The 54,496-nt window shown below is 63.4% G+C and carries 57 protein-coding genes, 2 tRNA genes and 1 pseudogene; 33 read left to right on the plus strand and 27 right to left on the minus strand.

Going from position 1 to position 54,496, the window contains the following annotated elements:
- Nucleotides 1-134: 134 nt before the first annotated feature.
- Nucleotides 135-371 carry an HIRAN domain-containing protein gene (locus ACFO3E_RS03350; RefSeq protein ID WP_380802720.1) on the plus strand — a complete coding sequence of 79 codons (237 nt, stop codon included), beginning with the start codon at nt 135-137 and terminating at the stop codon, nt 369-371.
- A gap of 800 nt (nt 372-1,171) precedes the next feature.
- Here ACFO3E_RS03350 and ACFO3E_RS03355 read toward each other — a convergent pair.
- The 5 genes from ACFO3E_RS03355 to ACFO3E_RS03375 form a co-directional block, all read right to left on the minus strand.
- A tRNA-Arg gene (locus tag ACFO3E_RS03355) sits at nt 1,172-1,248 on the minus strand.
- Nucleotides 1,249-1,282: 34 nt separating this feature from the next.
- Nucleotides 1,283-1,759 carry a DUF1178 family protein gene (locus ACFO3E_RS03360; protein ID WP_066524547.1) on the minus strand — a complete coding sequence of 159 codons (477 nt, stop codon included), beginning with the start codon at nt 1,757-1,759 and terminating at the stop codon, nt 1,283-1,285.
- A complete protein-coding gene (locus ACFO3E_RS03365; protein ID WP_066528609.1) occupies nt 1,756-2,586 on the minus strand; it encodes a carbon-nitrogen hydrolase family protein in 831 nt (276 codons plus the stop codon). Before ACFO3E_RS03365 ends, ACFO3E_RS03360 begins: the two co-directional genes overlap by 4 nt.
- A 5-nt stretch (nt 2,587-2,591) precedes the next feature.
- A complete protein-coding gene (gene grxC, locus ACFO3E_RS03370) occupies nt 2,592-2,849 on the minus strand; it encodes a glutaredoxin 3 (protein ID WP_066524549.1) in 258 nt (85 codons plus the stop codon).
- 44 nt (nt 2,850-2,893) lie between these two features.
- Nucleotides 2,894-3,643: a ComF family protein gene (locus ACFO3E_RS03375; RefSeq protein WP_380802520.1), complete on the minus strand. Its 750-nt coding sequence runs from the start codon at nt 3,641-3,643 to the stop codon at nt 2,894-2,896.
- 44 nt (nt 3,644-3,687) lie between these two features.
- Here ACFO3E_RS03375 and ACFO3E_RS03380 point away from each other — a divergent pair, with 44 nt between their 5' ends.
- Nucleotides 3,688-4,536 carry a methyltransferase domain-containing protein gene (locus tag ACFO3E_RS03380; protein WP_066524550.1) on the plus strand — a complete coding sequence of 283 codons (849 nt, stop codon included), beginning with the start codon at nt 3,688-3,690 and terminating at the stop codon, nt 4,534-4,536.
- Nucleotides 4,537-4,636: 100 nt separating this feature from the next.
- Here ACFO3E_RS03380 and ACFO3E_RS03385 read toward each other — a convergent pair whose 3' ends face one another.
- Complete coding sequence (locus ACFO3E_RS03385) at nt 4,637-5,605, minus strand: acylglycerol kinase family protein (RefSeq protein WP_066524551.1); 969 nt, start codon at nt 5,603-5,605, stop codon at nt 4,637-4,639.
- A gap of 4 nt (nt 5,606-5,609) precedes the next feature.
- On the minus strand, nt 5,610-6,107 hold the full coding sequence (locus tag ACFO3E_RS03390; protein ID WP_380802522.1) for a DUF2141 domain-containing protein: 498 nt from the start codon (nt 6,105-6,107) through the stop codon (nt 5,610-5,612).
- A gap of 136 nt (nt 6,108-6,243) precedes the next feature.
- Between ACFO3E_RS03390 and lptF the strand changes: the two genes are divergently transcribed.
- Both lptF and lptG read left to right on the plus strand, forming a co-directional pair.
- A complete protein-coding gene (gene lptF / locus ACFO3E_RS03395) occupies nt 6,244-7,455 on the plus strand; it encodes an LPS export ABC transporter permease LptF (RefSeq protein ID WP_066524554.1) in 1,212 nt (403 codons plus the stop codon).
- 4 nt (nt 7,456-7,459) lie between these two features.
- Nucleotides 7,460-8,560 carry an LPS export ABC transporter permease LptG gene (lptG, locus tag ACFO3E_RS03400; protein ID WP_066524556.1) on the plus strand — a complete coding sequence of 367 codons (1,101 nt, stop codon included), beginning with the start codon at nt 7,460-7,462 and terminating at the stop codon, nt 8,558-8,560.
- A 96-nt stretch (nt 8,561-8,656) separates the two neighbouring features.
- Here lptG and ACFO3E_RS03405 read toward each other — a convergent pair whose 3' ends face one another.
- On the minus strand, nt 8,657-9,724 hold the full coding sequence (locus ACFO3E_RS03405; protein WP_066524558.1) for a fatty acid desaturase family protein: 1,068 nt from the start codon (nt 9,722-9,724) through the stop codon (nt 8,657-8,659).
- Nucleotides 9,725-9,866: 142 nt separating this feature from the next.
- Here ACFO3E_RS03405 and ACFO3E_RS03410 point away from each other — a divergent pair, with 142 nt between their 5' ends.
- Entirely contained in the window at nt 9,867-11,024 is a 1,158-nt protein-coding gene (locus tag ACFO3E_RS03410; RefSeq protein ID WP_066528613.1) for a hypothetical protein, read from the plus strand.
- 51 nt (nt 11,025-11,075) lie between these two features.
- Here the strand turns inward: ACFO3E_RS03410 and ACFO3E_RS03415 are convergent, their stop codons facing one another.
- A complete protein-coding gene (locus ACFO3E_RS03415; protein WP_066528616.1) occupies nt 11,076-11,966 on the minus strand; it encodes a diacylglycerol/lipid kinase family protein in 891 nt (296 codons plus the stop codon).
- Nucleotides 11,967-12,038: 72 nt separating this feature from the next.
- Between ACFO3E_RS03415 and ACFO3E_RS03420 the strand changes: the two genes are divergently transcribed.
- On the plus strand, nt 12,039-12,920 hold the full coding sequence (locus ACFO3E_RS03420; protein WP_066524559.1) for a metallophosphoesterase family protein: 882 nt from the start codon (nt 12,039-12,041) through the stop codon (nt 12,918-12,920).
- A gap of 4 nt (nt 12,921-12,924) precedes the next feature.
- Here the strand turns inward: ACFO3E_RS03420 and ACFO3E_RS03425 are convergent, their stop codons facing one another.
- The 7 genes from ACFO3E_RS03425 to ACFO3E_RS03455 form a co-directional block, all read right to left on the minus strand.
- Nucleotides 12,925-13,434 carry a DUF2239 family protein gene (locus ACFO3E_RS03425; RefSeq protein WP_066524560.1) on the minus strand — a complete coding sequence of 170 codons (510 nt, stop codon included), beginning with the start codon at nt 13,432-13,434 and terminating at the stop codon, nt 12,925-12,927.
- Between the two features lie 66 nt (nt 13,435-13,500).
- Complete coding sequence (gene xth, locus ACFO3E_RS03430; RefSeq protein ID WP_066524562.1) at nt 13,501-14,274, minus strand: exodeoxyribonuclease III; 774 nt, start codon at nt 14,272-14,274, stop codon at nt 13,501-13,503.
- 65 nt (nt 14,275-14,339) lie between these two features.
- Complete coding sequence (gene erpA / locus ACFO3E_RS03435; protein WP_066524564.1) at nt 14,340-14,666, minus strand: iron-sulfur cluster insertion protein ErpA; 327 nt, start codon at nt 14,664-14,666, stop codon at nt 14,340-14,342.
- 81 nt (nt 14,667-14,747) lie between these two features.
- Nucleotides 14,748-15,470: a M23 family metallopeptidase gene (locus tag ACFO3E_RS03440; protein ID WP_380802528.1), complete on the minus strand. Its 723-nt coding sequence runs from the start codon at nt 15,468-15,470 to the stop codon at nt 14,748-14,750.
- 107 nt (nt 15,471-15,577) lie between these two features.
- Entirely contained in the window at nt 15,578-16,387 is an 810-nt protein-coding gene (locus ACFO3E_RS03445) for a ferritin-like domain-containing protein (protein ID WP_066524566.1), read from the minus strand.
- Nucleotides 16,384-16,845, minus strand: coding sequence for a thioredoxin-dependent thiol peroxidase (gene bcp / locus ACFO3E_RS03450; RefSeq protein WP_066524570.1), 462 nt, complete (start codon nt 16,843-16,845; stop codon nt 16,384-16,386). The genes ACFO3E_RS03445 and bcp overlap by 4 nt, the downstream gene beginning before the upstream one ends.
- Complete coding sequence (locus ACFO3E_RS03455; RefSeq protein ID WP_197486308.1) at nt 16,829-19,549, minus strand: bifunctional [glutamine synthetase] adenylyltransferase/[glutamine synthetase]-adenylyl-L-tyrosine phosphorylase; 2,721 nt, start codon at nt 19,547-19,549, stop codon at nt 16,829-16,831. The genes bcp and ACFO3E_RS03455 overlap by 17 nt, the downstream gene beginning before the upstream one ends.
- Nucleotides 19,550-19,617: 68 nt before the next feature.
- On the opposite strand from ACFO3E_RS03455, the gene ACFO3E_RS03460 reads away from it, so the two are divergent.
- Together ACFO3E_RS03460 and ACFO3E_RS03465 are read left to right on the plus strand one after the other, a co-directional pair.
- A complete protein-coding gene (locus ACFO3E_RS03460; RefSeq protein ID WP_066524572.1) occupies nt 19,618-19,809 on the plus strand; it encodes a hypothetical protein in 192 nt (63 codons plus the stop codon).
- A 66-nt stretch (nt 19,810-19,875) separates the two neighbouring features.
- A complete protein-coding gene (locus ACFO3E_RS03465; protein WP_066524574.1) occupies nt 19,876-20,211 on the plus strand; it encodes a hypothetical protein in 336 nt (111 codons plus the stop codon).
- Between the two features lie 20 nt (nt 20,212-20,231).
- Here the strand turns inward: ACFO3E_RS03465 and ypfJ are convergent, their stop codons facing one another.
- Entirely contained in the window at nt 20,232-21,107 is an 876-nt protein-coding gene (gene ypfJ / locus ACFO3E_RS03470) for a KPN_02809 family neutral zinc metallopeptidase (protein WP_066528619.1), read from the minus strand.
- A gap of 145 nt (nt 21,108-21,252) precedes the next feature.
- Between ypfJ and ACFO3E_RS03475 the strand changes: the two genes are divergently transcribed.
- The 5 genes and pseudogenes from ACFO3E_RS03475 (at nt 21,253) to ACFO3E_RS03495 (ending at nt 25,774) form a co-directional block, all read left to right on the plus strand.
- Entirely contained in the window at nt 21,253-22,431 is a 1,179-nt protein-coding gene (locus ACFO3E_RS03475) for a patatin-like phospholipase family protein (protein ID WP_066524576.1), read from the plus strand.
- Nucleotides 22,428-23,219: a 3-hydroxybutyrate dehydrogenase gene (locus ACFO3E_RS03480; RefSeq protein WP_066524580.1), complete on the plus strand. Its 792-nt coding sequence runs from the start codon at nt 22,428-22,430 to the stop codon at nt 23,217-23,219. Before ACFO3E_RS03475 ends, ACFO3E_RS03480 begins: the two co-directional genes overlap by 4 nt.
- A 91-nt stretch (nt 23,220-23,310) precedes the next feature.
- A pseudogene (locus ACFO3E_RS03485) lies at nt 23,311-23,561 on the plus strand (opacity protein); the annotation flags it as partial.
- A 263-nt stretch (nt 23,562-23,824) separates the two neighbouring features.
- A complete protein-coding gene (locus ACFO3E_RS03490) occupies nt 23,825-25,180 on the plus strand; it encodes an amidohydrolase (RefSeq protein ID WP_380802534.1) in 1,356 nt (451 codons plus the stop codon).
- A gap of 21 nt (nt 25,181-25,201) precedes the next feature.
- Nucleotides 25,202-25,774 (plus strand): arsinothricin resistance N-acetyltransferase ArsN1 family B, encoded by a 573-nt coding sequence (locus ACFO3E_RS03495; RefSeq protein ID WP_066524583.1) that lies wholly within the window; start codon nt 25,202-25,204, stop codon nt 25,772-25,774.
- A gap of 69 nt (nt 25,775-25,843) precedes the next feature.
- Here ACFO3E_RS03495 and ACFO3E_RS03500 read toward each other — a convergent pair whose 3' ends face one another.
- The 4 genes from ACFO3E_RS03500 to ACFO3E_RS03515 are packed head-to-tail and all read right to left on the minus strand — an operon-like array spanning nt 25,844 to nt 28,465.
- The gene (locus tag ACFO3E_RS03500) at nt 25,844-26,830 is read right to left on the minus strand and encodes a nucleotidyltransferase domain-containing protein (RefSeq protein WP_380802536.1); all 987 of its coding nucleotides are present in this window, start codon (nt 26,828-26,830) and stop codon (nt 25,844-25,846) included.
- A complete protein-coding gene (locus ACFO3E_RS03505; RefSeq protein ID WP_380802538.1) occupies nt 26,827-27,690 on the minus strand; it encodes an HprK-related kinase A in 864 nt (287 codons plus the stop codon). The genes ACFO3E_RS03500 and ACFO3E_RS03505 overlap by 4 nt, the downstream gene beginning before the upstream one ends.
- The gene (locus tag ACFO3E_RS03510) at nt 27,687-27,971 is read right to left on the minus strand and encodes an HPr-rel-A system PqqD family peptide chaperone (RefSeq protein WP_066524588.1); all 285 of its coding nucleotides are present in this window, start codon (nt 27,969-27,971) and stop codon (nt 27,687-27,689) included. The genes ACFO3E_RS03505 and ACFO3E_RS03510 overlap by 4 nt, the downstream gene beginning before the upstream one ends.
- A gap of 59 nt (nt 27,972-28,030) precedes the next feature.
- Nucleotides 28,031-28,465, minus strand: coding sequence for a hypothetical protein (locus tag ACFO3E_RS03515; protein ID WP_066524589.1), 435 nt, complete (start codon nt 28,463-28,465; stop codon nt 28,031-28,033).
- Between the two features lie 98 nt (nt 28,466-28,563).
- On the opposite strand from ACFO3E_RS03515, the gene ACFO3E_RS03520 reads away from it, so the two are divergent.
- From ACFO3E_RS03520 to phoB, 7 genes are all read left to right on the plus strand, one after another.
- Entirely contained in the window at nt 28,564-29,817 is a 1,254-nt protein-coding gene (locus ACFO3E_RS03520; protein ID WP_066524591.1) for an ATP-binding protein, read from the plus strand.
- A gap of 153 nt (nt 29,818-29,970) precedes the next feature.
- Nucleotides 29,971-31,029 (plus strand): substrate-binding domain-containing protein, encoded by a 1,059-nt coding sequence (locus ACFO3E_RS03525; protein ID WP_380802541.1) that lies wholly within the window; start codon nt 29,971-29,973, stop codon nt 31,027-31,029.
- Nucleotides 31,030-31,038: 9 nt separating this feature from the next.
- Nucleotides 31,039-32,433, plus strand: coding sequence for a phosphate ABC transporter permease subunit PstC (gene pstC, locus ACFO3E_RS03530; protein ID WP_380802548.1), 1,395 nt, complete (start codon nt 31,039-31,041; stop codon nt 32,431-32,433).
- Nucleotides 32,430-33,674, plus strand: a complete 1,245-nt coding sequence (gene pstA, locus ACFO3E_RS03535; protein ID WP_380802551.1) for a phosphate ABC transporter permease PstA — start codon at nt 32,430-32,432, stop codon at nt 33,672-33,674. The genes pstC and pstA overlap by 4 nt, the downstream gene beginning before the upstream one ends.
- A 5-nt stretch (nt 33,675-33,679) precedes the next feature.
- A complete protein-coding gene (gene pstB, locus ACFO3E_RS03540; protein ID WP_066528620.1) occupies nt 33,680-34,468 on the plus strand; it encodes a phosphate ABC transporter ATP-binding protein PstB in 789 nt (262 codons plus the stop codon).
- Nucleotides 34,469-34,488: 20 nt separating this feature from the next.
- Nucleotides 34,489-35,184 (plus strand): phosphate signaling complex protein PhoU, encoded by a 696-nt coding sequence (phoU, locus tag ACFO3E_RS03545; RefSeq protein WP_066524598.1) that lies wholly within the window; start codon nt 34,489-34,491, stop codon nt 35,182-35,184.
- Nucleotides 35,185-35,186: 2 nt separating this feature from the next.
- The gene (phoB, locus tag ACFO3E_RS03550) at nt 35,187-35,888 is read left to right on the plus strand and encodes a phosphate regulon transcriptional regulator PhoB (protein ID WP_066524599.1); all 702 of its coding nucleotides are present in this window, start codon (nt 35,187-35,189) and stop codon (nt 35,886-35,888) included.
- 208 nt (nt 35,889-36,096) lie between these two features.
- Here phoB and def read toward each other — a convergent pair whose 3' ends face one another.
- Both def and recR read right to left on the minus strand, forming a co-directional pair.
- Nucleotides 36,097-36,627, minus strand: a complete 531-nt coding sequence (def, locus tag ACFO3E_RS03555) for a peptide deformylase (RefSeq protein WP_066524602.1) — start codon at nt 36,625-36,627, stop codon at nt 36,097-36,099.
- Nucleotides 36,628-36,658: 31 nt separating this feature from the next.
- Nucleotides 36,659-37,255 carry a recombination mediator RecR gene (gene recR, locus ACFO3E_RS03560; protein ID WP_066524604.1) on the minus strand — a complete coding sequence of 199 codons (597 nt, stop codon included), beginning with the start codon at nt 37,253-37,255 and terminating at the stop codon, nt 36,659-36,661.
- A gap of 117 nt (nt 37,256-37,372) precedes the next feature.
- On the opposite strand from recR, the gene fmt reads away from it, so the two are divergent.
- The gene (fmt, locus tag ACFO3E_RS03565; protein ID WP_066524606.1) at nt 37,373-38,281 is read left to right on the plus strand and encodes a methionyl-tRNA formyltransferase; all 909 of its coding nucleotides are present in this window, start codon (nt 37,373-37,375) and stop codon (nt 38,279-38,281) included.
- A gap of 93 nt (nt 38,282-38,374) precedes the next feature.
- Nucleotides 38,375-39,118, plus strand: coding sequence for a tRNA pseudouridine(38-40) synthase TruA (gene truA, locus ACFO3E_RS03570; protein WP_066524607.1), 744 nt, complete (start codon nt 38,375-38,377; stop codon nt 39,116-39,118).
- A gap of 71 nt (nt 39,119-39,189) precedes the next feature.
- On the opposite strand, the gene ACFO3E_RS03575 is transcribed toward truA, so the two are convergent.
- Entirely contained in the window at nt 39,190-39,909 is a 720-nt protein-coding gene (locus ACFO3E_RS03575) for a queuosine precursor transporter (RefSeq protein ID WP_066528622.1), read from the minus strand.
- Between the two features lie 87 nt (nt 39,910-39,996).
- Here ACFO3E_RS03575 and ACFO3E_RS03580 point away from each other — a divergent pair.
- Nucleotides 39,997-40,073, plus strand: a tRNA-Arg gene (locus ACFO3E_RS03580).
- A gap of 89 nt (nt 40,074-40,162) precedes the next feature.
- On the opposite strand, the gene ACFO3E_RS03585 is transcribed toward ACFO3E_RS03580, so the two are convergent.
- Nucleotides 40,163-40,513, minus strand: coding sequence for an antibiotic biosynthesis monooxygenase family protein (locus ACFO3E_RS03585; RefSeq protein ID WP_066524611.1), 351 nt, complete (start codon nt 40,511-40,513; stop codon nt 40,163-40,165).
- Nucleotides 40,514-40,622: 109 nt separating this feature from the next.
- On the minus strand, nt 40,623-41,276 hold the full coding sequence (gene fsa, locus ACFO3E_RS03590) for a fructose-6-phosphate aldolase (RefSeq protein ID WP_066524612.1): 654 nt from the start codon (nt 41,274-41,276) through the stop codon (nt 40,623-40,625).
- A 143-nt stretch (nt 41,277-41,419) separates the two neighbouring features.
- Between fsa and ACFO3E_RS03595 the strand changes: the two genes are divergently transcribed.
- From ACFO3E_RS03595 to ACFO3E_RS03605, 3 genes are read left to right on the plus strand one after another with little or no spacing between them, the layout of a single operon-like run.
- A complete protein-coding gene (locus tag ACFO3E_RS03595; protein WP_066524613.1) occupies nt 41,420-42,085 on the plus strand; it encodes a DUF2490 domain-containing protein in 666 nt (221 codons plus the stop codon).
- Nucleotides 42,086-42,130: 45 nt separating this feature from the next.
- Complete coding sequence (locus ACFO3E_RS03600) at nt 42,131-44,302, plus strand: primosomal protein N' (protein WP_066524616.1); 2,172 nt, start codon at nt 42,131-42,133, stop codon at nt 44,300-44,302.
- A 15-nt stretch (nt 44,303-44,317) separates the two neighbouring features.
- Nucleotides 44,318-44,473 (plus strand): DUF1289 domain-containing protein, encoded by a 156-nt coding sequence (locus tag ACFO3E_RS03605; RefSeq protein WP_066524617.1) that lies wholly within the window; start codon nt 44,318-44,320, stop codon nt 44,471-44,473.
- A 327-nt stretch (nt 44,474-44,800) separates the two neighbouring features.
- Here ACFO3E_RS03605 and ada read toward each other — a convergent pair whose 3' ends face one another.
- Nucleotides 44,801-45,862, minus strand: coding sequence for a bifunctional DNA-binding transcriptional regulator/O6-methylguanine-DNA methyltransferase Ada (ada, locus tag ACFO3E_RS03610; protein WP_066524619.1), 1,062 nt, complete (start codon nt 45,860-45,862; stop codon nt 44,801-44,803).
- Nucleotides 45,863-45,966: 104 nt separating this feature from the next.
- Between ada and ACFO3E_RS03615 the strand changes: the two genes are divergently transcribed.
- The 7 genes from ACFO3E_RS03615 (at nt 45,967) to ACFO3E_RS03645 (ending at nt 54,412) form a co-directional block, all read left to right on the plus strand.
- Nucleotides 45,967-47,514: a S1C family serine protease gene (locus tag ACFO3E_RS03615; protein WP_380802561.1), complete on the plus strand. Its 1,548-nt coding sequence runs from the start codon at nt 45,967-45,969 to the stop codon at nt 47,512-47,514.
- 197 nt (nt 47,515-47,711) lie between these two features.
- Nucleotides 47,712-48,266: a F0F1 ATP synthase subunit delta gene (locus ACFO3E_RS03620; RefSeq protein ID WP_066528628.1), complete on the plus strand. Its 555-nt coding sequence runs from the start codon at nt 47,712-47,714 to the stop codon at nt 48,264-48,266.
- A gap of 2 nt (nt 48,267-48,268) precedes the next feature.
- Entirely contained in the window at nt 48,269-49,798 is a 1,530-nt protein-coding gene (atpA, locus tag ACFO3E_RS03625; protein WP_066524621.1) for a F0F1 ATP synthase subunit alpha, read from the plus strand.
- 114 nt (nt 49,799-49,912) lie between these two features.
- Nucleotides 49,913-50,797, plus strand: coding sequence for a F0F1 ATP synthase subunit gamma (locus ACFO3E_RS03630; RefSeq protein WP_066524622.1), 885 nt, complete (start codon nt 49,913-49,915; stop codon nt 50,795-50,797).
- Between the two features lie 24 nt (nt 50,798-50,821).
- Nucleotides 50,822-52,267 carry a F0F1 ATP synthase subunit beta gene (gene atpD, locus ACFO3E_RS03635; RefSeq protein ID WP_066524623.1) on the plus strand — a complete coding sequence of 482 codons (1,446 nt, stop codon included), beginning with the start codon at nt 50,822-50,824 and terminating at the stop codon, nt 52,265-52,267.
- A gap of 149 nt (nt 52,268-52,416) precedes the next feature.
- Complete coding sequence (locus tag ACFO3E_RS03640) at nt 52,417-52,671, plus strand: ATP synthase F1 subunit epsilon (RefSeq protein WP_066524624.1); 255 nt, start codon at nt 52,417-52,419, stop codon at nt 52,669-52,671.
- Nucleotides 52,672-52,885: 214 nt separating this feature from the next.
- Nucleotides 52,886-54,412 carry a CpaF family protein gene (locus ACFO3E_RS03645; protein WP_066524625.1) on the plus strand — a complete coding sequence of 509 codons (1,527 nt, stop codon included), beginning with the start codon at nt 52,886-52,888 and terminating at the stop codon, nt 54,410-54,412.
- Nucleotides 54,413-54,496: the final 84 nt, after the last annotated feature.

Raw genomic sequence — 54,496 nt, forward strand, 5'->3', positions numbered from 1 at the left:
GTGGCCACCAGATGGGCCGCCGGGGGTGGGGCCTCGGCCCCACCCCCGGCAACGCCGTCATCTACACCGGGAAATTACACCATCACCGCGGACGCTAGCACAAAAATCCCGATGGGTCCTTTCGACAGGCTGAGATTAAGCGCTGTCGGGAAGGCGAAGCGGTGCAGCTGATTGCAGAGCCGCACAATCCCTCTGACCCCCTGGCTGTTGCCGTTCTATCCCGGCGGGGGACCTGCATCGGCTATATCAGCCGGGAGCATAATGAGTGGATCAGCGAGAAGCTCGCCACTGATGGAATAGCATCAGCCTGCATTGACATGATTGTGGGCGGCGGACGCGACAAACCATCCCGGGCGTACTGCTCGAACTGAAGATGCTCTGACCGAGAGGGGGGCTGCGCGAGGGCCGCCTGCATAACGCTGATGGCACGACTGAATGATCGGATCGCGGCAGCGTGGAACTGCCTGCCATTTCAGTAATTTAATCAAAAAGCCCCGCCTCACTCAAAGGAAGGCAGGGCAGTTTGGGTCGCAATGCAGGCTAACCTGCATAGAGATAAGCGCCTTCGCGGGCATTGGTTGCTGCAAACCAGTTTGCTGCGTCCCGATAGCAACTGGGGCTATACCTAAGTTAGACAGCAAAAGCCCCGCGCTGCTGTCGGAGCGCGCGGGGCTTCTCGCAAGGGGGGTGGCGAGAGGATCCTTTTACGCCTCCGCCGACGAGTCGCCCATTTACCAACGGGCATACTCCTGAAGAAACGCCCACAAAGGAGTGCTACCTACCACTCACCCTACCTTTCTCGACAACCTCTATCGGCAAAAATCGCGGGAGAGCCGCAGAAATTCTGGGCTTTCTGGCTGAAAGGCAGATCCGGCAGGTTGTGGTGGAGGGTAAGTAGCCGCCAATCATAGCATGCTGATCAGCGCAAACTGATCCAACACTCTTCCTGCATACTTCACGCAGTCTTCCTAGGCAGCGGAAGCTAAGCGTTTACGGGCTTTTGAAGGGCGATCCGGCCGATCCCATGTGGGATCCATGTGCCATGGAGCCGCCGACGCTCATAAGAAAATGGCGGAAATGCTGGGGAAAACGCGTCACAAGAATGGCACACGGCTTCGCGGCGACATCGCGTCCGATGCGCCACAAACCGTTGATACTTCAGGAGAAAAAATGGTGCACCCGGCGGGATTCGAACCCACGGCCCTCAGATTAGGAATCTGATGCTCTATCCTGCTGAGCTACGGGTGCCCGGTGATGGCTCTATGCTGCGCGGCAGGCGTGGTCAATTCTTCGCTTCAGGGGGCACGACCGGAAACAGCAGCGGCGCGACCTCCACGCCTTCCGAAAGCAGCGCATGCGCTTCTTCGGGCGCCACTTCGCCATGGATGCTCGCTCGGTCCTTCTCGCCATAATGCATGGCGCGCGCCTGTTCGGCGAAGCCTCTGCCGACCCAGGTCGATTCTTCCAGCACCTTTGCCTGCGCCTGTGCGAGGGACTGCATGATCTCGCGCATCCGGGCCTCGTCTCCGGCGAGCGCGACCGGCGCGGTGGGCGCGGCGGCGGGAGGAGCCTCAACGGACCGCTGGTTGCCTTTGGCCCCGACGGCGGGAGCCATCACCGCCTTGGTGATATCCGGATCGCCGCAGATCGGACAGATCAACAAACCGCGCGCAGATTGGTCCTCATAGTCCGCACTTGAACCGAACCAGGCTTCGAACACATGCTCATGGGCACGGCATTTAAGGTCGAAAACAATCACGAAAGCGTCACGTCCACAGGAAGGATGCGCCGGTTGGCGATCGCGGGCACCCGCCCGCGCACCTCCTCTACGCGCGACAGATCAAGTTCCGCAAGGGCAAGGCCAGCCTCCACCCCCATGTCCACCACTATCTCACCCCAAGGATCGACGATCAGGCTATGGCCGTAGGTTTCGCGCCCATCGTCATGCCGCCCCGTCTGCGCCGCAGAGATGACGAAGCAGCCCGCCTCGATCGCGCGGGCGCGCAGAAGGATGTGCCAATGCGCCTGTCCGGTCGGCACGGTGAAAGCCGCTGGCATCAGCAGCACCGTCGCCCCTGCATTGGTGAGCGCGCGATACAAGTCAGGAAAACGCATGTCGTAGCAGACGGAAAGGCCCATCCTTGCCCAGGGCGTATCTACCGCCACCACCCGCTCGCCCGGGCCATAGACCGAGGATTCCCGCCAACTCTCGCCCGTGGCCAGATCGACATCGAACAGGTGGATCTTGTCGTAACGGGCGCGAATGGCTCCGTCCGCGTCGATCATGAAGCTACGATTCGCCCATCGCCCGTCGCTGCGCTCATCCTTCAGCGGCAGCGATCCCAGATGCACCCAAAGTCCATGCTTCGCCGCCGCCTCACGCACCTGCGCAAGGACGGGATCGTCCGCTTCACAACGAAGGGTGGCCGCCGCGCGAGAACGGTCACGGTCCAGATACCCTGCCATTTCGGGGGTGAAGAGCATGTTCGCTCCCTCAGCCGTAGCACGCCCGATCATTTCCGCAATCGCTGCGCCATTGGTGGCGGGATCGATTCCGCTCGTCATCTGGAAGATTGCGGCCCGCATCTTGCTCACAGGCCGAGCAACGGGTCCAGCTTGCCCTGGCGATCCAGCGCCGCCATGTCGTCGCTGCCGCCAATATGCCTGCCGTCGATGAAGATCTGCGGCACGGTCGTGCCGCCATTGGCGCGCTCCAGCATCTCGGTGCGCTGGGGCCCACCCATCGTTATGTCATATTCGTCGAACGCGACGCCCTTGCTCTCCAGAAGCGCCTTCGCCCGCGAGCAATAGCCGCACCATGCCTTTGTGTAGATTTCGACCTTCGCCATTACATACTCCTTGCGGGCTGAAATTGTGGCTGAGCCATGCTTTGTCAATCGATGCCTTCACCCCCCTCCGGCAAGGCCCGCGCCCAGCACATCAGGTGAACGCTGGAAGCGCCGCCCCGTTTCAGCACGCGCGCACGGGCGGCGGCCGTCGCGCCGCTGGTATGCACATCATCGATCAGCAGCACCGATCGTCCCTTCACCTGATGGCCGGGCGCCAGGGCGAAAGCGCCGCGCACCGCCTTTGCCCGCTGCCCCGCGTGCATGCCTCGTAGTGGCTGGGTCGCACGGGTGCGCAGCAACCCATGCTTATCCACTGCCAGTCCCGACGCTCGCCCCAGATGATCAGCGATCAACGCCGCCTGGTTGAAGCCTCGCCACCATAGCCGCCAGCGATGGAGCGGCACCGGCATGATCAGCGGCAGCGCTTCGAAGTCGGGCAGGCGTCTTGCCATATGCCGCGCGATCAGCCGGGCAAGTCCAATGCGCTTCCCATATTTCAGCCGCAGAGCGACCTTGCGCGCGACATCGCCATAGGCAAGCACGGCCCGCGCACTGTCAAAGGGCGGCGGATCGGCAAGACAGGGGCCGCATGCCGCATCCCGGCCGCGGTCGTGGTCGAACGGCACGCCGCAGCGCGCGCAGCAAGGCTCGCTCAGAAAACGCATCCCGCCCCAGCACGAAAGGCAGAAAGCGTCGTCCGCTTCAACAATCGCGCCGCAGCCGGGGCAGCGCCGCGGCAGGGCGTAATCCAGCACGGAGCGTAATGCGCCCTTGAGAATGGTGGCAAGCGGCATGATCTCCCTTGTTCCCGTTCCGCCCCGGATGCACAAGGCCCGCCATGACCCAGCCTGATATCTTCGATCGATCCCTGCGCGCCCTGCGACGGGACCGCATGATGGCCAGATTTGCGGATCACGACTTCCTCTATCGGGCCATGCTGGACGAAATGCTTGACCGGCTGGCCGATGTTCAGCGCGAATTGCCGGAAGCGCTCGTCATCGGATGCCCCGACGCGACCGCCCGCGCCGCGCTGGAGGCGATGGGCAAGCGCGTCGCCTGCGTCGATCCCGGCTTTGCAGCCGCCCGCTTGCAGGGGGGCGTGCAGGCGGAAGAGGATGCGCTGCCCTTTGCGGACGACAGTTTCGACCTGGTGCTGGCCTGCGGAACGCTCGATAGCGTCAATGACCTGCCGGGCTCGCTCATTCTGATGCGGCGGGTCCTGCGACCTGATGGCCTGATGCTCGCCGCCTTCACGGGCGCAGGCACTCTGCCCCGTTTACGCGCCGCGTTAATGGCGGGCGAAGGCGACCGGCCACACCAGCATATTCACCCGCAGGTCGATGTGCGCGCGGCCGGCGATTTGCTGAGCAGGGCTGGCTTCGCCATGCCGGTGGCGGACAGCGAGACGCTGACCGTACGCTATGGCGACATGCTGCGCCTGATGCATGATCTGCGCGGCATGGGGGCGGGCAATATGCTTGCTTCGCACCCCCCTGCCCTGCGGCGCAATACGCTGATCGGCGCGGCCCAACATTTCGCCGCGGCCGCCGATCCCGATGGACGAACGGCGGAGCAGATGGCGATCCTTTACCTGAGCGGCTGGAAACCGGACCCGAGCCAGGCAAAGCCGGCGCGCCGTGGCAGCGCGACCGTATCGCTGGCCGAGGCGCTCAAACGGAAGGATTAAGGCCGCTCGTCATTCCAGCGACCCGAGGGCAGCGAGGCCAAGGCCGGAAGTCGAAATCCCAGTTCCGCAGCGGTGACGAACGAAATCGCTTACAGGGCGCTCAAGCGGCCAGCCGCAGGAACGGCACCGGCTCCGTCGATCGCAGCACGATCGGATTGCCTTCAGACGCCTCGAACAGTTCGCCGTCCAGGATGACGCTACTATGATCGCCTTCGATCCGGATGATGTCGCCCTGCTCCAGATGGACGCCTTGCACCTGCGCCTTGCCGACCCGGCGCGTAATGCTGGCCCAGCCAAGGCGCAGCAGCGCGGGTAGGCTCTGATCAACCGCCATCAGCTTCATGTTGCCCCGGCGGCTGTCGCCTGCCTGCACGCCCAAGAGCAGCCGGTCGAGCGTCGTTACTATCAGCACCGCAAAGCGCCCGGCGAGTTGTCCTTCGCGGATGAGGCTGATGCGCACCGGATGGCTCGACTGCGGAAGGAAGCGGGCGCGGATTCCGAAGATCAGCGACACCAGCACCGCGATCACCGTCAGGAAATGGCTGAGCCCATTGGACAGGCCGAGCGGATAAATCTGGTTCCGGCAATAGAGCATGTAATCGGCTAGGCCAGCGCCGCCCAGAAACATGCCCAGCACCGGACGCGATTCCGCCCGCCCATCCGACAGCGCGATCAGTTCGCGCGCGACCACATGATCATCGACACCGGCCTTGGCGATCTCGACGATCCTTTCCAGCGCCTTGATCGGATCGCCATGAATGCCAAGGTCCAGCGCGATCAGGTTCGTCTTGCCATTGGGCAGCACCGCGATCGGCGGCACGCGCCCGGTGAAATGTTCGCCCTGATAGAGTTCCGTCAGCGCGGCCTGCACCGTGCCATCGCCGCCATTGATGACAATGACGACCGGATCGACGCGAGCGATGGTCTGCAGCGCCCGCCCGATCTGCTCGACATGCTCCACCTCATAATGGAAAATGTCGGGATTGCTGGCGCAATAGCTGCGCACGCGCGGAAGCGTCTGCCGGTTGCCCGTCGACTTGGGATTGGACAGGAGCGCGACGCGGACCATCGGATCAGGACATATATTGAAGTTTGATGGTGATATGGGTCACGCCCGGCCCGACCTTGACCGCAGCCTTGTCTATCGACGGCTTGCCCAGGTTGAAGATGCTGATCGCCGGATTGTTGGAAAATCCGCCACCATCGCGCGAAATGCTGGTCTTGCCGTTGCCGTCGCGATCATGCCGCACCGCGATTGCATAGCGGCCCGGTTCCGGCACCGGCATGCAGAAACGCATGCCGCCATTGCTCGGCCGCACGACAGTATCGATGCGGTTGAGCCAGGCGCCCTTCGCCAGCCAGGCGCTCTTGGTAGCGGGATAGGATTGAACGCGCACCTTGCCGGTCGCGGCGGCAAAGCCACGCACATCGACCAGCAGCGCGGGGCCCTTGACCGATGCGCCGCACCGATCCAGATCGTTGCCGATTTCCTGTCCATGGGCCAACGCCGGAACAGCGGCAAACAGCGCCCCTGCCGACAACAGACCCATCGCAACTTTGAACATGACCATCCAACTCCGTGAAGCTATAGCCGCCCGAGAAAATCGGACGGCGAGCCCCTGTTCGCCCCCGCGAACTTCATTTCCGTGATTCTGCTATGAGCGGGGTTTGCGGCCAAATCATGGTGATGGGACGACCACATAGAGAATGCTGACCGCCACCGACCGATATCTCGCCCGCCTGATTGCGCTACCGATGCTCGGCACGCTGGTCATTTCCGCGATGCTGCTGGTGCTCGACAAGATGCTGAGCCTGTTCGACTTCGTGGCGGCGGAGGGCGGTCCCGTCAGCGTCGTGTGGCGCATGCTCGCCAACATGATGCCGGAATATCTCTCGCTCGGCATTCCGATCGGGCTGATGCTGGGCATATTGCTGGCCTTCAGAAAACTCGCTCTGTCGTCCGAACTGGACGTGATGCGCGGGGTCGGCCTGTCCTACGGGCGGCTGCTGCGCGTCCCCTATATGTATGCCATCGCGCTGGCGCTGCTCAATTTCGGCATCGTCGGCTTCGTCCAGCCGCTGTCCCGCCATGCCTATGAAGCGCTCCGCTTTGAACTGCGATCAGGCGCTCTGGGCGCATCGATCAAGGTCGGAGAGTTCACCAGCCTCGGCAAACGCATGACGCTGCGGATCGAGCGTAGCCTGGATGAAGGCCGGAACCTTCAGGGCATCTTCGTGCGCGCCGTTGGCAAAAACGGTCAGACCGTGGCTGTGACGGCGGCGCAGGGCAGCTTCCTTGCCACCGACGATCCCGACACCATCATCTTCCGCCTGCGCGACGGAGTACTGGTGAATGACGCGCCTCAATATAAATCGCCGCGCATTCTGTCCTTCTCCAGCCATGACCTGCCGATTGACTTGCCGCAGATTGAGCGGTTCCGCGGCCGCAATGTCGATCGCGAAAAGACGATCCCGGAACTGGCGGTCATTGGCCATGATCCCTCCACGCCTGAAAAGCTGCGCAACGAGATTCGCGCCAATTTCCATTTCCGCATGGTCGAAGTGGCAATGATGCTGTTGCTGCCGCTGGCCGCGCTTGCCTTCGCCATCCCGCCCAAAAGATCGACCTCGGCGCTGGGCGTCTTCCTGTCGATCGTCTTCATCGTGACCTATCACAAGATTAACGAATATGGCCAAGGCGTCGGTTCGCTGGGCAAGGTCGATCCGATCATCGCACTATGGGCGCCGTTCCTGCTGACCGCCGCGTTGATCTTCTGGATGTATCATGTCGTCGCGCACCGCCCGGGCGGACAGCCGATCGGCGCGCTGGAATACGCCTTCGCCAAGCTCGGAAAGCAGGTCGCGAAACTGCTGCGCTTCGGCCGGAAGCGCAGCCTGGCGGCGCAAGGAGCAGCCTGACCCCATGCAGTTCGACTTCTTCCCCTCGCGCCAGATCAGCTGGTATATGGTGCGCCTGTTCCTGACGCGAACATTCGCGGTGCTGGCGTTGCTGGTGGTCGTGCTCCAGACGCTCGATCTGCTCGGCCAGTCCGGTGACATCCTTTCTTATCCAGGGAATGGCGACGCGCAGCTGTGGCATTATGTCGGGCTTCGCGTGCCGCAAATCGTCGCGCGCTTCCTGCCCTTCTCCGTTCTGCTCGGTACGCTGATCATGCTCGCCAGCCTCAACCAGAATAGCGAGATCATCTCGATGAAGGCGGCGGGTCTGTCCGCGCACCAGATATTGGCGCCCCTGATTGCGGCAGCGCTTGGCGTGGTGCTGGTGAGCTACGCCTTCAACGAACGGGTCGTCGCCCGCTCCACCGCAGCGCTCAGCGCCTGGCAGGCGGTAGATTATGGCCCCGTGCCACCCAACAGCGGCATCAAGGCCAATCCATGGGTGCGCGACGGCAACAATCTTGTCACCGCCGCAATCGTCGCGGGCCGGGGCACCGCCGTGCAGTTACGCAAGGTCGAGATATTCAATCGCGTCAACAACAGCCTGACGACAATCGTGCAGGCGCCCAAGGGCCATTATGATGCCGCCAATAAGAGCTGGCTGTTGGAAGATGCGCGCCAGTTCGATGTCGCCCGCGGGACCGAACGACGGGTTGGCACTGTCCGTTTCGGCCATGCAATCCGGCCCGACCAGTTCACGTTGGCCAAGGTCGATCCCGACGCCATGACATTCAGCGAGCTGCGCGCCGCCATCAGCGACCTGCGCGACGCGGGTCGTCCGACCGCCGAGCTGGAAGGAAGCCTTTGGCATAAATTGTCCGGGCCGCTCTCTGCGTTGCTGATGCCGATCCTGGGCTCGGTCGCCGCCTTTGGCTTGGCCCGGTCGGGTCAGCTGTTCGTCAGGGCGGTGCTGGGCATGGCGCTGGGCTTTGCCTATTTCGTCGCCGACAATTTCTCGCTCGCCATGGGCAATCTCGGCGCCTACCCGCCCATCCTCGCCGCCTGGGCGCCTTTCTTCCTGTTCCTGCTGGTGGGCGAGACGGTCTTGTTCCGGACGGAAGAATAGACCCTAATTTGCTCGTTACTCAGAAAGCGGGGGGTCGGAGGCCCGCAGCGTACGCCCATCTAAGATTCCAGCCTGCGCTGGGATGATAGGAGCGGATCAGCGCCGCCCCATCGTACTCCGCGCGATCTTACCAACCAACGGCCACATGCCGGTATAATTCCCCCGGTGATAGGGCGACTCTTCACCCAAAGCGGTGACCAACCGGGCGTGCGCCTTGCCCAGCGCATGATAGGGCACGCTCGGCAAAAGATGGTGCAGCGCATGATAGCGAAGGCCAACGGGCGCCCATATCGCCGCCAGCGGCGAGGGCGGCGGCACATTCACCGAATCCAGATATTGCGCCGTCACGGTCATCGCCTCGCCCTCATTCTCCCAAAGATGGGCGACCAACGTGCGCAGCTGGTTGATGACGGTCATCCCCGAATGCACTGCCATATAAACCAGCAGAGGCTTCCACCCGAGCAGGAAAACGCTTCCGACCAGCATCAGCGCGAACAGGCAGGCTCCCGCCTCCTGCCACATCCATTGGCGGCGAAACGCACCTTCCGGCGCACGGCGGCGATAAGCGGGGTTGATCGACAGCGCGGAAAGCTCGGCCACGACCTTGCGCCGCAGCCCGGGCAGGATCAGGCTGATCGGCGTCAGTAAACCAAAGCGCAGGATCAATCCCACCGGCGCCAGCGCCGCGACCAGGATGAACAGCGGCAACGACCAAGGCTTCATCAGCGCCAACGGCAGATATTCCGGATCATTGGCGGTGCCATAGCGTGTCCGCGCGTGGTGCTGCGTATGCACATCCTCATACATGAAGGATGGGATCATCAGCGGAATCCCCACCATCAGGTTCCAGCCGAGCCGAAAACCGGGCAACGCATCCTTGCGGATATGGGTCAACTCATGGATGAAGCTCGCCGCACGATACAGCGCCAACATCGCGACCAGTCCGCTGACGATCGCGAGCGGCACAGTGTCGATTAGAATTGCACCGGCCAGCCCAGCATAACCGACCAGCGCCGACGCCAGCATGTCCGGCCAGTAGATTTTGGGATTTGCCACCGCATATTCGCGCGCCAGGTCCGCGGCGGCGCGCAGCATCGCCGTATCGTCGGGAATCGCGAAGCGCTTGGCGGCTGCGCCTGCAATGATGGGATCATGCACAGTCATGCGGCGCTCCTATACCGTAATTGCGCTGAAATCGTGGCAGCGGCATGACAGGTCCGCCTTGGTCGCGCCAGAGGGCGAGGTCCCGATTGACAATCGCGAAACAAGCGCCGAACTGCTGCGATCCATTACCGAAAGCTCTGCCGTGGCTCATTCCGATCTGGTAATCACCCCCGTCACCTCCAAGGCCGACCGCAAGGCGTTTGTCGAGTTGCCCTGGCGGCTTTACGCCAATGACCCCAATTGGGTGCCGCCGCTCAAGGATGAAGTGTACGGCCTCATCACCCCGGGCAAAAACCCCTTCTTCGGTCATGCAGAAGCGCAATATTTTCTCGCACGCCGGGGCGACCGGATCGTCGGCCGCATCTCGGCGCATATCGATCATCTGGCGCTCGCCCAGCCCGCAGGACAGGGCATGGGCCCAGGAACCGGCAATTTCGGCCTGTTCGAAGCGGAGGATGCGGATACTGGAAAGGCGCTGATCGGCGCGGCGGAAGCCTGGCTTCGCGCCAAGGGCATGACCCGCGTTCTCGGGCCCATCTCCCTTTCCATCTGGGAAGAACCCGGCCTGCTGATCGAAGGGCATGACCATCCACCCACGGTGATGATGGGCCATAACAGCCCCGCCTATCAGGCGATGGTCGAAGGGTCCGGCTATCAGCCGATCAAGCAACTCAAAACCTATGAGTTGGACATCACCAAGCCCTTCCCTCCGCTTATCCAGCGCATCATCTCCTCGGGTGAGAAGAGCGACCGCATCCGCGTGCGCAAGGTCGACAAGTCGAAATTCGATGCGGAGGCGGCGATCATCCTCCACATCCTCAACGACGCCTGGGGCAAAAATTGGGGGTTCGTGCCGATCACCGACGCGGAGATCGCCTTTATCGGCAAGAAGCTGAAACCGTTGGTGTTTGAAGACCTGATCATGATCGCTGAACTGGAAGGCGAACCGGTGGCGTTCATGATGACGCTGCCCGACCTCAACGAAGCGACCGGGCCGCTTAACGGATCGCTCTTCCCCTTCGGCTGGGCGAAGCTGCTCTGGTGGTTGCGCAGGCCGCAGGTCCGCACCATGCGCGTGCCGTTGATGGGCGTCGTGCAGCGCCTGCAATCGTCCCGCATGGCGAGCCAGCTCGCCTTCATGATGATCGAATATATCCGTCGCAGGGCGACCGCCAACTATGGCGCGACGCGCGGGGAAATCGGCTGGGTGCTCGACGACAATCAGGGCATGAACGCCATTGCCGACGCGATCGATAGCAAGGTGAACAAGGTCTATCAGATCTACGAGAAGGATCTTTAAGCCGATCCATAGCCACCGTCACCCCCGCCTACGCGGGGATGATGGCGCAAATTACCCGGGCACAGCCACATCGATGGCCCCCGGCGCGACCGCGACGGTGACCGGGGTCTTGGCCAGCACCTCGCCATCGATCGAAATCCGCTGCCGGGGCCGCGTCTCGATCCGAAAGGAGCGCCCCCGAAATTCCTCCGTCTGCCCATCACGGTCGCGCAGCTTGAAGAATTTCGCATACCAGTCCCAAGCGAGTCGCGCATGGCTCCTTCCCACCACCGCCTGTATCACCAGTTCACCGCTCTGGACGTCCGCCTGTTCTGACAGTTCCACCCCGCCATGATAGGAACCGTTCAATATCCGTACTTCGGTGGACCACATGCGGCGCTGGCTCTGTCCGTCATCGATCATCAACCGAAACGCGCGAAATCCGATGGAGCATTTGACCGCCCAGATCAGATAGCCGATCCGCCCGAGATAGCGTTTCAGCTTGTGCGGCACTGTCCTGCCGATCATCGGCGACAGCCCCAGAGAGGCCGCGTTGACGAAATAATCATGGTCGATCACGCCAAGGTCGATACGCTGCCGCCGCCCCTTAGCGATCACCTCCACCGCACCTTCCAGATCGAGCGGGAGGCCAAGCGTGCGGGCAAAGCTGTTCGCCGTTCCGAGCGGCAGGACGCCGAACACGCAATTTTTCCCCACCAGTTCATCGACCGTTCCGGACAGCGATCCATCACCGCCGCCCACGATGACCATCGGCGCGCCGCTTGCCACAGCCTGGCGCACCAAGTCCTGCAATCGATCCGGGTCATGCACGGCATGGGCGGCGATCAACCGCACCCCGCCCTGCTCCAGCTTTTCCTTGGCCTGCGCGAATAAAGCCTCGCCCTTGCGGCTGTGGACATTGACGATCAGCACCGCCTCGCGCGGCAGGGGGTTTATTTCCATGCCCCAACAACACGCCAGGGCTTCATCGGCTCCTGCCCGCAACAAATCGGGCATTGCGGTCGTTGAAAAGCCATGGCCCGCATAGCTCACCTCTCCGACGTGCATTTCGGCGCGAATGACTCGAAGATCGTCTCCGCCACCGAAGCCTGGCTGCAACAGAGCCAGCCCGACCTCGTCATCATCAGCGGCGATTTCACTCAACGCGCGCGTGTGGAGCAGTTCCGTGCCGCGTCCACCTGGCTGAACCGCTTGCGAGCCGCGGGCATGCGTCTGCTCGTCATTCCGGGCAATCATGACGTGCCGCTCTATGACGTAATGCGCCGCTTCGCCGCCCCCCTCGGCCGCTACAAACGCTATATCAGCAACGACCTGTGCCCTTGGTATGAGGACGCGGAAGTCGCCATCCTCGGCCTGAACACCGCGCGATCGCTGACGATCAAGGACGGCCGCATCAATCATGAGCAAATGCGCCTCCTGCGGGAGCGATTTGCCCTGGTCGCGCCAGACAAGACGCGCATCCTCGTCACCCACCACCCGCTGTTCGCCATGCCGATCGGCAAGGGTGGCGAACTGAGCGAGGCGGTCGGCCGCCATGAGGACGCGGTCGAAGCGGCTACCGATGCGGGCATCCACATCGCACTGGCGGGCCATTTTCACCGCACCTACGCCGAAGCGGCGCAGAAGATGGTCGCCGACGCGGGCGGCGCGTTGGTGATCCAGGCGGGCACGGCCACATCAACACGCCTGCGCAATGCGGAGCCGCAGAGCTTCAACTGGCTCCATGTGCATCGCAACGACCGGATAGAGCTGCAGGTCGTCGTATGGGACGGAGCCAGCTTTCAGCGCGGCCACCATGTCGAATATCGTCGCGACGCCGCCGGATGGCAGGCGCATGAACTGCCCGACGTCTCGGCCCGCCCCGGCATCCGCGTCGCGCAGGCCGCCCGCGCCTGATCGCTCAGTCGAAGGCGGGGCTCGCCAGCGCCAGCGCATGTTCGCGAATGGCAGCGGGCCAGCCAGCCGTCTGCGCCTCGAACTGCGCACGATCCTTGGCATAAAGCGCTCGGATGGCCGCTTCATAGCCCGGCCGGTCGCCTGCCATCACGGTCAGGAAATGATAAGCCGCGTCCATGGCAGCGCGCGGCGTGACCTGCCCTTCTGAAGCCTTGCGCGCCTGTTCGACTAACCGCCGCAACGTGGCGGACGCGCCACCTGCCTGCGTCGCGAGCCATTCCCAATGGCGGGGCAGCAGCGTGACCTCCCGCGCCTGCACGCCCATCTTGGGCCGTCCTCGCCCCCGCTGCGCAGGTTCGCGCAGGTCAAGGTCGATCTGCCGGCCCGTCAGATCATCGAACAGCAGAAGATTTTGGGCATCATAACCCATCGCCCGCAACGCCGCGCGCACTTCATCCTCGTCGCCGGTGGCGATCCAAAGCTCGCCTGAAAATGCCGTATATGTCCGCGCCACGCCGAATCTCCTTCGACGCAAAGAATATCACCCGGATAATATATAGTCAATAAGACCCGGATAAATTTATTCGCTCAGCTTCACCCAGGTCGGCGCATGGTCGCTCGCTTTTTCCCGCCCGCGGAAATCCTTGTCCACTTGCGCATCGACCAGGCGGTCGGCGGCCGCCGGGCTCAACAGCAGATGATCGATCCGAAAGCCCGCGTCGCGCGGCCAGGCGTTCATCTGATAATCCCAATAGGTCCACACCCCGCCCGCAGGATGGCGGCTCGCGATAGCGTCGGTCCAGCCATCGCCCAGCAAACGCCGGTAGGCCGCGCGGCTTTCCGGCTGCATCAGCGCATCGTTGGCCATGGCCTTCACGGCATAAACGTCCCGGTCACGCGGGATCACATTATAGTCGCCCGCAAGGATGGCAGGCACTTCCTCCGCCCAAATCTGCGAAGCCCGATCGCGCAGTCGCTTCATCCAGCGCAGCTTATAGTCGAATTTGGGTCCCGGCTGAGGATTGCCATTGGGCAGGTAAATGCTGGCAACGCGTACCCCTTTCACATCGGCTTCGATATAGCGGCTATGCTCATCCTCGGGCTCACCCTCCAGGCCGCGACGTATCTCGGCAGGCGTTTCGCCGCGCGCCAATATGGCAACGCCGTTGAACCCCTTCTGCCCATGCCAGATCGCTCCATAGCCAACCTCCTCGATATCCTTGATCGGGAAGGTTTCGTCGGAAGTCTTGATCTCCTGCAGGCAGGCGACATCGGGCTGCGTTTCGTTCAGCCATTCCAGCAGGCGGGGCAGCCGCGCCTTGATGCCGTTGATGTTGAAGGTCGCGATGCGCATGGCCGGTTCTCCTCCCGCGCATCCCTAGAGAGAAGTGCAGCCCTTCGACAAGGGAGGGCCAGAGATTAAATCGAAAAGCTGGACCCGCAGCCGCATCCGGCTGTCGCGTTGGGGTTCGTCACCTTGAACGCCGCGCCGCCCAAGTCGGACACGAAATCCACCGCCGCGCCGCGCACCAAGTCCAGGCTGACGTCATCCACCACCAGCGTCACGCCGTCACGCTCCACCGCCACATCGTCAGCTTCGACCGTCTCGGCCAGCCCGAAGCGATATTGGAAGCCCGAACAGCCGCCGCCCTCGACGGCAAGGCGCAGGATCGCGGGTTTGCCCTGCTTGGCGGCAATGGCGGCGACCCGCGCGGCGGCGGAGGAGGTCAGGTCAATATCGGTCATGATGCCTAGATAGGATCAAGCAAAAGGCCCGGCAACCCATGGGCGCCGAGCCTTTGCAAAAGACGAACGGAGTGGGGTTGATTATTCAGCCACCTTTTCCTGCGCCTTGGTCGGGCCGCCCATGGCAACGGGAGGCTTGGTGTTCATCGCCACCAGAACATCGGGACCGACAACGAAGGGGATCGGGTTGATCGCCTGACCATCGACGCGCACTTCATAATGAAGATGGCTGCCGGTGGAACGGCCCGTCGAGCCCATCAGGCCGATCAGCTGGCCGCGATGCACATAGCTGTTCGGGGCAGCAATCAGCTTCGACATATGGCCGTAGCGGGTTTCAAGACCGCCGCCATGTGAGATCTGGACGAGATTGCCATAGCCGCTCGCCCAACCGGCGCGGCTGACGATACCATCGGCGGTCGCATAGATCGGCGTGCCGACCGGACCCGGAATATCGATGCCCTTGTGCATCCGCGCGCCGCCGTTGAACGGATCGGAACGGACGCCGAAATTGGAAGTCAGGGAAAGCTTCTGAACGGGGCGGCCAGAGGGGATGTTGTTCTCAACCTTGGCGTCGCCGTCCAGCCGCTGCAGGCTGGAGAAGAGATTGGAAAAGCCCACATCGGCCGGGCCAAGCGCGCTGCTGTTGATTTCCGACGCGTCGCCATAAGGATCGTCGGCATTATTTTTGGCCTGAGCCGGGACCGCGGCGCAAAGTGCGCCCGCCATGCCAACTACTCCCGCCATTTTAAACGCAGCCTGGAACCATGGCGCGCTGCGCGCATTCATTGAACGAAGAAACAACATGCCGACCCCGACTTATTCACCGGAGGCTTTAAGCCTCTCGGCGCTCCCCGTGTTGACCAATGCGACCACAAGTCGCCACCCGCATCACCAAAAGGACATCTCGCGCTTCATTGTGCAAGCGCGCTGTAAAAATCCAGCGTTAAACCGGCTTGCCGACGCGCCGAGTCGTTGAACGGAGGCTTCAAGCCCCCGCGAAAATGGCGTTTTACAAGGATTTGGTAATGATTTGCGGCGTTCAGCCCGGCTCGGTTCGTGGCGTGGCTGAACCATGTCGTCCCGGCCAAAACATGCCGAATCTCATCTGTCATAATGCGCTGCAACATTCGGGCTGATTGCCTGTCCCCTGCCCCTTCGAAACGCTCGATCGTGGCCGGTGTGATGTCGAGCGCACGGGCTTCCAGCACCATCGGCACGATCGCCAGCCGCGCCATCGCGTCATGCGCCGTCTCGCTCGCCGCTTGCCATAGCCCGTCATGCGCAGGCAGCGCGCCATATCCGCTACCCAGCTGCCGCAGCCGCCGATCCAGCAGCGCGAAATGCATCGCCTCTTCGGCGCCCACGCGCATCCAGTCACTAGTAAAGTCGCGCGGAAATTCTGCGCCGAACCGCCCGATCAGGTCGAAAGCAAGATCGATGGCGACGAATTCGATGTGAGCGAGCGCATGCAGCATGGCGATCCGCGCTCGCTCGGAACCGATCTTGCCCCGCTTGGGCATCTGGTTCGGCGGCAGCAACAGCGGCGTGCCCGGCCGGGCCGGGCGGTCAGGCATGACCACATCAAAGCGATGCGCAAGCCGCCCCTGCCGCCACGCACGCGCCACCGCGCGGGCCGCCATCAGCTTGGCCCGCGGGTCGGGCGTCGTCAGCACATGGGCGCAGGCTGCACCTACGCTTTCAATCTCATCCGGCAGGATCAAAGCGCCTTCGCCGCCTCCAGCACTTCGGCGGCGTGCCCCTTCACCTTCACCTTGGGCCAGACCCGCTGGATCTTCCCCTCTCCGTCCGCCAGGAAGGTCGCCCGCTCGATGCCCATATATTTACGACCGTAGAGCGACTTTTCGACCCAGGTGCCAAAGGCTTCGCAAGCATCGCCCGGCTCGTCCGAAGCCAGGGTGACCGACAGACCATATTTGTCGGCGAACTTCTTCAGCTTGGCCGGCTTATCCTTGGACACGCCGACCACCGGCACACCCAATGCAACGAACTCACTCGCCAATTCGGTGAAATCCTTCGCCTCATTGGTGCAGCCTGGCGTGTCCGCCTTGGGATAGAAATAAACGACAATGGGCTTGCCGCGATAGCGCGCCAGCGTGAGATCGCCGCCGTCGGCATCCTTCAGCGCTACGTCGGGCAGCGTGTCACCGACTTCCAGCATCATCTTCCTCCACATAGGGCGCGGCCAGCCCCGCCCAGGCATCTCGCACCCTTTGCCGGGCCTCGTCATAGCTTTCAAGCAGCGCGTCCCAGCTTTCGACGCCACAGGCGCGCGCGACCACCGGCCGCGTGGCTTCCGGCGGTTCAGTGGATTTGGGCGACACCAGCCGCGACACGATCAGGAAGCGCGTGATCAGATCATGCGCGGAGATCAGTTCTCCCGGCAAATGTCCCGCGGCCACCAATTGCTCCAGCGCGGCGCGAAGATCGGGGTTGAACGCCATATTGTGCCGGAACTGGGTCACATGGATCAGGAACTCCAGATCGACGAGCCCGCCAGGCACCATCTTGACGTCCAGCTCGCTGGCCGGCGGCTTGTGCTTGGCGATGTCGCCGCGCATCTTCACCGCATTGCGCGCCAGCTCCGGAAAATCGCGCGACCGCTCCAGCGTCTCGGTCAGGATAGCGCCCAGCGCCGCGCGCGCCTTGGTCGATCCGAATATCGGCCGCGCTCGCGTCAACGCCAGATGCTCCCAGGTCCAGGCTTCCTCGCGCTGATATTTGGCGAAGCTGTCCAGGCTGACCGCGAGCAAGCCCTGCGCACCCGAAGGCCGCAGCCGCGTATCCACCTCATATAGCGGCCCCGCAGCCGTCTGCACCGACAGCGCGTTGGTGATCCTCTGCCCCAGCCGGTTGAAATATTGCGTGGCGCCGAGTGGCTTGGGACCATCGGACTCGGTCAGGAAATCGCCGGTGAAGAGATAGACCAGATCCAGGTCCGACGCATGGGTCAGAACACCGCCGCCCAGCCGCCCCAGCGCCAATATGACCATCTCGCCACCTGACACCTTGCCATGCGCAGTTTCAAACTCCGCGATCGTCGCGCTGACCAGCGCCTCGATCGCCGCTTCCGCCACGCGCGAATAGCCCCGCCCCGCTTCCAGCGGATCGCCGCCACGAATGATCTGCGCGCCCAACGCAAAGCGCCGATCATTCACCCGCTGCCGCACCCGGTCCAGCAGCGCCTGATAATCCTCACCCTTTTCGAGTTGAGAGAATTGCTCGGCCAGCTGCGCCACCGGCGGCGGCGGATCAAAGGCCGACGTATCGATCAGGCCGTCGAGCAGTTCCGCTCGCCGCCCCAGCGCATCGGCCAGCGTCGGCGCGTGACTGAGCAGTTCGACCATCAGTTCGGCCAGCCCCGGCCTCGCAGCGAGCAGCTTGAAAAAGTTGATCGCGCTCGGCAACCGCCCGATCAGGTCGTCCAGCCGGTTAAGCGCGCGCACCGGATCGGGCGCGGCGGCAAGCGTGCGCATCAGGCCGGGCAGCAATTCCTCCAGCGCCTCACGCGCTGCCGCGCTGCGCAGCGCCCGAATCTTGCCCGTGCGCCAGCCGCCTATGCGCGCAACCGGCGCTTGCGGATCGGCGAAACCGATCTCGGTAAGCTGCTCCGCCAGCCGTTCCTCATCATGCGGAAGGGACTCGTCCTTCTCCGCAGGGGTCAATTGATCATAATTGGTCCCGACCCAGACGACATGCGGCCGCAACAGGTCAAGCAGCGCCGCGCCATCATCCAACCCATGCAGCCGCGCGACATTGTCCATCGCTTCGGCTGTCTTGGGCAACTCATGCGTCTGCCTATCCTCCACCATCTGAAGCCGGTGCTCCACGGTGCGGAACAGCACATAGGCTTCGTCCAGCCTGCGCGCCACATCCTCATCGAACACCCCCGCCGCCGCCAGCGCGCGCAACGCCTCGCGCGTGTTGCCCGACCTCAGCGCCGGATCGCGGCCGCCATGGATCAATTGGTGCACCTGCGCGAAAAACTCGACTTCGCGAATACCGCCCCGGCCTCGCTTCAAGTCATATCCCGGCCCGAACGCCTGTCCCTGCGCATAATGGTCGCGGATGCGGCGCGAAATATCGGTGATCGCATCGATCGCGCCAAAATCCAGACTCCGCCGCCAAACAAAGGGGCGAATCTGCTGCATGAAATAGTCGCCCAGGGCCAGGTCGCCCGCCGCCGGACGCGCACGGATGAAGGCCGCCTGCTCCCATCCCAGGGCCATCGTCTCATAATAGCCGATCGCCGCTTCCACCGGCAGCGCGATCGGCGTCGCTTCAGGAGAAGGCCGCAGCCGCAGATCAACGCGGAACACATAGCCGTCGCCATCGCGCGCGTTCAGCAATTCGCTGACCCGCCGCCCGATCCGCACCGCTGCGTCAGCCGGGTCCTCCCGCTCGCCATGCGGCAGGCTGGTAGGGTCGTAGAGCAGGATCGGATCGATATCGGATGAATAATTCAGTTCGCGGCTGCCATGCTTGCCCAGCGCCAGCACGACGAACCCCCTGGGCTCGGCTCCAGGATAGCGTTCGGCAAAGGCCGCGCTTATCGCTTGGTCCAGCGCCTGATCTGCAAAGTCGGATAGCGTCCGCGTCACCCGGTCGAGATCCCACGCACCTGACAGGTCTGCCGCCGCCGTGACAAGCGCCAGCGCGCCTTTGCGCCGCCGCAGCGACTGTGCGATGCCGTCTTCCGGCGCAGCCACCGTGTGCGCGGCAGCCAGCGCTGCGTCGAAATCGCCGCTCGACAGCAGATCGGTGACTGCCGGAAAACGATCCATCTGCCTCGCGAGGAAAGGCGAATGCGCCCGTATCCGCCCCGCCACCGCCGTCCAGTCCGTCACGCCATTCTCTCCCGTCATATCGGCGCTATCGCTTGGGCGTGCGATGAACGCCAGAAACTTTTCCCTGATCCGCCCGTTGTACGAGTATGGAAATGCAGCGCAAATCGGTCGGCCGGTCGGCGGACAGGCGGGATGGTGCCCATCGTCGCCTGCTGACGGTCGGCTTGCCCCAGCCTTATGAAGGTGTTGGCAACGCGCTGCGATCCACTTTTCGCGCGGGGCGTGACAGTCTGCCCGACGACATGCTGGATCTTTTAAACCAGCTCGATGGCAACTGATAACCGCAGCATTTTATTTACCAGCCAATATTAGGATCGGCGCGTCATTTTTCAGGATGCGTCCGCATGCACTACAAGGCTTTCGCCGCCATCACCCTGATCGCCGCGCCTATTATCGTTCTGGCGGTTCAGGGTATCGCCCCGCACGCGCCTGTGCAGCCTTCCGCCGCTCCTTCGGCTGTCCTCCCATCACCAGTGCAGGCGCCCCCCGTCGTGCAGCCCGCCCCCATGCCTGTCCCGGCTGCTCCGGAGCCCGATGCCGCCGCCTTCGGTCAGCCTATGCCCGACGCGGGGAAGCCCTTCCTCTCCCCCGGCAACGGCCTCCCGGCAGTCGCCGCTCCTGCTGCAGGCGCAAGCGGCGACGGCGCGGTCGAAGCAACTTCCGACAGCACGCCATCCTGATCTAGCCAGAACCCGCGTGCTTAACGCGCCGTGGCGAAGGTATCACATTGCGCCGGATCACCGGTCGCCAGCCCCTTGCGAAGCCAGATCATCCGCTGCTCGCTCGACCCATGGGTGAAGCTCTCCGGCACCGGTCGGCGGCCCGCCGCCTTCTGCAGGGTGTCATCCCCGATCGCCTGCGCTGCGGTCATGCCTTCCTCCAGGTCCCCTGCTTCCATAAGGCCGGTGCGCTTGGCCCAAACGCCCGCATAGCAGTCCGCCTGCAGTTCGACTCGAACCTGCATCGCATTGCCTTCTTCTTCACCAACGCTCCGCTGCCGTTGCTGCACCTTGCCCAGCGTGCCCTCCAGGTCCTGCACATGATGGCCGACCTCATGCGCAATCACATAGGCTTGGGCAAAATCCCCAGGCGCGCCGAAACGCTGGCGCAATTCGGTGAAAAAGTCGGTGTCCAGATAGACTTTCTGGTCATTGGGACAGTAAAAGGGCCCCATGGCGCTTTGCGCCGCGCCACATCCTGACGCGCCCGCCTGCGAATAGAAAGACAGGACCGTCGGCCGATATTGCTGGCCCGCTTCCTGGAACACCTGCCCCCAAACCCGCTCGGTCGAACCCAACACCTTGAGCGACCAATGCTGGATTTCATTCAGCTTTTGCGGATCGCGATCGACCGAGACATTCTGTTGCGGCCCGCCACCGCCGCCTATCAGGCTCAGCGGATTGACCCCCATCACCGCCAGGATGATCAGCGCCACCACGATTCCGCCACAGCCGAAACGGCTGCCGATGAAGGGCAGCAGCATGCCCAGGCCACCCCCCAGACCGCCGCCGAAACCGCCGCCGCGGCCGCTCTGCACTTCAAAGTTGGAGCTTTCCCGTTCGTCGTCCAATCGCATGGCGCTCTCGCTTTCCTCACCTGACATACCGCATGAGCGGGACGGTTGGAACGGTTGCGATATGGCATTGGTTGCCTCGGTTCGACCGATTGTTACAGCACATTAAGTTGGCACCCGCCGACACATCACTATATTGCACTGCGTCATGGCCGATATCGATCCCACCATCCCCCGTCGCGCGGGCACGCCGCTTCCCCTGCCGCGCGAAGTCGCATTGCTGCTGCAGGGCGGCGGCGCGCTCGGTTCCTTTCAGGCGGGTGTATATCAGCGCCTCGACGAACTCGGCATCGACGTCACTTGGGTTGCGGGCATTTCGATCGGCGCAATCAATGCCGCAATCATCGCGGGCAACCCTCCGCACCGTCGCCTCGGTCGCCTCAAGAAATTCTGGCTCACGGTCTCGGGCGGGCTCCCCAATGTCATCCTGCCCGAAATCGACCATATCCGCGAAGCCGCCCATCTGATGGCGGCAGGAGCCGTCGCGACCTTCGGCGTCCCCGGCATGTTCCGCCCGCGCCTCTGGCCCAGCATGATGATGCCGGAGGGCTCGTCGGGCGCGATCAGCTTCTATGACAGCGCACCACTGAAGGACACGCTCAATGCCTGTGTCGATTGGGACCTGCTGAATGACGGACCCGTCCGGCTATCGGTGGGCGCGGTCGATGTGGAAAGCGGCAACTTCGCCTATTGGGACACGCGCGATCCCCACGGCCCCACCCGCATCGACGCGCGCCATATCATGGCGTCGGGCGCCCTGCCGCCGGGCCTTCCCCCCATCGAGATTGACGGCCGCTGCTATTGGGATGGGGGCCTGGTGTCCAACACGCCGCTCGCCCATGTACTGGAACATCAGACCGACGACATGCTGGTCTTCCAGGTCGATCTCTTCCCCGCCGAAGGTCCCAAGCCGCGCCAGATGACAGACGTTTATTCGCGCGCGAAGGACATCCAATATTCCAGCCGGACGCGTCAGGTCACCGACCAATATCTGCGCCTCCGCCGCGAGCATAAGACGATCAAGACCCTGCTCGACAAGCTGCCGCCGGACTTGAAGGATGATCCAGACGCCCAGCGCCTGCGCCAATATCTGGAGCGCGGCTCCATCAACATCGTCCACCTCATCTACCGCAGCCGCGCCTGGGAAAGCGGCGCGCGCGACTTCGAATTTTCCCGTTCCACCATGCTCGACCATTGGAGCCAGGGCCGAGATTCGGTGGAGGAAGTGATGCACAAGGGCGACCTTATCGCCCGCAACATCATGAATGGAAAAAGCGCCGCTTTTGACCTCGATGCGCCCGATCACCTCAAGGAGAAAAATGCATGAGCAAGTCCCTCGCTGGAAAGACCGCCCTGATTACGGGCTCCACCTCCGGCATCGGCCTTGCCTATGCAAAGACGCTCGCGGCCGAAGGCGCGAACATCGTCATCAACGGCTTTGGCGATCCCCAGGCGGTCGAACAGGAACGGCAGGCGCTCGAACAGGCGAGCGGCGGGAAAGCCCTCTATAGCGGCCATGACCTGACCAAAGCCGTCGAGATCGAGGCGATGATGAAGGAAGCCGCCGACGCATTTGGCGGCGTCGATATCCTCATCAACAATGCGGGCATGCAGCATGTCGCCCCGGTGGAAGATTTTCCGGTCGAGAAGTGGGACCTCATCATCGCGCTCAACTTGACGAGCGCCTTCCACACCTCCCGCTTCGCCGTGCCTTATATGAAGTCGAAAAAATGGGGCCGCATCATCCAGACCGCCAGCGCCCATTCGCTGACCGCCTCGCCGTTCAAGAGCGCCTATGTAACCGCAAAGCATGGCCTTGCGGGCCTGACCAAGACACTGGCGCTGGAGCTCGCCACTTTCGGCATCACCGCCAACTGCATCTCCCCTGGCTATGTCTGGACGCCGCTCGTCGAAAATCAGATTCCCGACACGATGAAGGCGCGCGGCATGACGCGGGAGCAAGTGATGAATGATGTGCTGCTCGCCGGGCAGCCGACCAAGCAATTCGTGACGGTGGATCAAGTCGCCGCCATGGCATTGTTCCTTTGCAGCGATGCCGCCGCCAATATCACTGGCGCCAATATGAGCATAGACGGCGGCTGGACGGCCCAATAAGCAGCGTGGCAAATATGCCACGCCCGGAAGCTTTTGTTTTATTGGACGGAAACTATCCCCTGCGGCTCCATTTTCCTCGGGCAACTTGAAACAAGGCCGTTTCGGCGCGCGCGTTGGGGAAAGCAGCATGATCTTCGCGTCGGCTGCTATCAGTGGGTCAATGGTAAGCAAGGCTGGCCCAACCGCAAGGACTGGATGTACGGCGCTGGCGTGGAAGTCGGTCCCAAGGACATTGGCCTTGGCGGCATCATCGGCAACAGCGGCATCCGCTTGCGTTTTCAGACTGAAACCTATGATTTCGACAGCTTCCGTCCGACCGCTGGCGTAATCTTCCACTTCTAATCCTCCCATAGCGATCAGGGGAAAGCGTCCGTCCTGCACGGGACGGACGCTTTTTCGTTGCCGGAACATCGGCCCATTGCGGCCTGACCCTGAATTTCCCGTTCGCCCAGAGCTTCTCGAAGGACATTCCTCTCTCCAAACCCGTTCGGTCGAACGCGCCTCCGTCATGCCAGCAAAAGCAGGCACCTCGGCCCCCATCAGACACCCCCTTAACAGCCGGAAAATTCCCCCTATGCTCCCCTGCATAACAGGGAGAATAGCCAGTGCGTCACGCGTTGTGGATTATCATGGCCGCCGCCAGCCTTTCGTCCGCCGCCACGGCGCAGACCGGAACTTCGTCCGTTCCGGCTGCTGCCCCTGCGTCCTCCAGCGAAATCGCCGCCACCATCGCGCGCGACATGGATGGCATGATGGCGCTCTACCGCGATCTTCACGCCAATCCTGAATTATCAGAGCAGGAAAGCGCAACCGCCGCCAAGCTCGCCCGCCGGTTGAAGGCCCTGAAGTTCACCGTGACCGAAAAGGTCGGCGGCAACGGCGTGGTTGCCGTGATGAAAAATGGCGATGGGCCCGTCCTCCTCATCCGCGCCGACATGGACGGCCTTCCCGTCACCGAACAGACCCGCCTTCCCTTCGCGTCGAAGGTCCGCACCAAAACGGCGGGTGGCGTGGAAACCGGCGTCATGCACGCCTGCGGCCACGACACGCACATGACCGCCTTCATCGAAACCGCCCGCCTCCTCTCCTCGATGCAGGATCGGTGGCGGGGCACGCTCGTCATGATCCTTCAGCCTGCGGAGGAAGTCGGCCGCGGGGCGCGCCTGATGCTGGAGGATGGCTTATACACGCGCTTTCCCCGCCCCACCCATGCGCTCGCCTTCCACGACGCCGCTAATCTGGAGGCGGGCGTGATCGGCTACACGCCGGGTTACGCCCTCGCCAATGTCGATAGCGTGGACATAGTAGTGCGCGGCACCGGCGGCCATGGCGCCTATCCGCAGACCGCGAAGGACCCGATCGTGCTGGGCGCGCGTATCGTTGGCGCGCTGCAAACCCTGGTCAGCCGCGAACAGGACCCGCTCGACCCTGCAGTGGTAACTGTCGGCAGCTTCGTTGCCGGGGCCAAGCACAATATCATCCCCGATGAGGCGAAGCTGCTGCTCACCGTCCGGAGCTATTCGGACGAAACCCGCGAAAAGCTGATCCGGGGCATCGAACGCATCGCGCGGGGCGAGGCGATTGCCGCTGGCGTGCCTGACGATCGCATGCCCGTCATATCGGTGAAGGATGAATTCACCCCCGCCGCCTACAATCCGCCCGCCTTCGCCAACCAGATGGCCGCCCTTCTCACGACCCATTTCCCCGAAGGCCGGGTGGTTGAGGCCAAGCCCTCCATGGGCGGCGAAGACTTCGGCCGCTACTATCGGGCGGACAAGAGCATCAACAGCTTCATCTTCTGGGTCGGCGGCGTCCCGCCAGACCAGATGGCAAAAGCTGCCGCTGGCCAACTTACCCTGCCCTCACTTCACAGCCCCTTCTGGGCGCCTCAAGCGGACAAAGTCATAGCGACCGCCAGCGAAGCGATGACGGTTTTGGCGCTGAATATATTGGAGCGGTAATCAACGGCGGGGCAGATAGGGATGCTGACGATACGCAAGGCCGTTGTGGAGGATGGCGCGACCCTCGCGGCGATCTATGCGCCCTATGTCTCGCAAACCGTGATCTCGTTCGAAACCGTGCCTCCTACCGCAGAAGAGTTCAGTGCCAGGATCGCCAATTGCCTCCCCGCCTACCCCTGGCTCATCGCCGAGATGGGCGGCCAGACGGTCGGCTATGCCTATGCAGGACCACATATTGGCCGCGCGGCCTATAATTGGTCGGCGGACATATCGGTCTATCTCGCTGCCGATCATCACCGCCAGGGCATCGGCCGAAATTTGTACGACGCCTTGATCGCTCTATTGCGTCATCAGGGCTATCATGCGCTGTTCGCAGGCATAACCCTGCCCAACGAGGCGAGCGTCGCCATCCATAGCGCTATCGGCATGCGGGAAGTCGGCATTTATCGGGAAGTCGGTTTCAAATTCGGCCAGTGGCATGATGTGATGTGGATGGGCATGACCATCTCACCGCCCGCTCGACCCACGGCTCCGCCCACGCCCTTCTCGGCGCTGGCCAACATTCAGGACATCGTTCCCCATCTGGCCGGTTAAGGTGCTTCCGTTTGCCCTGAGCTTGTCGCGGGGGTGCTCACCAACCCCGCCTTAAGGCCCGGCACCATCCTAAACCGGCCGGTGCCCCTTGCGCCATTTCGTCACTAGATGCCGCGCCAGCATCATCGGCGGCATCCGCAGCCAGTGCGAGCGCACATAGAAGGCAAAGCGCAGCAGCTTGCGCGTCTCGCGCCCCCACCCATCCCGAGCGAGCAACCGCCACATCACCACATGATCCCAAAGCGTCAGCCGCTCACCCCGCCCGCGACCATAAAGCACCGCCGCCAGCCGCCGCGCCTGCGCAACATGGCGGCTGATCCCATGCCGCTCCGCCCGCTCTTCCAGCCGCCCCAGGTCCGCCTTCTCCAAGAGGCAATGGATATCCCACAGGTTCCGCAAGCCGCCCGCCATATCCCCATCCGCGAGCAGATGCGCGACCGAATGGCAGACCATGTCCTCGGGCGACAAAATAGATAATCGTTCTGTTATCGAAACGGAATCGGCCAACATCGCCTCGGCATCGGGGCTCTGCCGCGCCGTCAGCGGCAGGATCGTATGATGCACATCGATCATCCGGTCCCGCTCCCGATGGATCATCGGCGGCAGTTCATGCATCCACTGCCGGTAATAGGCATCGTCATAGGCATCCTCCTTTACCCATTCCCAGCCCGCCGCCTTCAATCTTTCCTCTATTTCGTTCATCATTTCGCGGGGCGCCAGGATATCAAGGTCGCCAATGAACCGCCCCTCGCCCGCCGTCAGCCCCGCCGCAACATATGCGGTCCCTTTGAGCAACAGCACCGGCGCACCCAGCGCTTCGGCGGCTCGGTCAGCCTCCCACAATGCCTGCCGCGCTTCCCGCTCCGCATCCAGCCGCGCATCCGCCAGTATCGGCCGGACCGCTTGGGGTGCCTGCGCCGCATCAACCCTCACCGCCAGCGTTCCGATCAAGCGCTCCGCCCGCGCCGCCGCGATCAGCGCATTCCACGCCGTCGCATCCAGCCTGGCCACCGTTACAGGCTCCCGCAAAGCGCGCACCAGCGCCGCCCCGCTCATGCAAGCTCCTCCCAAAGCCGTTCGACCATGGCGATCGCCGCATCCCCGGAAGGAAAATCGATCGCCCGCGCCGGAACGCCCTGTACGAAGCGAGTGAGTGCGCCAAAGCCCGCCTCTCCCAGCGCGACATAATTGGTGGACGCTTGAGTCAGCCGCATGAAGACTTCCCCCTGCCCGACCGGCCGCACGTCCGCGCCATGACCAAAACGGGGAAACAGCAGCAGCGCAGGCTGCGCCCCTTCCCCCATCCGTCCCACCGCATCTGCGCGCGGCACGAGATGGCGTATGTCTCCCTTCGCCGTTCCGCCAAGCAGCGGCCCCATCCGCTTGTCAGGCGCCTCTGCCGCGATCACGCTGATCGCGCCATTCTTCAGCGATACAAGGCGGGGGAAAGGAAACACTGCCCCGCTGACAAGGTCCAACAAGGCGAACTCGTCACCCATCAGCCGCCAGCCCCGCTCGCCCAATTGCGCAGCCAGAGTCGATTTGCCGGAACCCGATTCGCCGGTCATCACCAGCGCGCGTCCGTCCTTCTCAACGCTCGACGCATGCAGCAGCAGATGCCGCCGCCACCCCAACGCCATCTGCAGGTTCATGCCCATCTCCGCCGCCAGCAGGCCATGGGCCAGGCTCATGGGCGCGGCATCGGCCAGGCCATGGTCGCCAGTGATGAAGATCGAAGGCCGCACCCACCGCCGCAGCAGGCTCGTCGGCTCCAGACGAACGGTAAAATCAGCCACATCGCCATCGACCTGGGGATAATCGTCATAAAGCGCCGCCAACAGCTCAACCGGCTGCCGCCAGGCGGAGCCGATGCGGAAGGACGCAGGCCCGATCTTCAGGGAAAGCTGATGCCTCATGCGCGCCGCACAACACCAAGGGCCGTCAGTCCGGCCAGATGCGCTTCGATCTCTGCAATCGCCTGCTCCGGTTCGCCCAGGTCATAGCGCCGCTCCAGCCGCGCATGCACCTGCGCAGCCGTTACGGGGGAGTCATCCTCGCCCAGCGCGTCCAATATCTCGGGAACCGGGCTGATCACCATATGCGTCTGCCCCGACGACCGATGGTAGAGGAGCGTGATATCCTCCAGCACGCACAAGGCGGCGTTGCTGTCCTGATGATAACGGCGCTCTGCGGTCACGACCTGCCCTTAAACTATCTGGCGTCGCTCCGCTGTAGCGCGAAGGAGTAAGCAGGTGCCTAACGCGGCATTTGCAACGATGCGTAGCAGGTAAAGCCGCTCGTACCCGACTGGAGCCGCCGAATATAATTCAGATAGGCCTGATTCTGTTCGTAGCTTGTGCCGGGCAGCCGCCCGCCGCGCAGCGCTTGCTTGACCTGCTCACCAGTATAGCTGCGGCCTTGGGCCGGGAATGCCCCTGCCGTCCCCGCAGGAACCAGCTGTCCATTAGGCGCGACATAATTGCCCGCCCGGCCCTGATCCGGCACGGGAATGGTGCAGTTGAGAACGGACGCCGCCGTATTGGCCAGCGCGGGGCGAATGGACACGATCGCCGAAGCAGCGACGGCTCCACCCATCAGCAACTGGCGACGCGAGGGCGCGCCACCATAGTCTTCCCCCGCACCAGCAGCGGCGGGATCGGAAACATGCGGTTCTGGCAATTGCTCGCTCATATCCTCTTGATCCGCTATCGCCCTTGCCAAAGCGTAAAGAATCCACGCTATTGCGCCAGCCATCGCAGCAAAGCGGCCAATAATCCAGCATGGTAACCATGAATCGACTGACCATTTCCCAAATCACCGCTTCGCTTGCCGTGCTGTTTCTGGCGACCGGAAGCGCGTTGCTGACAGGCGCAACCGTCTGGGCGATCGCCCTGCCTGTCCTCGCGGGACTGGCGATCCTCCTGATCACCTCGCAGGGGCCAGCGCCCAAGCCAAGCACGCCTTCGCCTGCTGAGGAGAGCGCGGACATCGTTGTCCACCCCGACTTTGCCGACCTGCTGGAGGGCATAGCCGATCCACTGATGCTGATCGAGCGCGGGCGGATCATCCGCGCCAACCGAGCCGCCCAACGGCTGCTCGGCGCGCATATCGAAGGGGAAGACGCACGCATCGCCATCCGCCACCCCGCCGCCGCCGAACGATTGGCGAGCCTCGCCCCAATGGCGGAGCCGGTGATGCTGGAGCTGGTGGGCCTGGGCACCCGCGATCAGCGTTGGCAGATGCGGATCGCGCCGGTGGGGAGCGACGGCTCCATTCGCCGCCTCGTCCACCTCGCCGATCATAGCGGCGCACATGCCGCCGAAAAAATGCGGGTCGATTTCGTCGCCAATGCCAGCCACGAACTGCGCACACCACTCGCCGGGATATTGGGCTTTATCGAAACGCTGGCCGACCCCGATCTCGGCCGCGACAACGAAACGCGCCAGCGCTTCCTGAAGATCATGGATGGGGAAGCGCGCCGGATGCAGCGACTGATCGACGACCTCATCTCCCTATCCCGCATCGAGGCGGAGAAATATCGTGTCCCCGACAGCCCGGTCGATCTGTCCGGGCTGGTGGCAGAAGTCGTCGGCGTGTTCCGCACCAGCCATGGCGATCGCGGCCGCGAGGTGGAAATGGAGATCGATCCCGCGCTCCCCTCGGTGGCCGGCGACCGGGCGCAGTTGTCGCAACTGCTCCACAATCTGATCGGCAACTCCGTCAAATATGGCAAGGCTGGCACGCCGATCCGCGTCAGCCTGACTGAAGGGCCAAGCGGCATGACCCGGCTCTGCGTCGCCGATGAAGGTGAAGGCATCGGACCGGATCACCTGCCGCGGCTGACGGAGCGCTTCTACCGCGTGGATTCGGGCCGCAGCCGCGCGATCGGGGGCACCGGACTCGGCTTAGCGATCGTCAAGCATATCGTGGAACGGCATCGCGGCCGGCTCGACATTGCCAGCATCTTGGGCAAGGGCACCAGCATCACCGTCCTGCTGCCGCCGATGGCCCCTGAAGAAAAAGTCGCCACATCAAAGCATTGACCAAAAATTTCCGCCTGCAGCCATGGCTCCAGGCCGCTATGTCATAAAAGTGCAATTGGACTGTCACAAAGGCGCGATGTACCGCGGCTACGGCGCGTGCCCAGAGGGGGGCGGCGACTGCGAATCGCGGCCTTTTGACAAAGGAGATTACCCGTGAAGCATTTCGCCTTGCTCGCCGCGAGCGCCGCGGCCGCACTCACGCTCGCCGGCTGCGGCGATCAGTCCTCTGGTGGCGGCGCTGGCGGCACCCGTGACCAGATCCGGGCGGTTGGCTCATCCACCGTCTATCCGTTCGCCACGGCGATCGCGGAGATGTTTGTGCAGGGCAATCCCGGCATGAAATCCCCAATCATCGAATCGACTGGCACCGGCGGCGGCATGAAGCTCTTTTGTGCGGGCGTTGGCGCTCAATATCCCGATATCGAGAACGCCTCACGCCGCATCAAGAAGTCGGAGTTCGAGGACTGCCAGAAGAATGGCGTCAAGGACATCATCGAAATCCAGGTCGGCGTCGATGGCCTTGCCTTCGCCGAGGCGAAGAACGGCCCCGGCCTGAAGCTGACGCCCAAGATCGTCTATGAAGCGCTGGCCGCCAACCCCTATGGCAAGGGCCCGAACAAGGCAGAGACTTGGAAGGATGTGGACCCCAGCCTGCCCGCCACGCCGATCAGCGTGTTCGGCCCGCCGTCCACCAGCGGCACCCGCGATTCCTTGGCCGAGTTGATCCTGACGAAGGGCTGCGAAACCGATCCGGCCATGAAGGCGCTCAAGGAAAAGAGCGAGGACGAGTTCAAGGCCACCTGCACCCGCGTTCGCGAAGATGGCAAATATGTGGACTCGGGCGAGAATGACAATTTGATCGTCCAGAAGCTGGGCGCTAATCCCAACGCGCTCGGCGTCTTCGGATACAGCTTCCTGGAAGAGAATAAGGACACGCTGAAGGACGTCACGATCAACGGCGTCGAAGCGACCTACGAAACCGTCTCCACCGGCAAATATCCCGGCGCGCGCGCGCTCTACATCTATGTGAAAAAGGCGCACATGACAGCGATCCCGGGTCTTCAGGCGTTCCTCAACACCTTCGCTTCCAACTGGAATCCCGATGGCGCGCTCACCAAGCGGGGCATGGTCGCTGCGCCGGACGATGTTCGCAAGGCGAGCGCCGAAACGGTCAAGTCGCTTGCCGTTCTCGACGGTTCGCAGCTGAAATAAGAAAGACAGATGACAGGTCCTGCAATCCTCCTGCTGCTGGCGGGCCTTGGCGCAATCGCCTGGGTCAGCGCCCGCGCCCGCGCGCTGCGGCTACAAACCGCAGCCCGGGCGTCCGGCCGCCGCGACGCCGTGCATAGCCTGCCAGGCTATCATGGCTGGTATGTCGCGCTGTGGACACTGATCCCGGCCGCCATTTTCCTGGCGGTCTGGGCGAATGTCGCCCCCGGCCTCATTACCCAGGATGTGCTGAGCAGCCCGGCGGCGCAGAGCCTGCCCACCGATGATTTCTCGCGCTCCGCCATTCTGGGCGAGGCGCGGGCGATCGCGACGGGCAAGCAGGCTGGGGCGTTCAACCCGCTCTCGCAGGGCCTTGTTGATCCTTATAAAGCCGCCACCGGCAAATATGGCATGGCGGGCGCGGCCCTCGCGCTGGTCCTCGCCTTTGCCGGTGGCGCTTACGCCTTCACTCGGGTCCGTCCAGACTTTCGCGCCCGCACGCGGGTCGAGCGGCTCGTCATGGCGATGCTGCTGATCGCCTCGCTGCTCGCGATCATCACTACGCTCGGCATCGTCGCCTCGCTGCTGTGGGAAAGCTTCCGCTTCTTCTCGATGGTGAACCCCATCGACTTCCTCTTCGGCACCAAATGGAGCCCGCAATCCGCCGCCATGGGCTATGGCAATGAGGATGCGTTCGGTGCCGTACCGCTCTTCTGGGGCACGATCTTCATCGGCGCGATCATCGCCATGATCGTCGCCATCCCGCTGGGCCTCATGAGCGCCATCTACCTCACCCAATATGCGCAGCCGCGTGTACGCAAATGGATGAAGCCCATCCTTGAGGTGCTCGCGGGCGTACCAACGGTGGTCTATGGCTATTTCGCCGCGCTCACCATCGCGCCAGCCCTGCGCGACTTCGCCGTCGCCATCGGCATCCACAGCGCGAGTTCCGAAAGCGCGCTGGCCGCCGGTCTCGTCATGGGCGTGATGATCATCCCCTTCGTCTCCTCAATGGCCGACGACAGCATCGCCGCCGTGCCGCAGTCCATGCGCGACGGCAGCCTCGCCATGGGCGCAACCACCAGCGAGACCATTCGCAAAGTCCTCATCCCCGCCGCCCTGCCCGGCGTCGTCGGTGGCGTCCTGCTGGCCGTCAGCCGCGCCATCGGCGAGACGATGATCGTGGTGATGGCTGCGGGCCTGTCCGCCAACCTCACCTTGAACCCCTTCGCCAGCGTGACGACGGTCACGACCCAGATCGTCCAGCTACTGACCGGCGACCAGGAATTCGACAGCGCCAAGACGCTTGCCGCCTTCGCGCTCGGCCTCGTCCTGTTCATCGTCACCCTGCTGCTCAACATCGTGGCCCTGCGGGTCGTGAAGAAATATCGCGAGGCTTACGAATGACCGCCACCCGCACCCCCACCGACTGGAAGTCGGACGCGATGCGCAAGCGGATCGCCCGGCGCTACGCCGCCGAGCGCCGCTTCAAGCTGGCCGGTCTCTTTGCCGTACTGCTCTCCGCCGCATTCCTGGCCTTCCTGCTCTTCACGATGCTGGGCAACGGCCTGCGCGGTTTTACTCGCACAGAGATCGCGGTGAAGATCGACTTCCCTGCCTCTCCGCTGCTGCTCGATCCCAACGCCATCACCGATCAGTCGCTCGCCAACGCGAACCTGCCGATGGTGACGGGCGAGACGGTAAAGAAGGCGCTGGGCGCGGACGCAGAGGAATGGGTTTCCTCCACCGCCTGGACCGTCCTGCGCGACAGGATCAAGGCGGACCCCAAGATCCTCTCGCGCACCGAAACGATCGCGCTGCCCGCTTCCACAGCGATCGACCTTGCCGCCAAGAGCAACGCGTCGCCGGAGGCCGAAGCTGCCGTGGATCGCCTCAACAAGGCTGGCCTGCTCTCCACCGGGATCAACTGGAACTTCCTGTCCGCCAGCGACGGCACCGATCCGACCCAAGTCGGCATCTGGGGCGCGTTCAAGGGTTCGCTGCTGACGATGCTCGTCACCCTGGCGCTCAGCTTCCCGATCGGTGTCGCGACCGCGCTCTATCTGGAAGAATATGCCCGCAAGAACTGGCTGACCGACATCATCGAAGTGTCGATCAACAATCTTGCCGCCGTTCCCTCGATCATCTTCGGCCTGCTGGGGCTATCGATCTTCCTCAACTTCCTGCACCTGCCGCGCTCTGCGGCGCTGGTCGGCGGCATGACGCTGGCGCTGATGACCATGCCCGTGATCGTCATCGCCGGACGCAACGCCATCAAGTCGGTGCCGCCCAGTATTCGCGACGCTGCGCTCGGCATCGGCGCTTCGCCGGTTCAGGTCGTATTTCACCACGTCCTTCCCCTCGCCCTGCCCGGCATTCTCACCGGCACCATCATCGGCATGGCGCGCGCGCTCGGGGAGACGGCTCCGCTGCTCATGATCGGCATGCGCGCCTTCATCGCCACGCCGCCGGGCGGCATCACCGATCCTGCGACCGTCCTCCCCGTCCAGATCTTCCTCTGGTCGGACGAAGTCTCCAAGGGCTTCGTCGAAAAGACCTCCGCCGCCATCATCGTCCTGCTGGTGTTCCTGCTCGCGATGAACGGCCTCGCCATCTACCTGCGCAACAAGTTCGAAAAACGGTGGTAAATATGATGCACGAACCACAAACCCTGGTGCCTGCCACCGAAACCAAGATGACCGCGCGCGATGTAAAGGTCTTCTATGGCGAGAAACAGGCGATCAAGGGCGTCTCCATCGACGTCGATATGGACAATGTCACCGCCTTCATCGGCCCGTCGGGCTGCGGAAAGTCGACCTTCCTGCGCACATTGAACCGCATGAACGACACCGTGGCGAGCGCCCGCACCGAAGGCACGATCACGCTCGACGGCGAGGATATCTACGCCCCAAGCATGGACGTGGTGCAACTGCGCGCCCGTGTCGGCATGGTGTTTCAAAAGCCCAATCCGTTCCCCAAGTCGATCTACGAAAATATCGCCTACGGCCCGCGCATCCACGGCCTGGCCCATGGCAAGGCAGACCTCGACGTCATCGTCGAAAAGTCGCTCCGCCGCGCTGGTCTCTGGGACGAAGTGAAGGATCGCCTCCACGACAGCGGCACCGCGCTTTCGGGCGGCCAGCAGCAGCGCCTCTGCATCGGCCGCGCGATCGCGGTCGAGCCCGAAGTCATCCTGATGGACGAGCCCTGCTCAGCGCTCGACCCAATCGCAACGGCCAAGATCGAGGAACTGATCCACGAACTGCGCGGCCGCTACGCGATCGTCATCGTCACCCACAATATGCAGCAGGCCGCCCGCGTGTCGCAGCGCACGGCCTTTTTCCACCTGGGCGAACTGGTCGAATATGGCGTGACGTCGGACATCTTCACCAATCCGAAGCAGGAACGGACCAAGGACTACATCACCGGACGCTACGGCTGATCGGAGCGGAGAGAAAAGACATGGCTGAACATACGATCAAGGCGTTCGACGAGGAAATCGACAAGCTGCGCGGCCTCATCGCTGAAATGGGCGGCCGCGCCGAAGCAGCCATCGAAAGCGCGATGCTGGCCCTCCAGCGCCAGGACAAAACCCTCGCCGCGCAAGTGGTGGCCGACGACAAGCGCATCGACGCGATCGAGGCGGAGGTTGAAAAGCTGGTGATCCAAGTCATCGCCCTGCGCGCGCCCATGGCCAACGACCTGCGCGACGTGATCGCCGCGCTTAAGATCGTGGGCGTGGTCGAGCGGATCGGCGATTACGCCAAAAATATCGCCAAACGCGTACCGCTGATCACCGCCAATCAGCGCACGCTGGAGCCGGTCTCGCTTCTCCCCTCCATGGGGCAGGTCGCAGCCGAAATGGTGCATGACGCGCTCAACGCCTTCGCCGCGCGCGACGCCGATCTGGCGCTGGCCGTGATCGAGCGCGACACGGTCGTTGATGATTTCTACAATAGCGTCTTCCGCACGCTCGTCACCTATATGGTCGAAAATCCCAAGACCATCAGCGAGTGCGCGCACCTGCTCTTCGTCGCCAAGAATATCGAACGGATCGGCGACCACGCCACCAACGTCGCCGAGATGGTCTATTACGCCGCCACCGGCCAGACCGCGCCGGACCGCGAACGCGGCGGCTCCCAACCGCTGGAGGATTGAGCATGGCGAGAGCCAAGATGCTTCTGGTCGAAGATGACGCGGCGCTCGCAGAACTTCTCATCTGGCATTTCAAGCGAGAGGATTTCGAGGTCGCCCACACCGTCGATGGCGAGGAGGCTCTGCTCCTCGCCCAGGAAAATGTCCCCGACATCGTCCTGCTCGACTGGATGGTGGAAAGCCTGTCCGGCATCGAAGTCTGCCGCCGCCTGCGCCGCATGAACGGCACGGCGAACGTCCCTATCATCATGCTGACGGCGCGCGGCGAGGAAGAAGATCGCGTCCGCGGCCTAGAAACGGGCGCGGACGACTATGTCACCAAGCCATTCTCTCCCCGCGAACTCGTCGCCCGCGTCGGCGCGGTCCTGCGCCGCGTCCGGCCAGCCCTTGCTGGAGAAACGCTGACCTTCGCGGATGTCGAGATGGACACGGTAGGCCACAAGGTCCGCCGCGGCGGCCAGGTCATCCCGCTCGGCCCCACCGAATTCCGCCTGCTCAAACATTTCCTGGAGCATCCCGGCTGGGTCTTTTCGCGCGAGCGCCTGCTCGACAGCGTTTGGGGACAGGATAGCGACATCGAGCTACGCACCGTGGACGTCCACATCCGTCGCCTGCGCAAGGCGATCAACGCGGACGGCAAATATCGCGACATCATCCGCACGGTGCGCTCGGCGGGCTATGCGCTGGATACGGATGGGGTGGGCTGACTTGCCCTGCTCTTGAGGGAAAGGGAGCAGAGCCAGACTTAAATAAGCGGACATTCAGCTTCCCTCTCCCGCAGGCGGGAGAGGGAGGGGTCCGCCGCGAAGCGGTGGGAAGGTGAGGGTCGGTCACGCAGAACACCCTCGTGCAACTGCGCCTTGCCAGCAAGCTGGCAAGCTTCGTATCCTTCTCCCGCCAGCGGAAGAAGGATGTTCAAGCCGCCTTGCGCGCCTTGCTCAGCTTCTTCAGCAGCATATCCCGCTTCAGCCGCGACAGGTGATCGACGAACAGAACGCCCTGCAAGTGATCCATCTCATGCTGCAGGCAGGTCGCGAGCAGGCCTTCCAGCCGCTCCTCATGAATGCGCCCATCGCGGTCCATCCAGCTGGCGCGAATCGTCGCGGGCCGTTCCACCTCAGCGAACTGTTCGGGCACCGACAGGCAGCCTTCATTATAGACCGACAGGTCTTCCGACGTTTCAAGAATTTCGGGATTGATGAACACCATCGGCTTCTTGACCCCCGGTGCGCCCTCTTCGTCCGATTCGGGTTCCTGCAGGTCGATCACGAGCACCCGCTTGGGAACACCAACCTGAATCGCCGCCAAACCAATGCCCGGCGCGTCATACATGGTCTCGAACATGTCATCGATCAGACGCTGCAGATCGTCGTCGATCGCCTCCACCGGAGACGAAATGGTACGCAGGCGCGGATCGGGCGCCTCTAGGATCGGAAGAATGGCCATGACCGTAAAATAATCCGACAGCGCCGAAAATTCAAGCGACCGGGCGCCTGGCCCGCAATGCTTGCGCCAAAGTGCCCTCGTCCAGATAGTCCAACTCGCCGCCCACCGGCACGCCATGGGCCAGTTGCGTCAGCCGCACCGGAAAACGCTCCAGCCGTTCGGCCAGATAATGCGCGGTCGTCTGCCCCTCCAGCGTCGCATTCATCGCCAGCACGACCTCGTCGATCCCGCCCGCCTCAACGCGGGACACCAGCGCATCAATGCTCAAATCCTCCGGCCGCACGCCCTCAAGCGCCGACAGGCGACCGCCCAGCACATGGAAGCGACCGGGGAACAGCCGCGATTTGTCCAACGCCCACAGGTCCGCCACATCCTCCACCACGCACAGCGCCCGTGCATCGCGGCGGGCATCGACACAGATGCCGCAAGGATCAACCGTATCGACATTTCCGCATATACCGCATGTCACGAGCCGGTCATTCACCGCGTCCAACGCGCGCAGCAGCGGCTCCAGCGCGCTCTCGCGCTTCTTAAGCAGATGCAGCACGGCGCGCCGCGCGGAACGCGGGCCAAGGCCGGGCAGGCGGGACAGCGCCTGCGTCAGCGCTTCGATCTCGGGAGAAGCCATGGAACCGAGATAGGGGCTTGCAAGTCCGGGGTCAAAAGAGTTGAGAGACGTCCTTGGAAATACGCCTTAAGCCTATTCCCGAGGCGGCTCCGGCCGGAACCCAACAAAAGGCCCGCCATGCGCATCATCTATATGGGAACCCCCGATTTCGCCGTCCCCGCGCTCACCGCGCTGGCAAAGGCTGGCCATGAAATCGTGGCGGTCTATAGCCAGCCGCCCCGCCCCGCCGGACGCGGAAAGGCGCTGCGCCCCTCACCCGTTCACAGCCAAGCCGAACAGATGGGCATTGAGGTGCACACGCCGCTCTCCCTGAAAGACGCGGAGGTCCAGGCCGCCTTCGCCGCGCTCAAGGCCGACGTTGCGGTGGTCGCCGCCTATGGCCTGATCCTCCCCCGCCCGATATTGGAAGCGCCTCGCTTCGGCTGCCTCAACATCCACGCCTCCCTGCTTCCCCGCTGGCGCGGCGCAGCGCCGATCCAACGCGCGATCCTGTCAGGCGACAATCTTAGCGGCGTCACGATCATGGATATGGAAGCCGGGCTCGACACAGGCCCCATGCGCGCCAAGCATGTCACGCCGATCGAGGACAAGACCGCAGGCACGCTTACGGACGAACTGGCGCAGGCAGGGGCGAAACTGATGGTCGAAGTGCTGGAGGACCTTCCCGCCCATCCGCCCATGCCCCAACCGGAGGAAGGCGTCACCTACGCATCAAAGATCGACAAGGCCGAATCCCGCATAGACTTTACCCGCGATGCACATCAGGTCGAACGACAGGTCCGCGCCTTCAATCCCTTTCCAGGCGCCTTCTTCGAATATCGCGGCGAACGCTTCCGCATTCTCGCTGCTCATGTGGAGGAACATGGCGGCGCGCCGGGCGAATTGCTCGACAACAGCCTGCTCATCGGCTGCGGCCACGGGGCCATCCGTCCCACCCTCATCCAGCGCGCAGGCAAGGGCGCAATGTCACCCGGAGAACTGCTCCGCGGTTATGACATGCCAGCGGGCAGCCGCGTCGATGGCTAGCCCCTCAATAAGCCCCTCCCTTTCAAGGGAGGGGGAAGGGGTGGGTGCGAGCGCAGCGAGCCCAAACGCCAACAGCTTCACAAACATGATCATATGACCCGCTTCGCCTTCACCGTAGAATTTGATGGCCGCCCCTTCATGGGCTGGCAGCGCCAGGCGCATGGCCCCAGCGTGCAGCAGGCACTGGAAGACGCCATTCACGCCATCACCGGCGAACAGGCCATCATCCACGCAGCTGGCCGCACCGACGCGGGCGTTCACGGCCTCGCGATGCGCGCGCACGCCGACATAGAAAAGCCCCTCACTCCCTTCCGCCTCATGGAGGCGATGAACGCGCGCCTGCGCCCCAATCCGGTCGCCATCCTCGCCTGCGAGACTGTGCCCGATGATTGGCACGCCCGCTTCTCCTGCACCGGCCGGGCCTATATCTACCGGATCGCCAACCGCCGCGCCCCTCTGACGTTGGAAAGCGGCCTCATATGGCGCGTCATCCAGCCGCTCGACACGGACGCGATGCAGGAAGCGGCCCAACTCCTCGTTGGCCGCCATGACTTCACCACCTTCCGCTCGGCCCATTGCCAGGCCGAAAGCCCCCTAAAGTCTCTAGACCGCCTTGATGTCGCGCGCGAGGGCGACCGCATCGCCATCCATGCCGCAGCGCGCTCCTTCCTCCATCATCAGGTCCGCTCAATGGTAGGCTGCCTCGCCCTGGTCGGCATGGGCCGCTGGTCGGTCGAAGACATGTGCGCCGCCCGAGACGCCAAGAACCGCGCTGCACTAGGGCTAAACGCGCCGCCTGACGGCCTCTATTTCGTGAAGGCGCAATATCCCGAATGACGCTTTTCGTTCCGTCCGTGCGAGTAGGGACTGAGAACGAAGGGGGTGTTTTGGTATCAAGGTAGAGGCGCTTAAAGCCGCGTCCGGAACGGCGTGAAATCCGTTCCCTCATCATATACGTCCAGCCCTTCGGCCCGCTTCAGCCCATTGACCACCATATAAGTCACCGGCGTCAGAACCGCTTCCCAAAGCACTTTCAGCATCCAATTGGTGACCATCACCGTTAGCACCTGATCCGTCGTCCAGGTGCCATAGAAGGCAAGCGGATAGAAAAGCAGGCTATCCACCCCCTGCCCGACGATCGTCGATCCGATCGTCCGCATCCACAGATGCTTGCCCTGCGTCAGCAGTTTCATCTTCGCCAGCACGAAACTGTTGGCGAACTCCCCCGCCCAGAAAGCCGCCAGCGAAGCGAAGACGATGCGCCATGTGCTGCCGAACACCGCCTCATAGGCTTTCTGGTCAGGCCAGCCTTCCGCCGGAGGCAGCTTCACCACCACCCAGCTCATCAGCGCCATGAACAGCATCGCGCCGAACCCCGCCCAGACGCAGCGCCGCGCCCGCGCATAGCCATAAACCTCGGTCAGCACGTCCCCAAGCACATAGCCCAACGGGAAAAACAGGATGCCTGCGCCAAAGGTAAAGCCAAACAATGTCGATAGCTTCGCCGCCCCAATCAGGTTGGACAGCAGCAGGATCGCGACGAACGCTGCAATGAAGAAATCGAAATAGCGCATGGGCCGCTCGGAGAGCGCCTGCGCATCGATTTTCCGAACCCCCATCTCGGTCATGCGCCCCTGCATATCCGCCCGCCGCGCAAATGCAATGCCGCGCATGATTGCGCGCGCCCGCAACCCTCGCTATCGAAGCGCTCACATGGCCCCGTAGCTCAGCTGGATAGAGCATTCGCCTTCTAAGCGAATGGTCGCAGGTTCGAATCCTGCCGGGGTCGCCACCTATAAACGCCAGCCCAGCAGCAGCATGACCAGCCCCGCGATCAGGATCGCGAAGGCCAGAAAGCCAAAGCCCCAGTCCGGGCCATCCCTATTCGCCATCGAGCGCGCTATCGAACGGCCTTCCCCGCATCAGCAGGTCGTCCGTCACGGTCATCGTGAAAATGGGGTCCGCATCGGGCGGCACTTCTGCGATGGCATCGACAAAGGCCGCACGCGTCTCCGGCTCGTCATAGACCATCTTCTGATCAAACGCCGCGCGCCATGTCGCCTCGTCCGGCCATTCCGCATAGCCGACGAAGCGCCCCTCCGCATCACGATGCAAGCGGGAGCCGTAGCTCCCATATTTTTCGCGGATCAGATCAGTCCCGCGCCGCCACGCCGCGCGGAACTGCTCTTCTTTACCTGGATGCACTCGCCACCAATAGACCGCGACAAACATCGCCTCTCTCCTTCAAGGATGAAAGAATGATGCGCGCGGCCAGAGGTTGCAGCAATCCCTTCCCCTACCCCGTTCGTTTCGAGCGAACGGGTGGGTAGCTGGGCCTAAATCAAAGAACCGACTGCCCGGTTTTCTCCCAATCCGCCAGGAAGCCCGCGATGCCCTTTTCGGTCAGCACATGATTGAACAGCGCCTTGATGACCGAAGGCGGCGCAGTCATCACGTCCGCGCCGATCTTCGCGCTCTCCAACACATGGATCGGGTGCCGCACGCTCGCCACCAGGATTTCCGTGTCGAACGAATAATTGTCGTAGATCAGGCGGATGTCCTCGATCAGCTTCATGCCGTCAAAGCCATTATCGTCATGCCGCCCGACGAAGGGCGAAATGAAGCTCGCGCCCGCCTTCGCCGCCAAAAGCGCCTGATTGGCCGAGAAGCAGAGCGTCACATTGACCATCGTGCCTTCGCTGGTCAGCGCCTTGCAGGTCTTCAGGCCATCAATGGTCAGCGGCACCTTGATGCAGACATTGTCCGCGATCTTCCGCAGCACGGCCGCTTCCTTCATCATCGTCTCATGGTCGAGTGCGACCACCTCGGCCGACACCGGGCCATCGACGATGCCGCAGATTTCCTCGACGACTTCCACGAATTTGCGACCCGACTTGTGGATCAGCGACGGGTTGGTGGTGACGCCGTCCAGCAGGCCGGTGGCGGCAAGTTCGCGGATCTCATTGGTATCGGCGGTATCGACGAAGAACTTCATGGAAATGGCTCCGGAGCGGGGTGTGCGAATCGCCACCCCTTTAGCGGCTGATCCCGGCATTAGCCATTATTGCCAGCAGCAGGCTTTACGGAAACAGGGCTGTAACATTATGACGGCGGCACCTTTCCAAAGGACCCAACTCGATGCACCGCTTCCTGCGCCCACGCCACATCCCGGGCGCGCTCGCCATATTGGTGGCGACCGTTGCCATGCCCGCCGCTGCCGCTACCGGAGAAACGCAGGCATGGATCACTGAATCGCTCGTCATCGCCGCAACGCCTGCCGATACGATCTCGCTGGACCACAGCCAGCGTTTCCGCCGCGACAGTTCGAACGGCGATCAGCAGACCGCTCGCGTCCTGCTGGACCATCGCATCGCCAAGGGGGTGCAGCTTGGCGGCGGTCTCGCCTTCTTCCATTCCGGCCCGGAACAGGAGTTGCGCCTGTTTCAGCAGGCAACGCTCACGCGCGGCATCTTTCTCGCCCGCACGCGGATCGAGCAGCGCTTTTTCGACACCGCCAACCGCGCAAGCTGGCGTCTTCGTCAGCGCGTGCAGGCGTCCCTCCCATTGGGCTCTGCAAAAGGCCCGACCCTCGTCGCCGCCGCCGAACTTTTCTTCCACCTCAACCGCGCGCGGCCCAGCGACAAGACGGGCCTGGCCGTCATGCGCCAGCAGATCGGGCTGCGCCAGCCGCTCAGCAAGGCCATTGACGCCCAACTGCTCTACATGCGGCAACAGACCTTCCGCGACGGCCGCCCGGACGCTGTCGTCCATGTTCCCTGGCTATCGCTCAGCTGGAAAATCTGAACGCGCCGCCTTGCCTCACGCCTCGCAACCGATAGGGAGGGGCAGATGAGTTCGCGCGCCCGTGTCATCCTCCTGAACGCCGCCTTGGGCCCGCTCGATTATCGCGTGCCCCACGGGATGAGCGCCAAGCCCGGCAGCATCGTCGTCGCCCCGCTCGGCCCGCGCCAATTGATCGGCGTGGTGTGGGAAGAAGACGCCTTTCCCGACATCGAAACGGTCGGCGACAACCGCTTGCGCAACATCACCAGCGTCGTCGATGCGCCCCCGGTCCCGGAAACCCTGCGCCGCCTGATCGAATGGACGGCAGATTATTATCTCGCCCCCATCGCCGCCGTGCTACGCATGACGCTCGCGTCGTTGAGCGCGCTCGAAGGCGCCCGCACCGTCATAGAATATCGCGCTACCGGCGACCTGCCCGATCGCATGACCGATCAGCGCGTGCAGGCGATGGAGCGTATCGGCGAGCGACAGGGCCTGATCCGTGAACTGGCGATGATCGGCGGCGTCAGCGACGCCGTCATCCGTGGCCTGGTCAAGGCCGGGGCCTTCGAAGCGGTGGAGGTCAGCGTCGATACGCCCTTCCCCGCGCCCGATCCCGGCCATGCGCCGCCCGTCCTGTCAGACAATCAGGCGGCAGCGGCAGACCAGTTCGTCCAGGCCGTCAACGAACGCAACTTCGCGCCCTTCCTCCTCGATGGCGTTACCGGCTCCGGCAAGACCGAAGTCTATTTCGAAGCCATCGCCGCCGCCATCCGGCAGGGCCGCCAGGTCCTCGTCCTCCTCCCCGAAATCGCGCTGACCGAACCCTTTCTCGAACGCTTCGAAAAACGCTTCGGCACGGTCCCGGTTAACTGGCATAGCGGCCTGCGCCAGACCGAACGCCGCCGCGCCTGGCGCGCCATAGCTGCGGGTGAAGCCGCCGTGGTGGTTGGCGCCCGCTCCGCCCTCTTCCTGCCCTATCCCAATCTTGGCCTGATCGTCGTCGATGAAGCGCATGAGGCCAGCTTCAAGCAGGAGGATGGCGTCCATTATCACGCCCGCGACGTGGCGGTGATGCGCGGGCTGATCGAGAAATTCCCCGTCATCCTGGCCTCCGCCACGCCCGCGATCGAAACGCGCCATCAGGTCGAACTCGGCCGCTATCAGGAAATCAAGCTCCCCTCCCGCTTCGGCGGCGCGGAAATGCCGGGGATAGAGGGGATCAACCTCCTCACCGACCCACCTGAGCGCGGCCGCTGGATCGCGCCGCCTCTCGTCAAGGCCATCGATGAAACAATGGAAAAGGGCGAACAAAGCCTCCTCTTCCTCAACCGGCGCGGCTATGCCCCGCTGACGCTGTGCCGCCATTGCGGCTACCGCTTCCAATGCCCCAATTGCACCAGCTGGATGGTCGAGCACCGCCTGACGCGTCGCCTCGCCTGTCATCACTGCGGCCATGTCATCCCCTCGCCGCGCTTCTGCCCGGAATGCAAGGAGGAGGACAGCCTTGTCGCCTGCGGCCCCGGCGTCGAACGCATCGCGGATGAGGTAAAAGCGCTATGGCCACAGGCGCGCACCGCCATCGTCACCTCCGACACGCTCTGGTCCCCCGCCAAGGTCGCCGAGTTCGTGAAGTCGGTGGAGGCAGGCGCGGTCGATATCATCATCGGCACACAGCTCGTCACGAAGGGCTATCATTTCCCCAACCTGACGCTGGTCGGCGTGATCGACGCCGACCTCGGCCTGGAAGGCGGCGACCTGCGCGCTGCCGAGCGCACCTTCCAGCAGATCGTTCAGGTCGCGGGCCGCGCTGGCCGTGGTCAAAAACCCGGCCGCGTCTTCATCCAGACGCGGATGCTGGAAGCGGAGGTCATCAAAGCGCTCATCGCGGGCGATTCGGAACGCTTCTATGAAGTGGAGACTGAAAATCGCCGACGCGCCAACGCCCCGCCCTTCGGCCGCTTCGCCGCCATCATCGTATCCAGCGAGGATGCCGACGAGGCTGCTCAGGTCGCCCGGCTGATCGGCAAGTCCGCCCCGATGATAGACGGCATGCGCGTCTATGGGCCTGCGCCCGCACCCCTCTCGGTCCTGCGCGGCCGCCACCGCCACCGCCTGTTGATCCACGCCACAAGGGCGATGGACGTGCAGAGCGCCATCCGCGAATGGCTCGGCAATCTCACCTGGAAATCAGGCACCCGCGTCGCCGTGGACGTCGATCCCTACAGCTTCATGTGATGGCCAAAAACGCCCATGGAAAGCCCCTGCGTCAACATCTGCATGCTGGACAAGGCAGGCCGCCTCTGCACCGGCTGCGGCCGCACAAGAGACGAAATCAGACGCTGGCGCGGCATGAGCAAGGCCGAACGCCGCGCAATCATGGAGCGGCTGAAGCAAGCGGACCCGTGACGATAAAAACCGGCCGCGCAGCCCAGAATTGCAGTCCGGGGCCCGATCAATGTCGGTCGCCAGCTCTTCCTAACCGTCACCAGCTCTTCGTCACCCCGGACTCGATCCGGGGTCTCACTCAACTTCGCCAATCAAAGGAAGCGGGATTTCGATTTAAGGCCGGTATGTCGGGAAAGGTGTCCCTAACGGCCATTAGCGGACGTTGCGCAAGCCCCTCACCTCTTCCGCAAGCGGGAGGGGCGCGAGACTTGCCGAACCGCAGGTGAGGCTTAGTCGCAGCGGGATAGGCTGTGCGGCGTCCGCTAACCACCCAAAGCCGACACGCCCTCACCCCCGCCCTTCCCGCTCCAAAAGCGCCTTCTTCCGTTCCAACCCATAGGCATAGCCGCCCAAACTCCCGTCGCTCCGCAAGACGCGATGGCAGGGGATCAGCACCGCCAGCCCATTATCGCCGCAAGCCGTGCCCGCCGCCCGCACCGCACCCGGCTTGCCGATCGCCGCTGCAATCTCGCCATAACTGCGAGTCTCGCCCGGAGGTATCGCGCGCAATGCTTCCCACACCGCCTGCTGAAAAGCCGTGCCGCACACATCCAGCGGCAGATCAATCGGCCGCCCAGGCTCCTCGATCAAGCGGACGACTTGCGCCGCAAGCCCTTCCAACGCTGCGTCCCCGCCCATCAAATCCGCCTTGGGAAAGCGCCGCCGCAAATCCGCTTCATTCTCATCGAAGCTGATCCGGCACAGCCCCTTGGCGGTCGCGGCGACCAGCACCGGGCCAAGGCTCGACTCCACCACGACATGGCGGATCGTGACACCCCGACCGCCATCTTTCCACGCGCTGGGCGTCATCCCCAGATGCCGCTCCGCATCAGCATAGGCCCGGCTGGGCGCATTATAGCCCGCCTCATAGATCGCACTGGTGACGCTCCCGCCCTCCTCCAGCGCCGCTTTCAACCGTTCCGCCCGCAGCGACCTTGCATAAGCCGCGGGGGTAAGCCCGGTCTCCCGTTTAAACAGCCGATGAAAATGATGCGGCGCATAGCCGGCATGTGCTGCGACCTCCTCCAGCGAAGGGGGCGTCTCTGCCCCGCCGATAAAGAGTTTCGCCGCTTCCACTGCCAGTCTGTCCCGCCCCACTTCATCGGGGCGGCAGCGCAGGCAGGCCCGAAACCCCGCCGCCCGCGCCGCCTCCGGATCGGGCAGGAAGATCATATTCTCCCGCCGTGGGTGCCGCGCCGCACAGCTCGGCTTGCAATAGATGCCGGTCGTCAGCACCGCGCCGACGAACTGCCCGTCCAGGGCCCGGTCACGGCGCAGAAACGCGTCCCAGCAAGCATCAGGGTCGAGCGGCATCTGCGTCGAGGCGGAAAGGTCGGTCATCTGGTTCATGCTTATGGAATAGCAGAGCGGCTCCGGCCAGCCTTCCCGCCGCTTGCGTTCAAAGCATTTCTCGATTGCCTAAGTCCGGGCTTCGCATATGAATGCGCCCAACCATGGTCGCTTGTCTTCGCCGCCTCTGCCTTCTGCTCGCGCTCGCTTTGCCCGCTACGGCATTGGCGGAACAGCAGGATATCGCCGCCGCCGCCCGTGGCGTGGTCCGCATCGCCATCGTCGCAACAGATGGCAGCGAAGCCTATTTCGTCGGGCATGGCAGCGGCTTTGCCGTTGCGCCGGACAAGGTCATCACCAATGCCCATGTCGTCGAGCTGACGCGCGAGGAGAAAAATCTCGTCATCGGCGTGATCCCGTCCGAAGGCCGCAAAAGCTATGGCGGCCGCGTCATCGCCTATTCGCCCGGCAATGATCTTGCGCTCATCCAGCTGGAGGAAGGGCATCTTCCCGTTAGCACCTTCTATGCAGGCGCGGTCAGCGATGGGCAGCATGTGACAGCCATCGGCTATCCCGGCACCGTCGATCGCGCGCAGGGCCTCGGCCTTAGGCAAATGGTCGAGCCGCTCAGCACGGTAAAGACCAGCGGCAACATATCCTCCGGCCGCTCCAGCCAGAGCTTCGACACCATCCTCCACACCGCACCTCTCGCCGCCGGGAACAGCGGCGGGCCATTGGTCGACGACTGTGGCCGCGTGCTGGGGGTCAACAGCTTCGGCTCCGTGTCGGATGGCAATGACGCCGAATTCGGGTTCGCGGTCTCATGGCGTGAAGTGGCCTCCTTCCTCCGCCAGGCCGGAGTTTCCTCACTCCACACTGTCATCCCCTGCCGCTCCATGGCGGAAGCCGACGCGGCCGAAGCCGGGCTGTCCCAGCGGGAAGCGCAGCAGAGCGAACAATCCGAACGCGCCAAGGCCGACGCGCGGGAGGCAGCCATCGAAAAAGCTCGCGACACCGCCGAGCGCGACATCATCTCCGCCCGCGAAAACGCCATGGCGGGGGCGGCGGTCCTCCTCGCCTTCGCCGTGCTGGGGCTGGGCGCTGGCGGGCTTTTCTACAGCCAGGGCCGCGAACGCCGCGCCACCTGGTTTCTCGCTGGCGGCGGTCTGCTGCTGCTTGGCGCCTTCGCTCTTTTCTTCCTCAAACCGAGCTTTTCCAGCATCGATGAACGGGTGAAGCTGCCCGATGACGGTCGCGTCACCGGCAACAACGCCTATGCGTGGGAAGGCGACAATATCTGCCGCGTCGATTTTGACCGCAGCCGCCTTACCATCTCCGAAGCCAACGACATCCCGTTCAACTGGACCCAAAGCGGCTGCGTCAATGGCAGCAGTCAATATGTCAGCGCCGGCAGTGAATGGGAACGTGCGACCGTCCCCGATTCCGGCAATATTATAACAGTCAGCCGCTTCAGTCCGGCGACCGGCACATTGCGCATTCAGCGCTGGCTGCCCGATGCCGACACGATGGACAAGGCGCGGGCGTTGCTGAAGGATGGCCCGATCAGGGCGTGCGGCAGCGACTCCGACCTGCTCGGCAGGATCGCGGGACTGCGATCCGGTCTCGCCGCCCTCTTGCCCGCCCAGCCGAATGAACGGCTCGTCTATCATTGCCGCAAGGGCCGCCTCGCTCCTCCTGATCCGTCCAACTGACCGGAATCCGGCGGCAGGATGCGCCGTCAAATCGACTTGATTCCATCCTTATGACGGAATCGCGTTCCATGGCTTGCATAGTCATAATCCCGCTGCTAACCGGCCCGGCAACAGGGGAACGGGACGGCAAGACCGCGCCCCTCTTTTTGCATGACCGGCAATCAAGTGCCAGTAACCCAATGGAGGACGGTAAGCGCGTGGAGACTACCGGCGGCATTCAGGCTAGCCTCAGCGGCCGCTACGCGGTTGCGCTGTTCGATCTGGCTCGCGACGGCAACGCCCTCGATACCGTGGCGAACAGCCTCGGCGCGATCAAGGCGGCGATCGCCGAATCGGCGGATTTCAAGGGCCTCATCAACAACCCGGTGCTGAGCCGCGACACGGCGAGCAAGACTGTTGCAGCTGTCGCCGCTTCGATGGGCCTCGATTCGCTCACGACCAAGTTTCTGGGCGTGCTGGCCGAGAACCGCCGCCTGGCGCAGCTCCCCGCGATCATCCGCGCTTATGAAACCCTGCTGTCGAATCACAAGGGCGAGACCCGCGCCGAAGTGACGAGCGCGCATCCCCTCGACGCAAATCAGGTCACCGCCCTGCAGCAGAGCCTGCGCGCGCGCGTCGGCCGCGAAGTCGCGGTCGATGCCAAGGTCGATCCCGCGATCCTCGGTGGGTTGGTCGTCAAGATCGGCAGCCAGATGATCGATTCCTCCATCCGCACCCGTTTGAATAGTCTCGCCCAGGCGATGAAAGGCTGAACATGGATATCAACGCCGCAGAAATTTCGAAGGTCATCAAGGACCAGATCGCCAATTTCGGCACCGAAGCGCAGGTGAGCGAAGTCGGTTCCGTGCTGACCGTGGGTGACGGCATCGCCCGCGTCCATGGCCTCGACAATGTCCAGGCGGGCGAAATGGTCGAGTTCGCCAATGGCGTGCAGGGCATGGCGCTCAACCTCGAAGCCGACAATGTCGGCGTCGTGATCTTCGGCTCGGACGCCGAGATCAAGGAAGGCGACACCGTCAAGCGCACCGGCACCATCGTCGATGTTCCGGTCGGCAAGGGCCTGCTCGGCCGCGTCGTGGACGGCCTCGGCAACCCGATCGATGGCAAGGGTCCGATCGCTTACACCGAGCGCAAGCGCGTCGAAACGAAGGCTCCGGGCATCATCCCCCGCAAGTCGGTGCACGAACCCGTGCAGACCGGCCTCAAGGCGATCGACGCCCTCGTCCCCGTCGGCCGTGGCCAGCGCGAGCTGATCATCGGCGACCGCCAGACCGGCAAGACCGCCGTCGCGATCGATACCTTCATCAACCAGAAGGGCATCAACGCGGGCGATGACGAGAGCAAGAAGCTCTACTGCATCTACGTCGCCATCGGCCAGAAGCGCTCGACCGTCGCGCAGATCGTCAAGCAGCTCGAGGAAAATGGCGCGATGGAATATTCCATCGTCGTCGCCGCGACCGCTTCGGAGCCCGCTCCGCTCCAGTATCTGGCGCCCTACACCGGCGTCACCATGGGCGAATATTTCCGCGACAACGGCATGCATGCCGTGATCGTCTATGATGACCTTTCCAAGCAGGCCGTCTCCTATCGCCAGATGTCGCTGCTGCTGCGTCGTCCTCCGGGCCGCGAAGCCTATCCCGGCGACGTTTTCTACCTGCACAGCCGCCTGCTGGAGCGTGCGGCGAAGATGAACGACGCCAATGGCGCAGGCTCGCTGACTGCGCTGCCGATCATCGAGACGCAGGCGGGCGACGTGTCGGCCTACATCCCGACCAACGTGATTTCGATCACCGACGGCCAGATCTTCCTCGAAACCAACCTCTTCTACCAAGGCATCCGTCCGGCCATTAACGTCGGTCTGTCGGTGTCGCGCGTGGGCTCGGCCGCGCAGACCAAGGCGATGAAGAAGGTTTCGGGCTCGATCAAGCTGGAGCTGGCTCAGTATCGCGAAATGGCGGCCTTCGCCCAGTTCGGTTCGGACCTCGACGCTTCGACCCAGAAGCTGCTGAACCGTGGTGCGCGTCTGACTGAGCTGCTCAAGCAGGCCCAGTTCTCCCCGCTGCCCTTCGAAGAGCAGACCGCGTCGATCTTCGCTGGCACCAACGGTTATCTGGACAGCGTGCCGGTCAAGGACGTGACGCGTTATGAAGAGCTGATGCTCGCTTATCTGCGCCACGACCATGCCGATGTCCTCGCCGCGATCCGCGACAGCAAGGATTTGGGTGATGAGCCCAAGGCCAAGCTGAAGGCCGCGCTCGACAGCTTCGGCAAGACCTTCGCCTAATATTTAGCCGTCACCCCAGCGCAAGCTGGGGTCTCAGGCCGGATAGGTCCGACCTGGGGGCGTGAGATGCCAGCCTTCGCTGGCATGACGGAACAGGATTGAACGAGACGGTAAATGGCCAGCCTCAAGGAACTGAAGATCCGCATCGGGTCGGTGAAGTCGACCCAGAAGATCACCAAGGCGAAGCAGATGGTCGCCGCCGCGAAGCTGCGCAAGGCGCAGGCCGCGGCCGAAGCCGCGCGTCCCTATTCCAGCCGCTTGGAAGCGGTCGTCGCCAGTCTCGCTTCGAAGATCGCGGGCGGTTCGGGCGAAGGCGCTTCACCGCTACTCGCCGGCACCGGCAAGGATGACGTTCATCTGCTGGTGGTCGCCAACTCGGATCGTGGTCTTGCGGGCGCGTTCAACGCCAACATCGTGAAGGCCGCTCGCGCCAAGGCCGAGGAGCTGATCGAGCAGGGCAAGACCGTCCGCTTCTATCTGATCGGCCGCAAGGGCCGTCCGGTCATCAACCGGACTTTCCCCGGCATGATCGTCGCCCAGTTCGAAACCACCGGCGCGAAGGAACCGGGCTACTCGCAGGCTGAAGCGATCGCGCACGAGCTGACCGACATGTATCTGAACGGCAAATTCGACGTCGCGCACCTCTTCTTCTCGCGCTTCAAGTCGGCGCTGGCGCAGATCCCGACCGAACAGCAGATCATCCCGGTCAAAATCCCGGCGGACGCCGACCGCAACGCCATTGCCGCCACGGTGGAATATGAGCCGAGCGAGGAAGCGATCCTCGACGACCTGCTGCCGCGCAACGTGACGGTGCAGATCTTCAAGGCGCTGCTGGAAAACAACGCGTCCGAACAGGGCGCCTCGATGACCGCCATGGACAATGCGACCCGCAATGCCGGCGACCTCATCAACAAGCTGACCATTCAGTATAACCGCAGCCGTCAGGCCGCGATCACCACCGAACTGGTCGAAATCATCTCGGGCGCCGAAGCCCTCTAAGATCACGCACGCAAGGAAGCAGTCATGGCAACCACCAACAATGTAGGCCGCATCTCGCAGGTCATCGGCGCTGTCGTCGACGTGACCTTCCCCGATGCGGTCCCGTTCATCCTCTCGGCGCTGGAAACCAGCAACAACGGCCAGCGCCTGGTGCTGGAAGTCGCCCAGCATCTGGGTGAGAACACCGTCCGCACCATCGCGATGGACTCGACCGACGGCCTGACCCGTGGCCAGGAAGTGACCGACACCGGCGCGCAGATCTGCGTTCCCGTCGGCCCGGCCACGCTCGGCCGCATCCTGAACGTCGTCGGCGAGCCGATCGACGAGCGCGGCCCGGTCGCCACCACCCTCTCCGCCCCGATCCACGCCAAGGCTCCCGAGTTCGTCGACCAGTCGACCGAAAGCTCGATCCTGGTCACCGGCATCAAGGTCATCGACCTTCTCGCCCCCTATGCGAAGGGCGGCAAGATCGGCCTGTTCGGCGGCGCGGGCGTCGGCAAGACCGTGCTCATCCAGGAACTGATCAACAACATCGCGAAGGGCCATGGCGGCACCTCCGTGTTCGCGGGCGTCGGTGAGCGGACCCGCGAAGGCAACGATCTCTATCACGAATTCCTCGACGCCGGCGTTATCGCCAAGGACGCCGACGGCAATGCGATCAGCGAAGGTTCGAAAGTGGCCCTGGTTTATGGCCAGATGAACGAGCCGCCGGGCGCCCGCGCACGCGTCGCCCTGTCGGGCCTCACCATCGCGGAATATTTCCGCGACCAGGAAGGCCAGGACGTGCTGTTCTTCGTCGACAACATCTTCCGCTTCACCCAGGCGGGCGCGGAAGTGTCGGCTCTGCTCGGCCGTATTCCTTCGGCGGTGGGCTATCAGCCGACCCTGGCGACCGACATGGGCGCGCTGCAGGAGCGCATCACCTCGACCAACAAGGGTTCGATCACCTCGGTGCAGGCCGTGTACGTCCCCGCGGACGACTTGACCGACCCGGCGCCGGCAACCTCCTTCGCGCACTTGGACGCCACCACCGTTCTTAACCGTGCGATCTCGGAGCTGGGCATCTACCCCGCGGTCGATCCGCTCGACTCCACCAGCCGCGTCCTTGAGCCGCGCACCGTGGGCCAGGAACATTACGACACGGCCCGCGCGGTCCAGTCGATCCTGCAGAAGTACAAGTCGTTGCAGGACATCATCGCGATCCTGGGCATGGACGAGCTGTCCGAAGAGGACAAGCTGACCGTCGCCCGCGCGCGCAAGATCCAGAAGTTCCTGTCGCAGCCCTTCCACGTCGCCGAAGTCTTCACCGGCATCTCGGGCAAGTTCGTCCAGATCGAAGACACGGTGAAGTCGTTCAAGGCCGTGGTCGAAGGCGAATATGACCATCTGCCCGAAAACGCCTTTTACATGGTCGGCGGCATCGACGAAGCCGTCGAAAAGGCGAAGAAGCTGGCCGCCGAAGCGGCGTAAAAGAGCTTCCCCTCCCGCAAGCGGGAGGGGATTGAGGGGTGGGCAGCGAGCGAAGCGAGCAGCGACATACCCTGACAAGCTGCAACGATTGCTACGCAATCGACCCACCCCAACCCCTCCCTTGAAAGGGAGGGGCTAAGGAAGCGAAAATGGCACTGCATTTCGAACTCGTGACCCCCGAAAAGCTCGTCCGCTCGGAAGAGGTCTATCAGGTCGTCGTCCCCGGCACCGATGGCGACTTCGGCGTGCTGGAAGGCCACGCCCCCTTCATGTCCACCGTCCGCGACGGCGCGATCCAGATCTTCGCCAGCGCCGGTTCGGCCCCCGAAGTCATCCCCGTCCAGGGCGGCTTTGCGGAAGTGAATGAAAAGGGCCTAACCGTCCTTGCGGAGCATGCTGGCTGATCGCAACGACGACAGCTATCCGATAAATATAAGAAGGCCGCGCTCCGCATCGGGGCGCGGCCTTTTTGTTGTGCCACACGCTGCGGTCTCGCCATGCCCTGCCCGGCTCCATTAGCCATTTGTCAAAGTTTCCGCCCTATTCACCATTTCCAGGCATATTTGATCGGTCTCCTCGTGGTTGGCTGGACCGATTGGAACATTCCGGCGGAGAATTATGAGCGCGTTTGGACGGAAAAATGGACCTGCCGGCATTAAGCCGGGATTCGGCGTCGCCCGGCCGATGCAGGGCGGAGCGCCTCGCGAGGAAGTGCGCGGAGGCGAGCAATTTCCGCCGCTCGACATGGCGCCCTTGCCGGCGGAAACGCTGGCCGATCCGCTTTCCGCACCTACCGGCCAGATGCAGCGCAACGCCGACGCGCTGCAGCGGCTCTCCGACCGCGCCAATGCGGAACATGTGCCCGATGCAGGGCCGCAGGGCTTTGAGGCGTCGGTCCACAAGATCAAGGAACAGGTTCTTCCACGCCTCCTGGAGCGCGTCGATCCCGAAGCCGCCGCAACCCTCAGCAAGGATGAGTTGGCGGAGGAATTCCGTCCCATCATCATGGAGGTGCTGGCCGAACTGAAGCTCACCCTCAACCGGCGCGAACAGTTCGCGCTGGAAAAGGTGCTGGTCGATGAACTGCTCGGCCTCGGCCCGCTCGAAGAACTGCTGGCCGATCCGGACGTCAGCGACATCATGGTCAACGGCCCGGAACAGACCTATATCGAAAAAAAGGGCAAGCTCCAGATCGCCCCGATCAAGTTCCGCGACGAGGAGCATCTGTTCCAGATCGCGCAGCGCATCGTGAACAAGGTCGGTCGCCGCGTCGATCAGACCACACCGCTGGCCGACGCCCGCCTGCCCGACGGCAGCCGCGTCAACGTCATCGTGCCGCCCCTTTCGCTCCGCGGCACCGCCATCTCCATCCGTAAATTCTCCGCCAAGCCGATCACGCTCGACATGCTGGCGCAATGGGGCGCGATGAGCCCGCAAATGTGCACGGCGCTGAAGATCGCGGGCGCCTGCCGCATGAACATCGTCATTTCGGGCGGCACCGGCTCGGGCAAGACGACCATGCTCAATGCCCTATCGAAGATGATCGATCCGGGCGAGCGCGTACTGACCATCGAGGACGCGGCCGAACTCCGCCTGCAGCAGCCGCATTGGCTACCGCTCGAAACCCGCCCGCCGAACTTGGAAGGGCAAGGCGCGATCACCATCGGCGACCTCGTCAAGAACGCCCTGCGTATGCGCCCGGACCGCATCATCCTGGGCGAAATCCGTGGCGCGGAGTGTTTCGACCTGCTTGCCGCCATGAACACCGGACATGACGGCTCCATGTGCACGCTGCACAGCAACTCGCCCCGCGAGTGCCTGGGCCGTATGGAAAACATGATCCTGATGGGCGACATCAAGATCCCGAAAGAAGCCATTTCCAAGCAGATCGCCGACTCGGTCGATCTCATCGTGCAGGTCAAGCGCCTGCGCGACGGCTCGCGCCGCGTCACCAATGTAACCGAGGTCATCGGCATGGAGGGCGACGTCATCGTCACCCAGGAACTGTTCAAGTTCGAATATCATGACGAGGACGACAGCGGCCGTATCGTCGGCGAATATCGCTCCATGGGCCTGCGTCCCTACACGCTGGACAAGGCGCGGCAGTTCGGTTTCGACCAGCCGTTCCTGGAAGCCTGCCTCTAACAATCTCGGCTGGCGGAGCTTTACGCCTCGCCAGCCGCTTGCGCTCCGCCATCGCAAACGGCACATCTGTTTCCTCGCCGATAA

It is taken from the genome of Sphingobium tyrosinilyticum (assembly GCF_042654265.1).
In the GTDB taxonomy this organism is placed as follows: Bacteria; Pseudomonadota; Alphaproteobacteria; order Sphingomonadales; family Sphingomonadaceae; genus Sphingobium; species Sphingobium tyrosinilyticum.

What these genes read in the sequence shown, in the direction of transcription:
- ACFO3E_RS03365 (WP_066528609.1), bottom strand. Translation starts at nt 2,586, where the DNA reads ATGCGGGCCGCAATCTTCCAGATGACGAGCGGAATCGATCCCGCCACC.
- grxC (WP_066524549.1), bottom strand. Translation starts at nt 2,849, where the DNA reads ATGGCGAAGGTCGAAATCTACACAAAGGCATGGTGCGGCTATTGCTCG.
- ACFO3E_RS03375 (WP_380802520.1), bottom strand. Translation starts at nt 3,643, where the DNA reads ATGCCGCTTGCCACCATTCTCAAGGGCGCATTACGCTCCGTGCTGGAT.
- ACFO3E_RS03380 (WP_066524550.1), top strand. Translation starts at nt 3,688, where the DNA reads ATGACCCAGCCTGATATCTTCGATCGATCCCTGCGCGCCCTGCGACGG.
- ACFO3E_RS03385 (WP_066524551.1), bottom strand. Translation starts at nt 5,605, where the DNA reads ATGGTCCGCGTCGCGCTCCTGTCCAATCCCAAGTCGACGGGCAACCGG.
- ACFO3E_RS03390 (WP_380802522.1), bottom strand. Translation starts at nt 6,107, where the DNA reads ATGGTCATGTTCAAAGTTGCGATGGGTCTGTTGTCGGCAGGGGCGCTG.
- lptF (WP_066524554.1), top strand. Translation starts at nt 6,244, where the DNA reads ATGCTGACCGCCACCGACCGATATCTCGCCCGCCTGATTGCGCTACCG.
- lptG (WP_066524556.1), top strand. Translation starts at nt 7,460, where the DNA reads ATGCAGTTCGACTTCTTCCCCTCGCGCCAGATCAGCTGGTATATGGTG.
- ACFO3E_RS03405 (WP_066524558.1), bottom strand. Translation starts at nt 9,724, where the DNA reads ATGACTGTGCATGATCCCATCATTGCAGGCGCAGCCGCCAAGCGCTTC.
- ACFO3E_RS03415 (WP_066528616.1), bottom strand. Translation starts at nt 11,966, where the DNA reads ATGGAAATAAACCCCCTGCCGCGCGAGGCGGTGCTGATCGTCAATGTC.
- ACFO3E_RS03420 (WP_066524559.1), top strand. Translation starts at nt 12,039, where the DNA reads ATGGCCCGCATAGCTCACCTCTCCGACGTGCATTTCGGCGCGAATGAC.
- xth (WP_066524562.1), bottom strand. Translation starts at nt 14,274, where the DNA reads ATGCGCATCGCGACCTTCAACATCAACGGCATCAAGGCGCGGCTGCCC.
- erpA (WP_066524564.1), bottom strand. Translation starts at nt 14,666, where the DNA reads ATGACCGATATTGACCTGACCTCCTCCGCCGCCGCGCGGGTCGCCGCC.
- ACFO3E_RS03440 (WP_380802528.1), bottom strand. Translation starts at nt 15,470, where the DNA reads ATGTTGTTTCTTCGTTCAATGAATGCGCGCAGCGCGCCATGGTTCCAG.
- bcp (WP_066524570.1), bottom strand. Translation starts at nt 16,845, where the DNA reads ATGCTGGAAGTCGGTGACACGCTGCCCGACGTAGCGCTGAAGGATGCC.
- ACFO3E_RS03455 (WP_197486308.1), bottom strand. Translation starts at nt 19,549, where the DNA reads ATGACGGGAGAGAATGGCGTGACGGACTGGACGGCGGTGGCGGGGCGG.
- ACFO3E_RS03460 (WP_066524572.1), top strand. Translation starts at nt 19,618, where the DNA reads ATGGAAATGCAGCGCAAATCGGTCGGCCGGTCGGCGGACAGGCGGGAT.
- ACFO3E_RS03465 (WP_066524574.1), top strand. Translation starts at nt 19,876, where the DNA reads ATGCACTACAAGGCTTTCGCCGCCATCACCCTGATCGCCGCGCCTATT.
- ypfJ (WP_066528619.1), bottom strand. Translation starts at nt 21,107, where the DNA reads ATGCGATTGGACGACGAACGGGAAAGCTCCAACTTTGAAGTGCAGAGC.
- ACFO3E_RS03475 (WP_066524576.1), top strand. Translation starts at nt 21,253, where the DNA reads ATGGCCGATATCGATCCCACCATCCCCCGTCGCGCGGGCACGCCGCTT.
- ACFO3E_RS03480 (WP_066524580.1), top strand. Translation starts at nt 22,428, where the DNA reads ATGAGCAAGTCCCTCGCTGGAAAGACCGCCCTGATTACGGGCTCCACC.
- ACFO3E_RS03495 (WP_066524583.1), top strand. Translation starts at nt 25,202, where the DNA reads ATGCTGACGATACGCAAGGCCGTTGTGGAGGATGGCGCGACCCTCGCG.
- ACFO3E_RS03500 (WP_380802536.1), bottom strand. Translation starts at nt 26,830, where the DNA reads ATGAGCGGGGCGGCGCTGGTGCGCGCTTTGCGGGAGCCTGTAACGGTG.
- ACFO3E_RS03505 (WP_380802538.1), bottom strand. Translation starts at nt 27,690, where the DNA reads ATGAGGCATCAGCTTTCCCTGAAGATCGGGCCTGCGTCCTTCCGCATC.
- ACFO3E_RS03515 (WP_066524589.1), bottom strand. Translation starts at nt 28,465, where the DNA reads ATGAGCGAGCAATTGCCAGAACCGCATGTTTCCGATCCCGCCGCTGCT.
- ACFO3E_RS03520 (WP_066524591.1), top strand. Translation starts at nt 28,564, where the DNA reads ATGAATCGACTGACCATTTCCCAAATCACCGCTTCGCTTGCCGTGCTG.
- pstC (WP_380802548.1), top strand. Translation starts at nt 31,039, where the DNA reads ATGACAGGTCCTGCAATCCTCCTGCTGCTGGCGGGCCTTGGCGCAATC.
- pstA (WP_380802551.1), top strand. Translation starts at nt 32,430, where the DNA reads ATGACCGCCACCCGCACCCCCACCGACTGGAAGTCGGACGCGATGCGC.
- pstB (WP_066528620.1), top strand. Translation starts at nt 33,680, where the DNA reads ATGCACGAACCACAAACCCTGGTGCCTGCCACCGAAACCAAGATGACC.
- phoU (WP_066524598.1), top strand. Translation starts at nt 34,489, where the DNA reads ATGGCTGAACATACGATCAAGGCGTTCGACGAGGAAATCGACAAGCTG.
- phoB (WP_066524599.1), top strand. Translation starts at nt 35,187, where the DNA reads ATGGCGAGAGCCAAGATGCTTCTGGTCGAAGATGACGCGGCGCTCGCA.
- def (WP_066524602.1), bottom strand. Translation starts at nt 36,627, where the DNA reads ATGGCCATTCTTCCGATCCTAGAGGCGCCCGATCCGCGCCTGCGTACC.
- recR (WP_066524604.1), bottom strand. Translation starts at nt 37,255, where the DNA reads ATGGCTTCTCCCGAGATCGAAGCGCTGACGCAGGCGCTGTCCCGCCTG.
- fmt (WP_066524606.1), top strand. Translation starts at nt 37,373, where the DNA reads ATGCGCATCATCTATATGGGAACCCCCGATTTCGCCGTCCCCGCGCTC.
- truA (WP_066524607.1), top strand. Translation starts at nt 38,375, where the DNA reads ATGACCCGCTTCGCCTTCACCGTAGAATTTGATGGCCGCCCCTTCATG.
- ACFO3E_RS03575 (WP_066528622.1), bottom strand. Translation starts at nt 39,909, where the DNA reads ATGACCGAGATGGGGGTTCGGAAAATCGATGCGCAGGCGCTCTCCGAG.
- ACFO3E_RS03585 (WP_066524611.1), bottom strand. Translation starts at nt 40,513, where the DNA reads ATGTTTGTCGCGGTCTATTGGTGGCGAGTGCATCCAGGTAAAGAAGAG.
- fsa (WP_066524612.1), bottom strand. Translation starts at nt 41,276, where the DNA reads ATGAAGTTCTTCGTCGATACCGCCGATACCAATGAGATCCGCGAACTT.
- ACFO3E_RS03595 (WP_066524613.1), top strand. Translation starts at nt 41,420, where the DNA reads ATGCACCGCTTCCTGCGCCCACGCCACATCCCGGGCGCGCTCGCCATA.
- ACFO3E_RS03600 (WP_066524616.1), top strand. Translation starts at nt 42,131, where the DNA reads ATGAGTTCGCGCGCCCGTGTCATCCTCCTGAACGCCGCCTTGGGCCCG.
- ACFO3E_RS03605 (WP_066524617.1), top strand. Translation starts at nt 44,318, where the DNA reads ATGGAAAGCCCCTGCGTCAACATCTGCATGCTGGACAAGGCAGGCCGC.
- ada (WP_066524619.1), bottom strand. Translation starts at nt 45,862, where the DNA reads ATGAACCAGATGACCGACCTTTCCGCCTCGACGCAGATGCCGCTCGAC.
- ACFO3E_RS03615 (WP_380802561.1), top strand. Translation starts at nt 45,967, where the DNA reads ATGGTCGCTTGTCTTCGCCGCCTCTGCCTTCTGCTCGCGCTCGCTTTG.
- atpA (WP_066524621.1), top strand. Translation starts at nt 48,269, where the DNA reads ATGGATATCAACGCCGCAGAAATTTCGAAGGTCATCAAGGACCAGATC.
- ACFO3E_RS03630 (WP_066524622.1), top strand. Translation starts at nt 49,913, where the DNA reads ATGGCCAGCCTCAAGGAACTGAAGATCCGCATCGGGTCGGTGAAGTCG.
- atpD (WP_066524623.1), top strand. Translation starts at nt 50,822, where the DNA reads ATGGCAACCACCAACAATGTAGGCCGCATCTCGCAGGTCATCGGCGCT.
- ACFO3E_RS03640 (WP_066524624.1), top strand. Translation starts at nt 52,417, where the DNA reads ATGGCACTGCATTTCGAACTCGTGACCCCCGAAAAGCTCGTCCGCTCG.
- ACFO3E_RS03645 (WP_066524625.1), top strand. Translation starts at nt 52,886, where the DNA reads ATGAGCGCGTTTGGACGGAAAAATGGACCTGCCGGCATTAAGCCGGGA.